Below are 43,425 nucleotides of genomic sequence, written 5' to 3'. Positions count from 1 at the left end.
CGCCGGCCGTGACGTGGTCTTCGCGTTTCCGCCCCCCCCCCGGACCCCCCACCCCCGCGGGTGGGGGGGCCCGCGGCGACGGGCGGGGACACCGCGCGCCGTGGCCTTCCGCGCATTACTCAGCGGCCGTCCCGGAGTGCGGTATACGTCCGTACATGGACTACTACGACCTCGGTGTCCACGGCCGACCCGTGACCACCTCGTCGCCCGAGGCCCAGCGGTGGTTCGACCGCGGGCTGGTGTGGACGTACGCCTTCCACCACGAGGAGGCCGTCGCGTGCTTCGAGAGGGCGGTGGCGGCCGACCCGGACTGCGCGATGGCCCACTGGGGCATCGCCTACGCCCTCGGCCCCAACTACAACAAGCCCTGGGAGGCATTCGACGCCGAGGAGCTGACCCGCACCGTCGACCGCGCCCACGCCGCCGTCGAACTCGCCCACGCCAAGGCGGGCCGGGCCACCCCCGTGGAACGCGCCCTCATCGGCGCCCTGCGCGCCCGCTATCCGCGGGAGCGCGCCGTCGAGGACTGCTCGGTCTGGAACGTGCCGTACGCCGACAGCATGCGCGCCGTCCACGACCTCGCCCCGGACGACCTCGACGTGGCCACCCTCTATGCCGACGCGCTGATGATGCTGACGCCCTGGCAACTGTGGGACCTGCGCACGGGGCTGCCCGCCGAGGGGGCCCGCACCCTGGCCGCGAAGGAGGTCCTCGACCGGGCCCTGGCCGCCGACGGGGGACTCGAACATCCCGGTGTCGTGCACCTCTACATCCACCTGATGGAGATGTCACCGACCCCCGAGGCGGCGCTCTCCGTCGCCGACCGGCTGCGCGGCCTGGTCCCCGACGCGGGGCACCTTCTGCACATGCCGTCCCACCTCGAAGTGCTCTGCGGCGACTACCGGCGCGTGGTGTCGGACAACAGCGCCGCCATCGCGGCCGACGAGAGGTACCGCGCGCGGGCCGGGGCGATGAACTTCTACACCCTCTACCGGACGCACAACTACCACTTCAGGATCTACGGCGCGATGTTCCTGGGCCGGTACGACATCGCCCTCGACACCGCCGCCCGACTGGAGGCATCCGTTCCCGAGGCGCTGCTGCGCGTGCAGAGCCCGCCCATGGCCGACTGGCTGGAGGGCTTCCTGGCCATGCGGGTGCACGTCCTGATCCGCTTCGGCCGCTGGGCCGACATCCTCGCCCTGCCGATGCCCGCCGATCCGGGCCTGTACTGCGTGACCACCGCGATGCTGCACTACGCCCGCGGCGTCGCCCTCTCGGCCACCGGCCGGGTCGCCGAGGCGGAGGCCGAACGCGTCCTGTTCCGCGACGCGGTCGCCCGGGTGCCGGACTCCCGCATGCTGTTCAACAACACCTGCGCCGACATCCTCGCCATCGCCTCCGCCATGCTCGACGGCGAACTGGAGTACCGCAGGGGCGACCACGCCGCCGCCTTCGCCGCCCTGGAACGCTCGATCGGCCTGGACGACAACCTCCCCTACGACGAGCCGTGGGGCTGGATGCAGCCCACCCGGCACGCCTACGGCGCCCTGCTCCTGGAGCAGGGCCGGGTCGCCGAGGCCGAGGCGGTCTACCGGGCCGACCTGGGGCTCGACGACACCCTGCCCCGCGCCCTCCAGCACCCCGGCAACGTCTGGGCGCTGCACGGCCTCCACGAGTGCCTGGTGCGGCTGGACCGGGCGGGGGAGGCGCGGATCGTGGCGCAGCAGCTGAAGCTCGCCGCCGCCCTCGCGGACGTACCGGTCGAGGCGTCCTGCTTCTGCCGCCTCGACACCGCGCAGGCCCCCGGTGGGGCGGGCGGCTGCTGCGCCACGGACCCTAAAACTACAGAACTGTAGAAAGTGGTCTTCTATACGATGGCCTCCGCACGGAGCGCACAGCGGCGGAAGGAGGCGGCCCGTGACGGATCACCGGCGGTCGCGGCGGCGGGGTCAGGGCGAGCTGGAGGCCCTGGTGCTGACGGCGCTGCGCGAGGCGGAGGGGCCCGCGACGGCCGGCTGGGTGCAGGAGCGCCTGGGCGGCGACCTCGCGTACACCACGGTGATCACGATCCTGACCCGGCTCCTGGAGAAGGGCGCCGTCAGCCGCGAGCGGGCGGGCCGGTCCTTCGCCTGGACACCCGCGGACCAGGCCGGTCTGGCCGCGCGCAGGATGCGCAAGGTCCTGGACGCCGAGAGCGACCGGGAGGCGGTACTGGCCAGCTTCGTCACCGGCCTCGACCCGGACGACGAGCGGCTGCTGCGCGACCTGCTCGGGCACGCGCACGGCGCGGAGGACGGCTGACACCGCCATGGGGGTCTTCGTCTTCCTGCCGCTGGTCCTGCCGCTGACGGCGTGGCCCGTCGCCCGGCTGGCCGAGCAGCGTCTGCACCCGCGCACCGCGACCAGGCTGCTCACCGCCGTCGCCGCTGTCATGGCGCTGTGCAGCACCGTGTGCCTCGCGCTGGTGATGGTGGTCGGCACCGCGCAACTGCCCGGCAACCCGCTGCCCGACGGCTGGTCGGACCCCGAGGTGCGGGCGGCGGTGCCCTACGACGAGGTCGTCGGCAAGGCGGCGATCCCCGCGTTGTGCGCCGTGCTCATGGTCTCGGTCCGGGCGCTGTGGCGGCACGCCCGGGTGCGCCGCCGGGCCCACCGCGCCCTCGCCGGACTGCGGGGCACCGGCGTGGCCGTCCTGCCGGACGACGTGCCCTACGCGTACGCGCTGCCCGGCGGAGGCCGGGACCGGGTCGTGGTCACCACCGCGCTGCTCGACTGCCTCGAACCGGCCGAGCGGCGCGCGCTGTTCGCCCACGAGCGGGCCCACCTCGCCGCCCGCCACCACCGCTTCCTGCTGGCCGTCCGGCTCGCCGCGCTGGCCAACCCGTTCCTGCGCCCCCTGCGCACCGCCGTCTCCTACACGGCCGAACGCTGGGCCGACGAGGAGGCCGCGAAGGTGGTCGGCGACCGCCGCGCCGTGGCGACCGCGATCGGCAAGGCGGCCCTCGTCTCCCGGGGGACCCCGGTCGCGACCCTGGCCGGCCTCGCGGCGCCCGGCCCCGTGCCGCGCCGGGTGGCGGCCCTGCTGGGTCCCGCGCCCGCCGTACGCACCTGGCCCTCGCTGTTCACCTCGGTGGGACTGGCCGCGTGGGCCGCGGCCGCCGGAACGGCCGTGTCGGCGATGTCGTCGGCGAACTCCGCCGTCACCATGTTCCTCATCCTGCGGGCCGCCACCCCGCTCTGAGCCTCCGTCATGTTGACGGCATTCTCCGGGAAAAGTCCCTGGTCACAGAGGTGCCCGAGAAACTTCCCCACACGATCGGGTGATCGGCCAATCCGGAACCCGCCCGGCTCCGGATTCCCCGTGTGAGGGAAGAACCGAGACCACACCGACAGCGGACCGCCCGCCTGCGCTCCCTGCCTGCGATACGCAGGGCGGCTCGGCCCCCACGCGGATAGGAACCGCCCACCGGGCGGACAGCTCACCGAGCGGACCACCGCTCCACCTCGACGCGCACCACGCTCCACATCACTACAGCTCCACATCACTACATCAGCGCTGCCTCAGTGCTGCCGATTTGCAGGGAGATATCCATGAACGCCCGTATCCGTCGTTCCGCCGTCGCCGTCGTCGCGGCCGCCGTCCTGCCCCTGTCGCTGGCCGCCTGTTCCGACGACGGCGACAGCGGCTCCTCGGACTCCGCGCAGGCCGAGTCCTCGGCCCCCGCGGCCACCGACGACAAGTCCGAGGACACTTCGGGCGGCATGTCCGGCGCCGACGAGCCGTTCGGCCCGGCCTGCTCCACCGTGCCGAAGGAGGGCGCCGGTTCGTTCGACGGCATGGCGAAGGACCCGGTCGCCACCGCCGCCTCGAACAACCCGGCCCTGTCCACCCTGGTGACGGCGGTGAAGAAGGCAGGTCTGGTCGACACCCTCAACAACGCCGAGAACATCACGGTGTTCGCGCCCACCAACGACGCCTTCGCCAAGATTCCGAAGGCCGACCTGGACAAGGTCCTCAACGACAAGGCGATGCTCACCGACATCCTGACCTACCACGTCGTGGGCCAGAAGCTCGCCCCCAAGGACCTGGAGAACGGCTCCTTCGACACCCTGCAGAAGTCCAAGCTCACCACCTCCGGCTCGGACGAGGCCTACAAGGTCAACGACTCCGCCAACGTGGTGTGCGGCAACGTGAAGACCGCCAACGCCAACGTCTACATCATCGACAGTGTCCTGATGCCCAAGAGCTGACGCGGTCGGGCGCGTCGGCACCGGGGGCGGGTGAGGCAGCCGCCCGCCCCCGGCGGCGCGAGGACCCTGTGGTAGCTTGCGGAAGCCAGTCGAACCCACCTGGTGGGTCAGGGAATCCGGTGCGAATCCGGAGCTGACGCGCAGCGGTGAGGGTGACGGGCGGGACACGGGCCACTGGGCGGCTGAGGCCGCCCGGGAAGGCGTCCCGCCCGGTCGATCCCGAGTCCGAAGACCTGCTGGCACCCGCGCCGCGTACGGCGCGGGACGCACCGCACGACCGGGCTTCGCGTACGAGCCCTCGACGCCAGAGGATCTTCCTTGCCCGCCTCCTCGCGCGCAGCGCGCCCCGTCGGCCGCCGACGCCTTCCCGCCTCCCGCCTTCCCGCCTCCCGCCGTGCCGTCCGCGGCCTGGTGCCGCTCCTGGCCGGCGTCCTGCTGGCCGCCGGCTGCGGTTCCGGGACGGACACCGGCGACTCGGCCGCGCCGGACCAGGCGGCGGGCTACCCGCGTACCGTCCGTGACTGCGGCCGCGAGGTCGAGGTCGCCGCACCTCCGCAGCGAGCGGTCTCCCTCAACCAGGGCACCACCGAGATCCTGCTCTCCCTCGGCCTGGCCGACCGCATGGCGGGCACCGCCACGTGGACCGACCCGGTCATGAAGGGGCTGGAGAAGGCGAACGCGGACGTGCCCCGGCTCGCCGACGACATGCCGTCCTTCGAGACGGTCCTGGACGCCGAGCCCGACTTCGTCGCCGCCTCCTTCGCCTCCACCCTCGGCACCGGGGGAGTGGCCACCCCCCAGCAGTTCGGCGAACTCGGCGTGCCGGCCTACCTCTCCCCGTCCGACTGCGTCGGCAAGGACAACAGCGGCGACGGCGACGGTGTCCGCAGCGAGCCCTTCACCATGGATACCGTCTACCGCGAGGTCCGCGACCTGGCCCGGCTGTTCGACGTCGAGGAACGCGGCGAGAAGCTGATCGACGACCTGAAGTCCCGGGTGGAGAAGGCGACGTCCGGCGTCGACGCCTCCGACGCCACCCTCATGTACTGGTTCGCCAACTCCACGTCGCCCTACATGGGCGGCTGCTGCGGCGCCCCCGGCGTCATGACCCGCGCCGTCGGGGCGAAGAACGCCATGGACGACACCCACGACGAATGGCCGCAGGTCGGCTGGGAGACCGTCGCCGACCGCGACCCCGACGTCCTCGTCCTCGGCGACCTCACCCGCAAGTCGCAGACGGCCGAGACCGCCGCGAAGAAGATCGAGTTCCTGGAGTCCGACCCCGTCACCCGGAACATGACCGCCGTCCGCGAGAAGCGGTACGTCCTGCTCAGCGGGCAGGCCATGAACCCCACCATCCGCACCGTCGAGGGCGTCGAACAGGTGGCGGCCGCGCTGCGCGAGTACGGCCTCACCAAGTGACGTCCGCGAGCCGGGCGACGTCCGAGGACCGGGCTACTTCCAAGGACCGAGCCGCGTCCGGGGAGCGGCCGGTCTCGGGCATACGCACGGCCGGCCGCCGTGCCCACCCCCTGTGGGCGCTGACCGGAGTCGTCGCCCTGTGCGCCTCCGTGGCCGTCGCCGTCACCATCGGGCCGGCGGACATCGGCGTGGCCGACGTGTGGTCCGTGATCGTCGCCCACCTCGGCGCGGGCCCCGCCGCGGACGTCACCCCCATCCGTGACGGCATCGTCTGGGACCTGCGGCTGCCCCGGACGCTGCTCGCCGCGGTGTGCGGCGCCGGACTCGCCGTGTGCGGCGCCGTCCTCCAGTCCCTGCTGCGCAACCCGCTCGCCGACCCCTTCGTGCTCGGCGTCTCCTCCGGTGCCTCGACCGGCGCCGTCCTCGTCGTCGTACTCGGCGTGGGCGGCGGGGCGCTGTCCGTCCCCGGCGGGGCGTTCCTCGGCGCGGTGTGCTCCTTCGGGCTGGTCATGCTGCTCAGCCACAGCCTCGGTGGCACCCCTGACCGCGTGGTCCTCGCGGGCGTGGCGGCGATGCAGCTGTTCTCCTCGCTCACCTCCTTCGTGGTGATGACCGCGGCCGACGCCGAGACCACCCGGGGGGTGCTCTTCTGGCTGCTCGGCTCGCTCGGCGGGGCCGGCTGGAGGGACGTGTGGACCGGTACGGCGGTCCTGGTGCTGGTCCTCGCCGTGTGCCTCGGCCACGGCAGGACGCTGGACGCCTTCGCCTTCGGCCAGGACGCCGCGGCCACCCTCGGCGTCCACGTCGCCCGCACCCGGCTGGTACTGCTGTGCGCCACCGCCCTGCTCACCGCCGCCCTGGTCGCCTCGGCCGGTGCCATCGGCTTCGTCGGGCTGGTGCTGCCGCACGCCGTGCGGGCACTCACCGGTCCCGGGCACGCCCGCCTCCTGCCGGTCTGTGCCCTCGCCGGGGCCGTGTTCCTGGTGTGGGTCGACACTCTGGCCCGTACCGTCCTCGCCCCCAAGGAGGTCCCGGTGGGCGTGGTGACCGCGCTGATCGGCGTACCCGCCTTCGTCCTCGTCCTGTACCGCACCCGGAGGGCACGGTGACGCTGAGCGCAGAGCGTGTCTCCCGCGCCGCCGGCGGGCGGCTGATCCTGGACGGCGTCGAACTCAGCCCCCGGCCCGGCGTCATGACCGGCCTGCTCGGCCCCAACGGGTCGGGCAAGTCCACCCTGTTGCGGCTGCTGGCCGGCGTGCTCGCCCCCACCTCCGGCGTCGTCACCCTGGACGGCCGCCCGCTGGACCGGATGGGCCGCCGCGACGTCGCCCGGCGCGTGGCCGTCGTCGAACAGCAGGCGGACACGCTGGTGGACGTGTCGGTCCGCGACGTCGTCCGGCTCGGCCGGATCCCGCACCGCCGCGCCTGGGCACCGGCGTCGGCGGCCGACGAGGAGGTGGTCGCGGACGCCCTCGCGCGCACCGGCCTCACCGGTCAGGCCGACCGGCTCTGGCACACCCTCTCCGGCGGCGAACGCCAACGCGTCCAGATCGCCCGCGCCCTGGCCCAGCAGCCACGCGAACTCCTGCTGGACGAACCCACCAACCACCTCGACATCCAGCACCAGCTGGACGTCCTGGCCCTCGTCGTCGCCCTGCCCGTCACCAGCGTCGTCGCCCTGCACGACCTCAACCTCGCCGCGATGTACTGCGACCACCTCGTCGTGCTGTCCGAGGGGCGCGTCGTGGCGCACGGCGAACCGGCGGAGGTCCTGACCGCCGCCCTGGTCGCGGAGGTCTACGGCGTCCACGCCGAGGTCACCCGCACCGGCCCCGACGACCGCCCGCACGTCCGCTTCCTGGGCACGCTGAGGGGGTAGCGGCCGCTCCGCCGGAACGCGTGCGGACTTATGCGGTTCAAGACTCCTGCGGTTCGAACCCATACCGCCAAGTGGTCGGCACCGCCGTCACCGCCCCCGCCACGTGGCCGCCCGGCGCTTCGCGGCGCAGACACCCCGCGGGAAGGGACACCCCGCGGGAAGGGCTGACGCTCAGCGTCCCGCCGCCGGAGACGGCCCCGGAGCGTCGTCCGGGTCGAGCTGGGTGAGCAGTTCGGTGACCGCCGTCGTCGCCCTGCGGTGCCAGTGGGTGCGACGGCGGAGCATCGCGTGGTCGCCGTCCGGCACGAGGAGGAGGTCGGCCCGGGCGCCGGCCGTCCGGGCGCGGGAGACGTAGGCGGCGGACTCGGCCGGGTCGGTGATCCGGTCGCGGCTGCCGTGCATGACGAACACCCGCCGGTCCCGCAGCTGGGCGACCGGCTCGCCGGGCGGCACCCACGGGGCGAGGGCCACCACACCCCGTACCTGGGCGGCCTCCGCGGCGCGCAGGGCGGCCCGGCCGCCCATGGAGTGACCCAGCAGGACCACCGGCACGTCACCGACGAGGCGGTGCAGCTCGGCGAGCGCGCGCCGCGTGTCCCGCAGCGGATCCTCCGCCGCGCCGTTCCAGCCGCGGGAGCGGTAGCGCACCTGGCCGAGCAGCACGTCGTCGCGGTCGGTGGCCGCGTCCAGCGACCGCAGGAACGGGTGCATCCGCAACGCCGCGAGCTGCCACGGCCGTGTGGCCCGCCGGCTGTCCGCGCGGCCACCGTGCAGGACCAGCACCGCCGCTCCCGTCCGCCGCGGCCTGCGCCGCACCCACAGCGCCCCTGCCGACGGTTCGTCCCGCACGCTCATCCGGTCCCTTCCCCTGCCCTCGCCGGTCATCGGTGATCCGTTGCCGCACGGCCCGCGGATGGGTGGACCGTCAGCACAGGTCGGCCCAGACAGTGTGCCCTCCCGGCGCGGGCCGGTCCCCCCAGCGGGCGCTGAGGGCGTCGACCAGGAAGAGCCCCCGCCCGTCCTCGCCCCAGTCGAAGGCCGGGTGCCGCCAGCGTGCCCGTACCCGCCCGACGTCGAAGGCCTCGCCCGAGTCCGTGACCTCCACCCGCACCGTGCACCCGCCGTGCGCCCCGCGCCGCAGGGCCAGGGCGATCCGCACCGGCGGCCGGCCGTGCCGCTCGGCGTTGGCCAGCAGCTCCGCGACGACCAGCTCGGCGTCCGCGGCGAGCGCGCCCGTGCCCCAGGACGTGAGCCGGTCCCGGACCTCGCGGCGTACGGCGTGCACCGCGTACGCGGGCCCCTGGGCCACCGGCTCGTAGGTGTCGTTCATGGTCCCTCGGAACTCTTTCTCCCATTTCCCGCGCTTACCTCCCCACTCTTGATTCGTTGCCGCGCGCCCTCCGGATGGCTCACCCGGCAACCGCCCGCAACCTCGCCCAATCCGCACCGGACCCGGCTCCGGATTACCCACGCCAGCGTTGATCACCGTGGGGTGGAGGAGTAGCGAAATGCCGCGAGCGTCAGGGGAGACCACACGCCGCACCGCCGTCATAGGCAGCGGAGTGGCCGGTCTGACCGCCGCGTACGTACTGGGCCGCGCGCACCACGTCACGCTCTACGAGGCCGACGACCGCCTCGGCGGCCACGCCCACACCCACGAACTGGCCGCCGCCGACGGCCGGGTCCACCGGGTCGACTCCGGGTTCATCGTGCACAACCGCCGCACCTACCCGAACCTGCTGCGCCTCTTCGACGAACTGGACGTCGCCACGCAGGAGTCGGAGATGAGCATGTCGGTGCGGTGCGAGGGCTGTGGACTGGAGTACGCCGGGGCCCGCGGCCCCGCCGGTCTCCTCGCCCGCCCGCGCAACGTCCTCAGCGGCCCCTACCTGCGGATGCTGGCCCAGGTGCCCCGCTTCCACCGCGCCGCCCACCGGCTGCTCGCCGCCGACTCCGACCAGGAGCCGACCCTCGGCGAGTTCCTCGACCGCGAGGGCTTCTCGCCGTACTTCCGCGCCCACTTCATGACGCCCGTGGTCTCCGCCGTGTGGTCCTGCGACGCGGTCACCGCCCTGCGCTACCCGGCCGCCTACCTGTTCCGCTTCCTGCACCACCACGGCATGCTCGCGGTCGGCGGCTCACCGGTGTGGCGCACGGTCACCGGCGGCTCCCGCTCCTACGTCGACCGGATCGCCGAGCGCCTGCCCGACGTACGCACCGCCACCCCGGTCCGCTCGGTGACCCGGCACGCGGACGGCGTGGACGTGACCGCCGCCGACGGCACCACCGACACCTACGACCACCTCGTCGTCGCCGTCCACCCCGACCAGGCCCTGGAGCTGCTGGCCGACCCGACGCCGGAGGAGAAGGACGTACTCGGCGCGTTCCGCTACTCCCGCAACGCCACCCTCCTGCACACCGACACCACCCTGCTGCCGCGTGCCCGGGGAGCCCGTTCCTCCTGGAACTACCTCATGCCGTCCTGCGACGCCGGCGCCGACCGGGTCCGCGTCAGCTACGACATGAACCGCCTCCAGCGCCTCGACGCGAGCGACACCTACGTCGTCACCCTCGGCGGCGAGGACCGCGTCGCCCCGGACCGGGTGCTGGCCCGCATGACCTACGAACACCCCGTCTACACACCCGAGTCGGTCGCCGCCCAGCGCCGGCTGCCCGGCCTGCGCACCCCGGTCACCGCCTACGCGGGCGCCTACCACGGCTGGGGCTTCCACGAGGACGGCTGCCGCTCCGGGGTGGAGGCCGCCGCAGCCCTCGGGGTGACCTGGTGACCCGCACCCCCACGGCCCGTCCCGGCCTGTACCCCTGCGAGACCGTCCACGTACGCACCGACCCCACCCGCTACACCCTGCGCCACCGCACCTACATGTGGCTCGTCGACCTCGACCACATCCCCCGACTGCCCCGCCCGCTGCGCCCCCTCGCCGGCTTCCGCGCCCGCGACCACTTCACCGGCGACGCCCCCTCCCTGCGGGCCGGCCTCGACCGCTTCCTCGCCGACCGCGGCGTCGACCTGGCGGGCGGCCGGGTCCTCATGCTCGCGCACGCCCGCGTCCTCGGCCACGTCTTCAACCCACTGACCCTCTACTGGTGTCACGGACCCGACGGCACCCCGCGCTGCGTCGTCGCCGAGGTGCACAACACCTACGGCGAACGCCACGCCTACCTGCTCCACCCCGACGAGGCGGGTCTCGCCCACGCCGACAAGGACTTCTACGTCTCGCCGTTCTTCCCCGTCGACGGCGCCTACCGGATGCGGCTGCCACTGCCTGGGGACCGCCTCGACCTGACCGTACGACTGGACCGGCCCGGCAGCCGCCCGTTCACCGCGACCGTCCGGGGCACCCGGCGGGAGGCGACCCCCACCGCCCTCCTGCGGCTCGCCCTGCGGCACCCGCTGTCGACGCTCGCGGTGTCCGCCGGCATCCGCAGGCACGGCATCCGTCTCTACCTGCGCGGCCTCCCCGTCCAGCCGCGCCCGGACAACCGCACCACGGAGAAAGCGACATGACCGCGACCCACCACCGTCCCACCCCGCCCCGCGTCCCCTCGGTCCGCAGCACCCCGGTCGACCCGCACCGCTGGCCCGACGTCGCCGCCCCGCCCCGGGCCTCCCGGGCACGCCGCGCCGTCGCCGCGGCCGTCGTCCGCCGGGCCCTGGAACGGCTGCCGCTGCGGGTGAGGTTCGCCGACGGCGACACCGTCGGCCTGGGCGGACCGCTGGTGGAGGTCCACGACCCCGACGCCTTCCACGGCCGGATCGGCGCCCAGGGCCTCATCGGCTTCGGCGAGTCCTACATGGCCGGCGAGTGGGACGCCCCCGACCTGGTCGGCGCCCTCGGCGTGCTCGCCGCCAACGCCGCCCACCTGGTACCCGCCCCGCTCCAGCGGCTGCGCCGGCTGTGGCACCAACGGCAGCCCGCCGCCCTGCGCAACACACCCGAGGGCGCCCGGTCCAACATCAGCAGCCACTACGACCTGTCCAACGACCTGTTCGCCCTCTTCCTGGACGAGACCCTCAGCTACTCCTCGGCCGTCTTCCTCGGCTTCCCCGCCCGCCGCGAGTCGCTCGCCACCGCACAACAGCGCAAGATCGACCGGCTGCTGGACCTCGCCGAGGTCGGCGACGGCACCCGGCTCCTGGAGATCGGCACCGGCTGGGGCGAACTCGCCCTGCGCGCCGCCGCGCGCGGCGCGCACGTCACCTCACTCACCCTCTCCCGCGAACAGCGCGACCGCGCCCTGGAACGCGCCCGCGAGGCCGGACTCTCCGACCGCGTCCGGGTCGAACTGCGCGACTACCGCGAGGAGAAGGGCACCTACGACGCCGTCGTCAGCGTCGAGATGATAGAGGCCGTCGGCGCCGAGTTCTGGCCGGTCTACTTCCGTGCCCTCGACGACCGCCTCGCCCCGGGCGGGCGGGCCGCACTCCAGGCCATCACCCTGCCGCACGACCGCATGACGGCCTCCCGCTCCACCCACACCTGGATCCAGAAGTACGTCTTCCCCGGCGGGCTGATCCCCTCCACCGAGGCGATCGAGACGACGGTCCGCGACCACACCGGGCTGCGCGTCGCCCGCCGCGACGGATTCGGCGCGCACTACGCCGAGACACTGCGGCTGTGGCGGGAACGGTTCACCGAACGCGCCGACGAGGCGGACGCCCTCGGCTTCGACGAGACCTTCCGGCGCCTGTGGACCTTCTACCTCGCCTACTCCGAGGCCGGCTTCCGCGCCGCCTACCTCGACGTCCAGCAGTACCTGCTCACCAAGGAGGCCACCGCCCGATGACCCCCGCCCGCACCGCCCGGACCGGCGCCGCCCACCGGCTCGCCGCGCTCGTCGAGGACGCGCTCGGCGGTCCGCTCCCCGTCCGGCTGCGCGCCTGGGACGGCACGGAGACCGGCCCCGCCGACGGCCCCGTGGTCGTCGTCCGCTCCCGGCGCGCCCTGCGCCGCCTGCTCTGGCAGCCCGGCGAACTCGGCCTGGCCCAGGCCTACGTCACCGGCGAACTCGACGTGGACGGCGACCTGGCCGACGGCCTGCGCCGGATGTGGGCGGCCGCCCGCGAACGCCGCCTGCACCCGCCCCGCCCGGGCCTCGCCGACCGGGCCCGCGCCGCCGCGACCGCCGTCCGCCTCGGCGCCGTGGGACCCCGCCCGCCGGTGCCCGCCTCCCAGGCCCGGCTGCGCGGCGGCCTGCACACCAAGTCCCGCGACCGCGCCGCGATCAGCCACCACTACGACCTCTCCAACGACTTCTACCGCCTCCTCCTCGACGACACCATGGCCTACTCGTGCGGGCTGTGGCCGGACGAGCACACCGACGCCGACGCGGCCGGCGCCCAGCGGGCCAAGCTGGAACTGATCTGCCGCAAGCTGGGCCTCACCGAGGGCGCCCGTCTGCTCGACATCGGCTGCGGCTGGGGCTCGCTCACCCTGCACGCGGCCGAACGGCACAAGGCACGGGTCACCGCGGTCACCCTGGCGGGGGAGCAGGCCGCGTACGTGCGCGAACAGGTGCGCGAGCGCGGCCTGGAGGACCGGGTGGAGGTCGTCTGCCAGGACTACCGCGACATCACCGGCGGCGACTACGACGCCGTCTCCAGCGTCGAGATGGGCGAACACGTCGGAGACGCCGAGTACCCGGCGTTCGCCGCCGCCCTGCACCGGCTGGTGCGGCCCGAGGGCCGCGTCCTGGTGCAGCAGATGTCGCGCGGGCGAGGCGCCCCCGGCGGCGGAGCCTTCATCGAGGCCTACATCGCCCCCGACATGCACATGCGGCCACTGGGCGAGACCGTCCAGCTCCTGGAGGACGCGGGACTCGAAGTGCGCCACACCGAGTCCCTGCGCGAGCACTACGTCCGCACCGTCGCCGCGTGGGAGCGCACCCTGGAGAAGCGCTGGGACGACTTCACCGCCCTCGTCGGCGAGGAGACCGCGCGGGTGTGGCGGCTGTACCTGGTGGGCGGCGCGCTCGCCTTCGAGCAGCGGCGGATGGGCGTCGACCAGATCCTGAGCGTGCGGCCGACCGCCGAGGGCGTCAGCGGGATGCCCGCCACCTCGGGGGAGTGGTACGAGCGGCTGGACGCCTCGTGAGCGGCCTCCCGTGGGGCGCGTTCGCCGCCGGCCTCGGCTGGGCGGCGGCCGCCGCGCTCGCCGTCATGCTGGCCACCTTCGCGGTCGCCGTGCGCAAGGGGGCGCACCGGGTCGTGGACGTGGCGTGGGGCCTGGGCTTCGCCGCCGTCGCGGCCGTGACCTGCGCGACGGCGGCAGCGGCCGGGGAGGGCGACCCGGTCCGCCAGGTCCTGGTGGCCGCCCTGACCGCCGTCTGGGGGCTGCGGCTGGCCGTGCACATCGGCCGGCGCGGCCGGGGCCACGGCGAGGACCCGCGCTACGACGCCATGCTCGCCAAGGCGCCCGGCAACCGGAACCTCTACGCCCTGCGCATGGTCTACCTGCTCCAGGGCGCCCTCGTCTGGCTGGTGTCACTGCCCGTCCAGGCGGCCTCCTACGGTTCCCACCCGGTCACGGCCCTGGCCTGGACCGGCGCGGCCGTCTGGGCCGTCGGACTCGTCTTCGAGGCCGTCGGGGACGCCCAACTGGCCCGCTTCAAGGCGGACCCGGCCCACAGGGGCCGCATCATGGACCGCGGCCTGTGGAGCTGGACCCGGCACCCCAACTACTTCGGGGACTTCCTCGTCTGGTGGGGCCTGTTCCTGATCGCCTGCGACGCGGGCCCCGCGGCGGCCGCGGTCTCGGCGATCTCCCCGCTGGTCATGACGTACCTGCTGATCGGCGGCAGCGGGAAGCGGCTGCTGGAACGGCACATGGCCGACCGCCCGGGGTGGTCCGAGTACGCGGCACGCACCAGCGGCTTCTTCCCGCGCCCGCCGCGCCGACGGGCGTAGGGCGGAGGTGGTCGTGCGGGTGAGGGCTCGCGCGCGGGCCCTCACCCCCTTCAGGCCGGCATGCTCATCAGGGCGACCGGGTCGGAGGTCGGCTGCGGCGACCCGCCCGCCGGTTCCACGGTGATGCCGACGCCGCCCGCACCGTCGACGGCGCCCTCCATCAGCACCGCCTGACTGGACCGGCCGGGATCCATCAGGCCCGCCGACCGCATCGTCCCTTGGTCGTCGAACCAGAGCTGGTAGACCTTGCCCCGCGGCGGCTCGGCCATGCCCGAGGCCAGGAACACGGCCCGGTTCTGGTCCCCGGAGACCACGACCGTCCCGGTGGCACCGTCGGCCAGGCGCGCGGTACGCGACTCGGCGTCCGGCGCGGCCAGCACTCCGGCCAGTGTCTCGGCCCGCTGCTCGGCCTGCGCCGCACGCTCCCCGGCGTCCTGCGCCCGCTCGTACTGCCACACCGCCGTGCCACCCAGCCCCGCCGCGGCGGCCAGGCAGGCGGCCAGCGCCCAACGGCCCAGACCACGCCCCCGGGGCACGACGCGGCGTGCCTTCTCGACCGTGCCGCCACCCGGCGGGACCTGGCGCACGGTCGCGACCCGGTGCAGGACCCGGTCCCTCATCGCGGGGCCCGGCACGAGTGTCGCGGCCAGCCCCAGCCGGGCCGTGGCGGCGGCGAACTCCGTGGTCTCCCGCTCGCAGGTGGCGCACTGCTCCAGGTGCCGTTCGAAGGCGGTCCGCTCGTCGTCGGGCAGCGCGTGCAGGGCGTAGGCGCCCGTCAGGCTGTGCAGGTCCTCGGTGCGCATCACGCACTCACCCCCAGGCAGTCGCGGAGTCGGATGAGGCCGTCGCGGAGCCGCGTCTTGACCGTGCCCAGCGGCAGCGCGAGCGCCTCGGCCACCTGCCGGTAGGTCAGGCCGCGGTAGTAGGCCAGGGTGACGGACTGGCGCTGGATCTCGGTCAGGGTGCGCAGACAGCGCCGCACCTGCTCCCGTTCCAGCCGGGCCTCCACCTGTTCCGTCACCTCGTCGAACTCGGGTGTGCGGTCGAGCAGGGCGGCCTTGTGGTCGCGGGCCGCGGCCGCCTCCACCGACCGCACCCGGTCCACCGCCCGCCGGTGGGCCAGGGTCAGGATCCAGTTCACCACCGTGCCCCGCTCGGGCCGGTAGCGCGGCGCCGTGCGCCACACCTCGACCAGCACCTCCTGCGCGACCTCCTCGGACTGCGCCTGGTCGCGCAGCACCGCCCGGGCGACCCCGAGCACGGATCCCGCCATCGCGTCGTACACCGCGGCGAAGGAGTCCTGATCACCGAGGGCCACCTCGCGGATCAGCTGTTGCAGGTCGGGCTGTGACGATGGATTTCTGCCGATGTGCACGGCTTCCTTCACGACGGTCTCTCCAAAAGAACGCGACAGGCGGGCATGTCCCCGCGTAATCCGGGGCCGGACGGCCCGCGGATTGGTCGCCGGACCGCCGAAGGACGCGGTGACCTCGCCCGACGCCCACTCTCCCACGGGGTACACTGACCGCGTTCGCGTTCGATCGGCTCCACGGAGCGGAAGGAAAGGGAGGTGAGGTTGATGACCGTGCTCGACGCCGCCCTTCGCGGCGCCCGGATCTCCCTCGCGTCCCGAGCGGCGGCCTGACCCCGCATCCCACGAACGCAGACACCAGAAACGGATCCCCGTCCCGTCATGCCTCACACCTGGCACACCCGCGCCGAGACCGGCGCCGACATCCCCGCCATCCGCGACCTCGTCCGCGCCGCCTTCCCCACCCCGGAGGAGGCCGCCCTGGTCGACGCGCTGCGCGCCGACCCCGGGGCCTGGATCGAGGGCCTGTCCGTGGTCGCGGTCGACGAAGCCGACCGCCCCGTGGGCCACGCCCTGCTGACCCGCTGCCACATCGGAGAGCGCCCGGCGCTCTGCCTGGCACCCGTCGCGGTACGGCCCGAGGCGCAGCGGACCGGTGCCGGCGCGGCGGCCGTGCGTGCCGCGCTCGCGGCGGCCGCCCGGCTCGGCGAGCACCATGTCGTCGTTCTCGGGCACCCGGAGTACTACCCCCGGTTCGGCTTCACCCGGGCCTCGGCCCACGGCATCGGCCTGAGCATCGACGTCCCGGACGAGGCCCTCATGGCCCTCACCCTGGACGCCGCCCACCCGCTGCCCGCCGGCACCGTCCGGTACGCGGCGCCCTTCGGCATCTGATCCGCGGCCGCTCCCCGCATGCGGGGTGCGGGCGGGACGCCCTCCCGCCCGCACCCCGCATTTTCCTCGGTCCAAACCCTTGACCCCGTGCCCGGGCTCCTTCACATTACTGGTTAATGCGCATTAGGTAATGCGCATTAACCGCGACCGAGGGGAGCAGTGGTGGCGAAGGAAGCCACAGGGCGGGCGAAGCCGGGGCGGGCCCCCGCGCCGCCCGGCCGACGGGGCCGGCCGAGGCAGGCGGAGGTCGCCCGGCTCGCGGGTGTGTCGCAGGCGACGGTGTCCCTGGTGCTCTCCGGACGCGACATCGCCACCGGCCGCCCGATCTCGGCGGAGACCCGCGGGAAGGTCCTGGACGCCGCCCGCAGCCTCGGCTACGTCCCCGACCCCGCCGCCAGCCGCCTCGCCGCCGCCCGCAACAACCTGCTCGGCGTCTTCAGCTTCACCGCGACCTTCCCGACCGACGTGCGGCACTCGTACTACCCCTTCCTCGTCGGCGTCGAGCAGGAGGCAGCGGCGCAGGGCTACGACCTGGTGCTGTTCACCGGCTCCAGCAGCGGGGGAGCGGGCGCGTCCGGGTCCGGCGCGCTCAACCGGGTGCGGCTGGCGGACGGTTGCCTCTTCCTGGGCCGCCACGCCCCCGCGGACGAACTGCGCCGGCTGGTGGCCGACGACTTCCCGGTCGTGCACGTCGGCCGGCCCGACGAGGCGGAGGGGCTGGCCTGGGTCGGCGCCGACTACGTCAGCGCGAGCCGCGAGGTCGTCACCACCCTCGCCGGGCTCGGCCACCGGCGGGTCATGCTGGTCCGCGAGGACGACGAGGCCCCCGCCTCCACCGACCGCGAACGCGGCTTCCTCGACGGGCTGACGGCGAGCGGACTGCCCGCCGGCCCCGACGCCGTGTTCCGCTCCGGCGACCTGCGCCGCGACCTCACCGCCGACCGCGTCCGCGCCTGGCTGGCCGAGGGCGTGACCGCGTTCGTCGCCGAGGAGACCGACACCGGAACCGCCTGGCGGGCGCTGCGCACGGCCGTCGACGCGGCCGGCCTGGACTGCCCCGGCGAGGTGTCGCTGGCACTGCTCGGCAGCCCGCCCGCCGACCTCGCCGACGAACCGGCCCCCATGGGCTTCGACATCCCCCGCCCCACGCTGGGCGCCGAGGCGGTGCGGCTGCTCGCCGCCCGCGTCGCGGGCGAACCCGCCAGGGGCACGCTCGTCGCCTGCGCCTTCCGGCCGGGCACCACCGCCGGCCCGCCGGCCGGCCCCTGAACCCCCGTCACCCCACCCCCCCCGTACGAACCGCACCATCAGAGGAGCAGCGTGATACCGGAACCCGACATCCTCGTCGTCGGCGGTGGCCTCGGCGGCGTCGCCGCGGCCCTCGCCGCCTGCCGGGCCGGCCGCAGTGTCGTCCTGACCGAGGAGACGGACTGGATCGGCGGCCAGCTCACCAGCCAGGCCGTCCCGCCCGACGAACACCCGTGGGTCGAGCAGTTCGGCACCACCGCCACCTACCGGCGACTGCGCGAGGGCATCCGCCAGTACTACCGCCAGTGGTACCCCCTGCGCGCCGAGGCCCTGGCGCTCACCGACCTCAACCCGGGCGCCGGGCGGGTCAGCAAGCTGTGCCACGAGCCGAAGGTCGCCCTCGCCGTCCTGGAGGGCATGCTCGCCCCGCACCGGGCGGCCGGACGCCTCACCGTCCTCACCGGGCACCGCCCCGTGGCAGCCGAGTCGGACAACGATGTCGTGCGCGCCGTCACCCTGGAGGACCAGCGCGACGGCACCCGCCGCACCGTCCCCGCCCGCTACGTCCTGGACGCCACCGAGACCGGCGAACTCCTCCACCTCGCGGGTGTCGAGCACGCCAACGGGGCGGAGTCCAGGGCCGAGTTCGACGAACCCCACGCCCCCGAGCACGCCCAGCCGGACAACCAGCAGGGCATCACCGTCTGCTTCGCCCTCTCCCACCACGAGGGCGAGGACCACACCGTCGACCGGCCCGCCGACTACGACTTCTGGCGCGCCTACCGCCCCGACTTCTGGCCCGGCCCGCTGCTCGGCTTCGAGGCACCCGACCCGCGCACCCTGGAACCGGTGGCGCGCACCTTCGCACCCAACCCCGACCTCGACCCGCTGGCCGTCAGCGCCGACCAGAGCGCCGACGCCGGCGACAAGGAGCTGTGGGGCTTCCGCCGCATCCTCGCCCGCAAGCTGCACACCGAGGGCGCCTTCGACTCCGACATCACCCTCGTCAACTGGCCCCTCAACGACTACTGGCTGAAGCCCTTCATCGGCCAGGAGGCCGAAGCACTGCGCGAGGCACGGCAGTTGTCCCTCTCTGTGCTCTACTGGCTCCAGACCGAGGCGCCCCGCCCCGACGGCGGCACCGGATTCCCCGGGCTGCGTCCGCGACCCGACGTGACCGGCACCCCCGACGGCCTCGCCAAGGCCGCCTACGTCCGCGAGTCCCGCCGTATCAAGGCGGTCACCACCGTCACCGAGCACGACGTCGCCATCGACCTGGTCGGCCCCTACGGCGGCACCCGCCACCGGGACTCCGTGGGCGTCGGCAACTACCGCATCGATCTGCACCCCTCCACCGGCGGTGACAACTACGTCGACATCGGCTCCGTGCCCTTCGAGATCCCGCTCGGGGCGCTGGTGCCGCGCCGGGTGCGCAACCTGCTGCCGGCCGGAAAGAACCTCGGCACCACGCACATCACCAACGGCTGCTACCGGCTGCACCCGGTGGAGTGGAACATCGGCGAGGCCGCCGGAGCCCTCGCCGCCCACTGCCTCACCGAGAACGTCGAACCGCACCAGGTGCAGGCCGAGGACAAGAGGTACGACGAGTTCGCCAGGGTCCTCGACCGCGGCGGTGTGCAGCGTCACTGGCCCGACGTCAGGGGCTACTGAACGACCCCGCGCGCGGCGGGAGTTCGGGCGGGGCAGCTCCACCTGCCCCGCCCGGTGACCGCCCGCGTGCGGACCGACCCAGCACAAGGAGGTGCCCGGACATGACCACCCACCGCATCCGCGTCGGCATCGACGTGGGCGGAACCTTCACCGACGCCGTGGCGGTCGACGCCACGACGCTCCGGCTCGTGGGCCAGGTGAAGGTCCCCACGAGCCACCATCACGAGGACGGCGTCGCCCACGGCATCGTCGAAGCGCTCGACCGGCTGCTGACGCAGACCGGACACGCACCCGCCGACGTCGCCTTCCTGGCACACGGCACGACCCAGGCTACCAACGCCCTGCTGGAGGGCGACGTCGCCACCGTCGGCCTGCTCGGCATCGGCACCGGCGGCGGGACGTACTTCACCCGCCGCCTGGCCTCGCTCGCCAAGCTCGAACTCACCCCCGGCAAGCGGCTGCCGCTGCACTACGCGCATGTGCCCGACCCCGACGACGCCACCGCCGTACGGACCGCCGTCGAGCGGCTCACGGCGGCCGGCGCGGAGGCGCTGGTGGCCAGCGAACCGTTCGGTGTCGACCGGCCCGAGGGCGAGACGGCGGTCGCCGAGGCGGCCCGCGCGACCGGCCTGCCGACCACCGCGGCCCACGAGATCACCTCCCTCTACGGGCTGCGCAAGCGCACCCGCACCGCCGTGGTCAACGCGGCGATCCTGCCGCGCATGCTGGCCACCGCCGACCTCGTCGACGCCTCCATCACCAAGGCGGGCGTCACCGCGCCGCTGATGGTGATGCGCTGCGACGGGGGAGTGATGTCCCTCGACGAGATGCGGCGCAGGCCCCTGCTGACCGTGCTGTCGGGTCCCGCGGCGGGGGTGGCCGGGGCGCTGATGCAGGAGCGCGTCAGCGAGGGCGTGTTCCTGGAGACGGGCGGTACCTCCACCGACATCAGCGTCGTCAAGCGCGGCAAGGTCGCGGTCCGCCACGCCACCGTCCTCGGCCGCACCTCGTACCTCAACGCCCTCGACGTGCGCACGGTCGGCGTCGGCGGCGGCTCCATGGTGCGCGTCTCGGGCGGCCGCGTCACCGGCACCGGTCCGCGCAGTGCGCACATCGCGGGTCTGCCGTACGCCTGCTTCGCCGACCCGGCCGACCTGCGGGACGCGACGCTCACCACGATCAGCCCGCTGCCCGGCGACCCCGCCGACTACGCGGTACTCGACGCCGCGGGCGGCCGGTTCGCGCTCACCATGACCTGCGCCGCCAACGCGCTCGGCCGGGTCCCCGAGGGCGACTTCGCGCACGCCGACCCCGGCACCGCCCGTGCCGCGCTGGCCCCGCTCGCCGCCGCCCTCGGCACCGACGTGCCCACCGCCGCCGCCCGGCTCCTGGACGCCGGCACCGACCAGGTGAAGGCCGTCGTGGACGACCTGGTCCGCGAGTACCGCCTCGACACCGACACCGCCGTCCTGGTCGGGGGAGGCGGCGGCGCGGCCTCCGTCACCCCGCACCTGGCCGACCGCACCGGCATCACCGGCCGCATCGCCCGGAACAACGAGGTCATCAGCCCCATCGGCGTCGCCCTCGCCCTCGTCCGCGAACAGGTCGAACGGATCGTGCCCGGCGCGACCCAGGAGCAGATCCTCGCCGTCCGCGCCGAGGCCGAACGCGCCGTGGTGGAACAGGGCGCCGCCGCCGACGGCGTCGAGGTCGAGGTCACCGTCGACCCGCAGACCAACGTCGTACGCGCCATCGCCACCGGCGCGACCGAACTGCGCACCCAGGACCGGGCCCACCGCGCCGACGACGACGAGCGGCTGCGCCTGGCCGCCACCAGCCTCAGGACCGAGCCGTCCGAGGTGGACGTGCTCGCGGGCACCCCCGCGCACACCGTCTACGGCACCGAGGTGCACCGTCGCTTCCGCCCCGTCCGCCACCCGGTGCGGGTCGTGGACGCCGACGGCGTCGTACGCCACCACGCGGCCGACGCCCGGGTCGAGGCGACCACCGTCGCGAGCGCCCCCGAGGTGCTCGCCAAACTGGTGACCGAGGCCACCTCCTACGGCGACGGAGGGGTCCGCGCCCCCGCCGTGCGCCTGCTGGTGGGCTCCCGCATCGCCGACCTCTCCGGCGTCCTCGACCCGGCGCCGCTGCTCGCCCTCGCCCGCAGCGAGCTGCGCTCCCGCGCCGCCGACGAACCTGTCGTCGCCGTCCTGGAGGTGCGGGCATGACCGTCCAGGACACCCCCGCGACGGCGGACCCCGCCGCCACCGACGACATCGGGTGGGCGGTACGGCTGCTGGCGGCCACCCCCACCCACGAGCACCGCGACCCGGAGCTGCTGCGCCACTGGGCCCGCACCGCCGACGCGTTCGGCTCCGCGCTCGCGCCCGTGCCGTGCGCGGCGAGAGTCGTGGAGAGCGACGGCGGCCTCGCACACGGCCTGCTGGCCCGCTACACCTCCAGACCGCCCACGGTCGAGCTGTACACCGACACCATCGCGCTCGCCGAACGCGTCGTCGACGCCCGCGGCTGGCGCGCCTGGTACCCGGCGGGCTCCGTACGGGCCGCCGCCCTCGCCCACGAGGCGGTGCACGCCCACCTCCACCACGGCCCCGCCCGCGCCGCCCTGAAGCACGCCCTCGGCCACCACGCCCTGCGCCTGGGCCGCCTGCGCGTGTCCGGCCACGTCGCCGGCGCCGAGGAGGTGGCCGCGCACGCCTACGCCCGCACCGTCTGCGGACTCGGCCGCAGCCCCCTGCTGCTGACCGCCGCCCTGGCCGCCGAGGCCGGGACCGGAAACCTCCCCTCACCCGCACGTGACGCAAGAAGAGAGAACTGACCCATGGGTGTCGTCATCCTCCTCGTCATGGCGGCCGGCGTCGCCGCGATGCTCACCCGCAAGCTCCCCACCGCCTTCGCCCTGGTCCTGCTGGCCGTGGTCATCGCCTTCCTCTCCGGCGCCCCCCTGACCGGTGAGAACAGCGTCCTGGACACGGTCCTCCAGGAGGGCGCACCGGCGCTCGCGGCCACCATGGTCGCCATCATCCTCGGCTCCTGGCTGGGCAAGCTCCTCGACGAGACCGGCATCGCGGGCACCCTCGTCCGCAAGATCGTGGAGTTCGGCGGCGACCGGCCCACCATTGTGGCCCTCGGCGTCCTCGCCGTCTCCGCGCTCGTCGGCACGGTCACCGGTTCGGCGCCCGCGGCGATGCTGGCCGGCATCATCGGTATCCCCGCCATGGTCGCCGTCGGCGTGCCGAAGGTGACGGCGGCGGGGACCGTGCTGATGGGCATCGCGGTCGGGGTGCCCTTCGAACTGCCCGTCTGGCAGTTCTTCTCCACCGCGCTGGACCTGCCGGTCGACACGGTGCGCGGCTTCATGGTGAAGCTGTTCCCGTTCGCGCTGGTCGCCGCCGTCGCCTACGTGGTGATCGAGAACCGGCGGCGCGGCACCGAGCACGCCTGGTCCCTCAAGTCGGTGGCCGCCCGCCCGCCGTCGCGCCGCGAACGCCTCGGCGACGCGCCCTGGTACGCGCTGCTCGCCCCCGCCGTTCCGCTGGTGCTGGCCCTCGGCCTGGAAGTGGCCATCATCCCCTCCCTGCTGGCGGGCGTGGTCTACGCGCTGGTCACCACCACCCGGCCCGGCGAGATGAACAAGCGGCTGCTGCGCACCCTGTACGGCGGCTTCGAGGTGGCGGCGCCCCCGCTCGCCCTGTTCGTCGCGATCGGCATCCTGCTCGCCGCCGTCAAACTCCCCGGCGCCGTCGAGGCGCTGGAGCCGCTGGTGAAGGCGGTCAGCCCGCAGAACCCGGTGCTGTTCGTCCTCGTCTTCACCCTGCTGGTGCCGCTCTGCCTGTACCGCGGCCCGCTGAACGTCTTCGGTCTCGGCGCGGGCATCGCGGGCGTCCTCATCGCCACCGGCATCTACCCGGCCGTCGCCGTCCTCGGCATGGCCACCTCGTACAACCAGGTCTTCGGCGTCGCCGACCCGACCAGCACGCAGACGGTGTGGGCCGCCCAGTACGCGGGTGTCAGCCCGCAGCAGGTCATGGTCCGCACCCTGCCCTACGTGTGGCTGGTCGCCCTTGGCGGCATGTGCGTCACCGCCGCCCTGTACCTCTGACCCCTCCCTCCCCCCCAGGAGTCGACATGCACGAGCCGCACCTCGACCGCCGACTGTTCCTGAAGGGCACGGCCGTCACCGGTGCCGCCCTCGCGCTGGGCGCCACCGCCGTACCCGCCGCCTCCGCCGCGCCCGGCGGCTTCCCCGACTACACCCACGTCCGCACCCTGCTGACGCCGTCCCAGCTCGCCTACAACCCCACCGGCGAGATCATCTTCCCGACCGTCCGGGGTGTCTACGACCGGCTGCCCGCGAGCGGCCGGCTGGGCCGCTACTACCTGTACTACGCCCCGCACGACGCCCCCGGCGGCATCTGCCTTGCCTACGGCGACTCGCTGGAGGGCCCGTTCACGGAGTACCCGGACAACCCGATCGTCTCCAACAAGTGGTCGCCGCACTACTCCGTCAGCCACGTCTCCTCCCCGCACGTGATGTGGAACGCGGAGGAGAGGGAGATGTGGCTGTACTTCCACGGGGAGAACACCACCACCCGCCTCGCCCGCTCCACGGACGGGGTGAACTTCACCTACGACAAGGTGGTGCTGACCACCTCGATGCTGCCGTCCGGCACCACGGAGACCTCGTACGCGCGGGTCTTCCGGCACGACCTGCCCTCGCGCGGCGCCCGCTACGTCATGGTGTTCATGCTGAACAACACGACCAACCACCGCGACATCGGCTGGGGCTGGTCCGCCGACGGCCGCACCTGGACGTTCGCCCAGCAGCCCCTGGTGCGCCACGGCGACGTCGGCGCGGTCAACGTGGGCGGACCGCACCTGCTGCACCGGAATGACAGCACCTACGTCGTCTACAACAAGGACAAGGAGAGCGGCGGCGACCTGATGATCACCGAGGTCGGCAACGACTTCACGCTCCGCAGGCACCTCGGCGTCTTCTACGACTCCCGCGGCTCCGCACCGGAGAACGGCCGCGCGGCCGCGCCCTCGTTCGGCACGGACCGCGGCGTGCCCTACATGATCTACGAGGCGGGTGAGCGCCTGGCGGGATCGATCGCGATGGCCCGCGGCTGACACACCCCCTCCACGGCGAAGGGGCCGCCCGTCCGAAGCGGACGGGCGGCCCCCGTGGGGTCGGTCGGGTCAGCCGACGGGCGCCGCCGGGTCCTTGCCGGCCGGGGCGGCGGCAGTCTCGCCCGCCTCCTCGGCCAGGCGCTCCATGCCGCTGGTGGTCTTCAGCGGCTTCTCCTTGATGAACACGACGGCGACCAGCGCAAGCACCGCGAACGGCGTGGCGATGAGGAACAGGTCGGCCGTGGCGACGGCGTAGGCGTGCTCGACGATCGTCCGCATCGGTGCGGGCAGCGTGGACATGTCCGGGACGCTGCTCTCGCCCGAGGCCTCACCGCCGGGCACGGTGACGCCCGCGCCGCTGAGTCCCTTGGTCATCTCACTGGCGACCCGGTTGGCGAGGATCGCGCCGAGGACGCTGACCCCGATGGTGCCGCCCATGCTGCGGAAGAAGGACAGCACGGAGGTCGCGGCGCCCAGGTCGGCGGCGGGCACGTCGTTCTGGGCGGCCAGCACCAGGTTCTGCATCAGCATGCCGACGCCGACCCCGAGCACCGCCATGTAGAGGCTGAGCAGGCCGAAGTGCGTCGTGGCGTCGATGGTGGCCAGCAGCGCCAGGCCGACGGCCATGGTGACCGCACCCGCCACCAGGTACCGCTTCCACTTGCCGGTCCGGCTGATCACCTGTCCGGCGACGGTGGACGACACCAGCAGGCCGAGGATCATCGGCAGGCTCATCAGACCCGCGACGGTCGGCGACTTGCCCAGCGACACCTGGAAGTACTGCGAGAGGAAGACGGTCCCGCCGAACATGGCGACACCGACCAGGAGACTGGCGACCGTGGTCAGGGTGACGGTGCGGTTCTTGAAGATGTCGAGCGGGATGACCGGCTCGGGCGTGCGTGCCTCGACGAGGACCGCGGCGACCAGCAGCAGCACACCGCCACCGGCCAGCGCGGCGGTCTGCCAGGAGGCCCAGTCGAACTCGTTGCCGGCCAGGGACACCCAGATGAGCAGCGCGCAGACACCGGCGACGATCAGGAAGGCGCCGAGCCAGTCGATGCGCACCTCCCGCCGCGTGGTCGGCAGGCTCAGGGTGCGCTGGAGCAGGGCGATGGCGAGCAGCGCGAAGGGGACACCGATGAAGAAACACCAGCGCCAGCCCAGCCACGAGGTGTCCACCAGGACACCGCCGACCAGCGGTCCGGCCACCGTGCCCACGGCGAAGACGGCACCGAAGATGCCGGCGTACTTGCCCAGCTGGCGGGGCGGGATGACGGAGGCCATCACGACCTGCGCGAGGGCGGTCAGACCGCCCGCGCCGATGCCCTGCACGACCCGGCTGAAGATCAGCAGGCCGACACCGTGCGAGAAGCCGGCCAGCAGCGAGCCGACGACGAACATGCCCAGCGACAGCTGGAGCAGCAGCTTCTTGTTGAAGAGGTCGGACAGCTTGCCCCACAGCGGGACGGTCGCGGTCATCGCCAGCAGTTCGGAGGTGACGACCCAGGTGTAGGAGGACTGGCTGGCGCCCAGGTCGGCGATGATCGTGGGCAGCGCGTTGGCCACGACCGTGCCGGCCAGGATCGCGACGAACATGCCGGCCATCAGACCGGACATGGCCTGGAGTATCTGCCGCTGGGTCATCGAGGTGGGAGGCGCGTCGGCAGGCGCCTGGGGTGTGGTCACGACATCTCTTTCGGTGGTGGTCGGGTGGTTCGCGAGCCCGGCGCGGAGGCTACGCGGAGGGTGCCGGCAGGCCGGCGGCGAGGAGGGTGAACACCTCGTGGAAGACGTCGAGGAAGGCGGCTTCCTGCTGGTGGGCGGACCAGTGCTCCACGCTGGTCCGCACCGCGGCGCCCGCCACCGCGGCCAGCAGCCGCGGGTAGAGACCGGACGCGGCCCCCTCGGCGCCGGTGCCGCGCAGACGTTCGGCGAGCGCCTCGGCCAGATCGGCCTCGGCCGCCATGTGGGCGCCGACGCCGCGGGCCAGGAGGTGCGGCGAGGCGTGCAGCACCTCGGCGTGCAGGCGCCACAGTTCGTGCTGCTGTTCCGCCTCGGCCAGCTCCGCCGCCATGGCCTCGCGCAGGGCCTCCAGCGGGGTGAGTGCGGGCGGCGCGTCCAGGACGGCGCGCCGCATGCGCGCCCCCGCGTCCGCGTCGATCACGACGAAGGCGTCGTCACGCGTGTCGAAGTAGTTGAAGAACGTGCGCACCGACACCCCGGCCGCCGCGCTGATCGCCTCGACGGTGACCTTCTCCGCCCCGTGCTCGGCGGCGAGGCGTACGGCCGCCTCGGCGAGGGCGGCACGCGTCGCCCGCTTCTTCCGCTCGCGCAGACCGCCTCCCGCGGCACTCTTCTCCGACATAAGTTGCATGGTATGCAAAGATGCACGGTATGCAAAATTGACTCGTCGTTCAGCCCGCGCCGCCGCTCTTTGTCACAGAGCATGAACAACTTCTGTGTCCAGAGACGAAGTTGGGGTACACCGGGCAGCAGTGCGGTCGGCACCGGGGTCGGCGCCGGTGCCGGCCGCACTGCTCGCGTCCGCGCGCCCTCCCCGCACTCCGTCCGGGACGCGACGTGACCCGAACGGCCCGCTCGGGTACCCGGCCGGCCGGTGCGGGGTTGGGATGTGCACGGGACCCCGCGCCCTCGCCGCCCGACTGTCCCCACCCGGAAAGGACCCCCGATGTCCGCCGACACGCAGCAGGCGCCCCCCGGGCCCACCGACGAGGAGCTCGCGGGCCTGGACGCCCACTGGCGCGCCGCGAACTACCTCTCCGTCGGTCAGATCTATCTGATGGCCAACCCCCTGCTGGCCGAGCCGCTCCGCCCCGAGCACGTGAAGCCCCGGCTGCTCGGCCACTGGGGCACCTCACCGGGACTCAACCTGGTCCACACCCACCTCAACCGGGTGATCAAGGCGCGCGACCTCGACGCGCTGTGCGTCTGGGGCCCCGGCCACGGAGGGCCCGCCGTGCTGGCCAACGCGTGGCTGGAGGGGTCGTACAGCGACACCTACCCGGACGTCGGCAGGGACGCGGCGGGCATGGCCCGGCTCTTCAGGCAGTTCTCGTTCCCCGGCGGGGTGCCGAGCCACGTGGCGCCCGAGACGCCGGGCTCGATCCACGAGGGCGGCGAGCTGGGCTACTCCCTCGCGCACGCCTACGGCGCCGCCTTCGACCACCCGGACCTGCTGGTCGCCTGCGTCATCGGCGACGGCGAGGCGGAGACGGGCCCGCTGGCCACCTCCTGGCACTCCAACAAGTTCCTCGACCCGGTGCACGACGGCGCGGTCCTGCCCATCCTGCACCTCAACGGCTACAAGATCGCCAACCCGACGGTCCTGGCCCGCCTCCCCGAGGACGAGCTCGACACGCTGCTGCGCGGCTACGGCCACGACCCGCTCCACGTCACCGGCGACGACCCCGCCGCCGTCCACCGCGCCATGGCGCGGGCCATGGACACCGCCCTGGACCGCATCGCCGCCCTCCAGCGCGCCGCCCGGGAGGGCGGGGCCACCGACCGCCCCCGCTGGCCGGTGATCGTGCTGCGCACGCCCAAGGGCTGGACCGGACCGGCCGAGGTCGACGGAGTGCCGGTGGAGAACACCTGGCGCGCCCACCAGGTCCCCCTGCCCGGCGTCAGGACCGACCCGGACCACCTCGCGCAACTGGAGCGGTGGCTGCGCTCCTACCGGCCCGAGGAACTGTTCGACGACACCGGCGCCCCGCGGCCCGCCGTCCTCGCCGCCGTCCCGGAGGGCACCCGGCGGCTGGGCGCCGCCCCGTACGCCAACGGCGGCCTGCTCCTGCGGGAACTGCCCCTGCCCCCGCTGGAGAAGTACGCCGTGCCCGTCGAGGCGCCCGGCGCCACCGTGCACGAACCCACCAGCGTCCTCGGCGACCTGCTCCGGGACGTCATGGACGCCACCGCCGGCCGGCGCGATTTCCGGCTCGTCGGCCCCGACGAGACCGCCTCCAACCGCCTCCAGGCCGTCTACGCCGCCAGCGGCAAGGCATGGCAGGCACGGACACTGCCCGTCGACGAGGACCTGGACCGGCACGGGCGCGTCATGGAGATCCTGTCCGAACACACCTGCCAGGGCTGGCTGGAGGGCTACCTGCTCACCGGCCGGCACGGCCTCTTCTCCTGCTACGAGGCCTTCGTCCACATCGTCGACTCGATGGTCAACCAGCACGCCAAATGGCTGCGCGTGACCCGCCGCCTGCCCTGGCGGGCACCGATCGCCTCGCTCAACTACCTGCTCACCTCCCACGTCTGGCGCCAGGACCACAACGGCTTCTCCCACCAGGACCCCGGCTTCGTCGACCACATCCTCAACAAGAGCCCCGAGGCCGTACGGGTCTACCTGCCGCCGGACGCCAACACCCTGCTCTCCGTCGCCGACCACGCGCTGCGCAGCCGCGACTACGTCAACGTGATCGTCGCCGGCAAGCAGCCCTGCTTCGACTGGCTGTCCATGGACGAGGCGCGGGCACACTGCGCGCGGGGCGCCGGCATCTGGGACTGGGCCGGCACCGAGGACGGCGGCCGCGAACCCGACGTGGTGCTCGCCTGCGCCGGCGACGTCCCGACCCAGGAGGTGCTGGCCGCCGCCCAGCTCCTCCGCCGCCACCTGCCCTCGCTCGCCGTGCGCGTGGTCAACGTCGTGGACATCGCCCGCCTGCTGCCCAGCGGCGAACACCCGCACGGCATGAGCGACTTCGAGTACGACGGCCTGTTCACCGCCGGCCGGCCGGTGATCTTCGCGTACCACGGGTACCCCTGGCTGATCCACCGGCTCGCCTACCGGCGCACCGGCCACCCCCACCTGCATGTGCGCGGCTACAAGGAGATCGGCACCACCACCACGCCGTTCGACATGGTGGTCGGCAACGACATGGACCGCTACCGCCTCGTCATGGACGTCATCGACCGGGTGCCCGGCCTCGCCGTGCGCGCCGCGGACGTACGGCAGCGGATGGCGGACGTACGGCAGCGGCACCACGACTGGATCCGCGAACACGGGGTGGACCTGCCCGAGGTCGCCGACTGGAGCTGGGCGGACTCGCGGTGACCGCCACCCCGTCGACCTGGGACTACGACCACTACGACGCGGGCGAGGAGCGGCTGCGCGAGTCGCTGTGCACGCTCGGCAACGGCTACTTCGCCACACGCGGCGCGCTGCCCGAGTGCGCCGCGGACGACACGCACTACCCGGGCACCTATGTCGCCGGCTGCTACAACCGGCTCACGTCGACGGTCGCCGGCCGCGAGGTGGAGAACGAGGACGTCGTCAACCTCCCCAACTGGCTGCCGCTGCGGTTCAGGCCCGCCGGGGAGGACTGGCTCACGCCGGACACCGCCGAGGTCCTCGACCACCGCCAGACCGTGCACCTGGACTCGGGCGTGCTGGAGCGCCGTACCCGCTTCGGCCTCGGCGGGGGCCGCGTGCTGTCGGTGCGGCAGCTGCGTCTGGTGCACATGGCCGATCCCCATCTCGCCGCCCTGCGCACGGAGTTCACGGCCGAGGGCGGCACGGTCGACCTGGAGGTGGAGTCGGCCCTCGACGGCGGCGTCACCAACTCCGGGGTGCCGCGCTACCGGGACCTGGACGGCAGCCACCTGATCCACGTGCACACCGGCAGCGCCGACGACGGCACCGTGTGGCTGCGCTGCCGCACCCGCACCTCGGACATCCGGGTGGGCATGGCGGCCCGCACCACCGCCGAGGCGCCCGTCACCCCCGCGCGCGAGCACCTGTGCGTCACCCAGCGCACGAACCCGCGCACGGAACCCGGCGGCACCGTCACCGTCGACAAGATCGTGGCCCTGCACACCTCACGCGACCCGGCGATCAGCGACCCGCTCCAGGCCGCGATCGACCGGGTGGCCGCCGCCCCCGGCTTCGACGAACTGCTGCTGACGCACCGGACCGCCTGGGGCCAGCTGTGGCGCCGCGCCGAACTCGACGTGCCCGGTGAGGCGGGCAGCATCCTGCGCCTGCACCTCTTCCACGTACTCCAGACCCTCTCCCCGCACACCGCCGACCTCGATGTGGGCGTACCCGCGCGCGGACTGCACGGCGAGGCCTACCGCGGGCACGTCTTCTGGGACGAGCTGTTCGTCCTGCCCTACCTGAACCTCCACTTCCCCGAGGTGTCCCGGGCCCTGCTCCACTACCGGCACCGCCGCCTGGAACGGGCCCGCGCCGCAGCCCGCGCGATCGGCCGACGCGGCGCGCTCTACCCCTGGCAGAGCGGCAGCGACGGCCGGGAGGAGACGCAGCAACTGCACCTCAACCCGCACTCCGGCCGCTGGCTGCCGGACCACTCCCACCTCCAGCACCATGTGGGCTCGGCGATCGCGTACAACGTGTGGCAGTACTGCGAGGCCAGCGGCGACGCCGAGTTCCTGCACACCAAGGGGGCCGAGACACTGCTCCAGATCGCCCGCTTCTGGGCCGACTCCGCCGTCTGGGACGACCGGCTCGGACGCCACCGCATCCGGGGCGTCGTCGGCCCCGACGAGTACCACGAGGCCTACCCCGGCGCCCGCCTCCCCGGCCTCGACGACAACGCCTACACCAACGTCACCGCCGCGTGGGTCCTCACCCGCACCCTGGAGGTCCTGGCCGGCCTCCCCGAACCCCGCCGCCGCGAACTCGTCGAACGCACCGCCCTGGGCGACGGCGAACTCGAACAGTGGGACAGCGTCTCCCGCACCCTCCACGTGCCCTTCCACAAAGGCGTCGTCAGCCAGTTCGAGGGCTACGGCGACCTCGCCGAACTCGACTGGGAAGGCTACCGCGAGCGCTACGGCGACATCCGGCGCCTCGACCGCGTCCTGGAGGCCGAGCACGACAGCGTGAACAACTACCAGGCGTCCAAACAGGCCGACGTGCTGATGCTGGGCTACCTCTTCTCGCCGGCCGAACTCCTCTCCCTCTTCGGCAGGCTGGGCTACCACCTGGACGAGGAGACCTGGCAGCGCACCGTCGACTACTACCTGGCCCGCACCAGTCACGGCTCCACCCTCAGCGGGCTGGTCCACGGCTGGATCCTGGCCCGCGCCCGGCGCGCCGAAGCCTGGACCTTCTGCCAGGAGGCGCTCAAGGGCGACGTCGCCGACCTCCAGGGCGGCACCACGGGCGAGGGCATCCACCTGGGCGCCATGGCGGGCACCCTCGACCTCGTCCAGCGCGGCCTGACCGGCCTGGAGACCCGCGCGGGCGCCCTGTGGCTGAACCCGGTGCCGTTGCCGGAGCTGTCCTCCTACGGGTTCTCCATCCGCTACCAGGGCCACTGGGGCGTCCGGTTCCGGCTGGAGCACGGCCGGCTGGAGATCGCGGTACCCGAGTCCGGACCGCTGCCGATCGACGTACGGCTGCCGGACCGCGAGGTGCGACTCCAGCCGGGCGACACCTGCCGGCTCGCGCTCCCCGACTGACGCCGGGGGCCGTCAGTCCGGCAGCGGGTAGGCCACCGTGCGCGGGGACCCGTCCGGCCTGCCGTCGGTGTAGGTCAGGGTGATCCGGGTGTAGTGCCGTTCACCCGGGTCCCGGTCCGAGGCCGTGGGCTGGTCGAGCCGGACGGTCACGGGGTAGGAGCGGAACGCGCCCGCTGCGCAGTAGGGGTCGCAGTCGTTGACGGCGTTGCTGCCCCGGCCCACCGCGGCCTCGGCGTCCCAGCGGTACCAGCGCATCGACACCAGGCGGCTGTTGCCGTCCCCGCAGGCCAGGATGTAGGTCCCCGGCCGCACCTCCGGCTGCCCGGCGCAGTCCACCAGCACCGGGTCCGTCGTCTGCTGGGCCGGTGCCGTCGGTGCGGCGGTGGCCGTGCCCAGGGGTACCGCGAACGCGGCGGCGGCACACAGCGTGACCGCGGCCCTCATCGGGTTCCTGCCCATGTCTGCTCCCAGCCGTCTCGGGATCGCCTGTCTCCGCTCTCCTTTCCCCGTACGACCGTACGGCCGGGCCGGGAAACGCACCACTCGTACGGAGTACCGTGACCGCCCGGCCGGGGTGGGCGACCGCCGCGCCCCGGGGTCAGAAGTCCACCGGGTCGCGTACCAGTGGACACGTCATGCAGTGCCCCCCGCCCCGGCCCCGGCCCAGTTCCGCGCCCACGATGGGGACGACCTCGACGCGGGCCTCGCGGAGCAGGGCGTTGGTGGCGGTGTTGCGGTCGTAGGTGAAGACCACGCCCGGTTCCACCGCCACGGCGTTGTTGCCGCTGTCCCACTGCTGGCGTTCGGAGGCGTAGGCGTCACCGCCCGTCTCCACCACGCGCAGCGCGGAGAGGCCGAGCGCCTTGGCGACGACGTCGACGAAGGGGGTCGTGCCCTCGTCGACGACGTCGAAGCCAGGTGCCCGGTCGGCGGGGCGCAGCGAGAAGGTGTGGACCCCGTCCATGATGCGCGGATAGAGGGTGACCACGTCGCGGTCGGCGAAGGTGAACACCGTGTCCAGGTGCATGGCGGACCGCAGCTTCGGCATCCCGGCGACCACGACGTGCTCGGCCGCGCCGTCGCGGAACAGCGCGCCCGCGACCTGGGTGATCGCCTGGCGCGAGGTGCGCTCGCTCATGCCCATGAGGACGACGCCGTTGCCCACCGGCATGATGTCCCCGCCCTCGAAGGCGGCCTGCCCCCAGTCGCGTTCGGGGTCGCCCCACCACACCGTCGAGCCCTTGAAGTCGGGGTGGAAGGTGTAGATCGCCTTCATGAGCAGTGTCTCGTCGTGCCGCGCGGGCCAGTAGAGCGGGTTGAGGGTGAGTCCGCCGTACAGCCAGCAGGTGGTGTCGCGGGTGTACAGGGTGTTGGGCAGCGGCGGCATCAGGTACTCGCGCGCTCCGGTCGACTCCCGGGCGAGCGCGAGGTACGGGGAGCGGAAGTCCTCGGGCAGGTCACCGGTGGCGAGACCGCCGACCAGGTACTCCGCGAGTTCCCGGGGCGACAGGGTCTCCAGGTAGGCGCGGGTCGCGTCGACGAGGCCGACGCCGACCCGGTTGGCGACGATCTTCCGGTCCAGGAGCCAGGCCTTCGCCTCCGGGATCGCCATGATCTGCGCCAGCAGGTCGTGCAGTTCCACCACCTCCACCCCGCGCCGGCGCAGTTCGCCGACGAACGCGGCGTGGTCGCGCTGGGCGTTCTCCACCCACATCACGTCGTCGAAGAGCAGCTCGTCCGAGTTGGTGGGGGTGAGCCGCCGGTGCGCGAGACCCGGCGAACACACCAGGACCTTGCGCAGTCTGCCGACCTCGGAGTGGACGCCGAGCGCGGGCTGCGCGGCGCTCTCGTTGCTGGTCACACTGCCTCCTTGAGAAGGACTCACAGGCTGATCCACCCGGCCGCCAGGGCGACGAGACCGAGGACGGCACCCACCACCGAGACGGCCAGGACGACTAGTTCCCCGGGCGAGAACAGCGGCCTGCCCTGTTCGCGGCGGGCCATCACGAACAGGGCGGTCGCCGGGGCGTAGAGGATGAAGGACACCAACAGGAACTTCAGACCGGCCGCGTACAGCAGGAACGCCGTGTACAGGGTCGCGACGACCGCGCAGGTCAGTTCCCGCCGGGAGGTGCGGCCGCCCTCGGTGCGCGGATCGTCCCGGCTGCCGATGCGCACCGCGAACCCCGCCGCCAGCAGGTACGGGACCAGGGAGAGGGCACTGGTCAGGTTGAGCGCGAAGTTGAACGCGTCGTCCGAGAAACTGGTGGCGATCAGCACCACCTGGGTGAGCAGCGAGGTCATCAGCAGCGCCGGCACGGGCACGTCCACGGCGTTGGCACGGCGCAGGAAGCGCGGCATGTCGTCGTCCTTGGCCGCGACGAAGAGCACCTCCGCCGCCATCAGTGTCCAGGCCAGGTAGGCGCCCAGCACCGACACGATCAGGCCGACGCTGATGAACACCCTGCCCCAGGTGCCGACGGCCGACTCCAGCACGCCCGCCATGGACGGCTGGCGCAGGGCGGCGATCTCGTCCATCGGCATGATGCCGTACGACACGATGGTGACCGACGCGAAGACGGCGAAGACGCTGAGGAAGCCCAGCACCGTCGCCCGGCCCACGTCGGAGCGGCGTCTGGCGTGCCGGGAGTAGACACTGGCGCCCTCGACGCCGAGGAAGACGAAGACGGTGGCCAGCATGGTGCCGCGCACCTGTGTGAACAGGGAGCCGGCGTAGTCGGCCCCGCCGAAGTTGTCGGCGAACACACTTGGTTCGAAGTACACCAGGGCCAGGATGACGAAGAAGACGATGGGGACGAGCTTGGCGACGGTGACGACCCTGTTGATGGCGGTCGCCTCCTTCACACCGCGCCGGATGATCCAGAAGAAGGCCCACAGCCCGAGGGAGGACAGGACGACCGCGAGGGCGGTGTCCCCGTCGCCGAGGGCCGGCCAGACGGAGCCCGCGGTCGACATGATGAGGACCCAGTAGGTCACGTTGCCCACACAGGTGCTGGCCCAGTAGCCGAAGGCGGCGAAGAAGCCCAGGTACTCGCCGAAGCCCGCCTTGGCGTACGCGTAGACACCCGCGTCGAGGTCGGGCCGGCGTACGGCCAGGGACTGGAAGACGAAGGCCAGCATCAGCATGCCGGTACCGGCGATCGCCCACGCGATGAGCGCCCCGGCGACGCCGGTCTCCTCGGCGAAGCGGCCCGGCAGTGAGAACACACCCGCGCCCACCATCGACCCGACCACCATGGCGGTCAGGGTGAACAACGGCAGTTTGGCGGTGGGCGGGGATGCGCCTTCGGCGTCGGAAGCAGCGGCCTGCGACATGCCGTCCCTCCGGGTGGCTGGGCGACTGGGACCACTGTGCCTCAGGTGGCGGAGGCGGGCATCCCGGCCGGGGCGCCGGTCACTGCGCGGTGCGCAGGTCGGTGCCGCGCCGGGCCAGGCTGAGGACACCCATGACGATCAGGCCCACACCGAGCAACTGCGGCAGGACCCACCAGTCACCGCGCACGTCCTCGCGGTACAGGACCACGCCGAGCAGCAGGCTGACCGTCGCGTCGCCCAGGGTCAGGGCGGGCTGGGAGGCGACGAGCGGGCCGCCCTGCATGGCGTGCTCCAGGAGAAGCACGGCACACACTCCGGCCACGGCGAACCCGTAGGTCTGCCAGGCGGTCAGGAAACCGGTCACGCCGTCGGAGTCCAGGACACGCATGGAGTCCTTCATCAGACCGGCCGTCAGCGCGTAGCACACCGCGGTGGCCGCGCCGAGGCATCCGGCGCGGGCCTTGCCGACCGGCCGCTTCAGTCCGGCCGCCGCGAGCAGCACGGCCACCCCGGCACATGCCACCAGCGCGGGCACCCAGCGGTCCAGCGGCACGTCCGCCTCGCCGTGGTCCGGTGCCGCCGAGCCCAGCGCGACACCCAGCCCGACGACCACCGCGCCCACGGCCAGCCACATGGCCTGGGGAAGCTTGCCGCCGGTCATCAGCGAGGCGAGCAGCAGGGCCAGCGGAAGCTCCAGCACGAACAGGGGCTGTACGAGTGACAGGGGCCCCGTCGCCAGTGCCACCGCCTGCCCCACACCGGCCACCACGACGGCCAGCATGCCGCCGAGCCACACGGGCCGCCGGAGCAGGTCGAGGACGAGCCCCGGGCGGAAACCCTGTGACTGCGGCACACTCAGCGCGGCACGCCGCTGGAGCACGGTGGCCAGCGCGTTGCTGAACGCGGCGAGGAGTGCGAAGAGCACCGGCAGCACAAAGCCCATCCACCGATACTCGCCCCGGTTCGCCCCGGCCGCGCGCCGCACCGCGCCCAGGGGGCGGTGCGCTCAGCTGCCGCCCTGCGCGGACGGCTCGGCGCTCGCGGTGTCCTGCTTCTGCTTCGGCGCGGCGGCGGCGTCGGCGGTGTAGTAGACCGAGGAGCCCTGCTTGGTGCGCTGGGCCAGGTTCTTGGCGACGAGCCCTTCGAGGGTGGTGCGCACGACCGTGGTCTTGACGTTGCGCTCGGCGTGGGCCTTGCCGAGCGCCGTGGTGACCTCCGCGGCGGACCGCGGCTCGCTCGCCTCGACGAGGTGGGTCCGCACCAGTTCGACCAGCGTGGGCTGGGCGGTGGCCGGCGCGGGTGCCTTCTTCGCCGCGGGCTTGGCGGCGGCCTTCGTGGCCGCCTTGGTGGTGGCCTTGCCGGCCTGCTTGGTGCCGGCCTTGGGGGCCTGCTTCGCGGCGGACTTCGCGGCCGACTTGGCGGCGGGCTTCGTCGCCGACGGCTTGGTGGCCTGCTTGACGCCCGGCTTCGGCGCGGCGGCGCGCTTGGGCGCCGTCGCGGCCTTCTTTCCGCGCGCACGTCCGCGGGCGGCCGGCTCGGCGGGGGCGCTGTCGCGCGGCGCGGGCACGGTGGCCGCACCGGTCGCGGGCTCCTGCGCGGCGACGCCGAGCGCCTGCTGCACGCTCACCAGCAGGGCGTGGTCGTGCTGCAGCGCGGCCAACTGCTGCTGGAGCGCGGTGAGCTCCGCGCTGACACGTTCCTGCTCCTTGACGTTGCGCTCCAGGTCGTCGGTGACCTGGACGCTGTACTGCGACGCCAGTTGGGTGGCGGACTGCGTCGTGCTCTCGGACATGAGGGTGACTCTCCTCGATTCGCGGCCGTGAAGGCTCGTGAGGAACGGTGGGACACACAGATAGTACGGACGAACAGCGTCTGTTGTTCCCCTGTTTGCTGCCGGGCCGGTATACCACGTATGGCCGCCGACGTGGTATGTGCCGCCGCAATCTCGTGTGTGTGTTCGGAACACATGGCTCCCGCGCTCACCCGCCCTGGGGCACCTCCACGATCCTTCCGTCCTCGTCGACGGTGTGTGTCTGCCAGTAGATGTCCCACTCGTCGCCGACGTGCTCGGGCACCTTGCCCTCGGGGTACCGGGTGTAACCCCTCGGCGGTTCCTCGTCGTTGGGCACACATGCGCTGCCGGTGCCGCCGACGGACATGACCGGGTACTCGCCGCCGCCGCAGGTCGCCTCCTCGATGGAGCAGCCGGTCATGACCGCCGCGGCGGCCGCACAGGCCAGGACCAGGTGAACTCGCTTGCCGGTACGCACGATTGGCTCCCTCGGGTGTTGATGACCCAAGCCTCCCGCGGCGGGTGGGACACATCATGAGTACGGATACTCAACCGGATGTGTCCCGCTGTCCGACGCGCGTGACCAGACGGTCCACCCGGCGCGCCGCCGCACGTGCCTCCCGCTCCGCCCCGGTCACCGCCTGCCGGGCCGTACGGGCCGCCTCGTCGGCGTCCCGCCGTTCCCGCCCGGTCCGGTCGAGGTCCTCGCGTGCCGCGCGCAGTCCGTCCTCCGCGGCCGACACCGCCTCGCGGGCACGGTCGTGCTCCTCGTCCGTCCGACGGAGCACCGTCTCGGCGTCCGCCTGCCGCGCCTGTGCGTCCCGCAGTCGTTCCGCAGCCCGCTCCGCCTCCTGTTCGGCGCGTGCGAGGTCCTCCCGCCGTTTGCGGCGCCGCTCGGCGAGTTCGTCCTCGGCCCCGGTGCGAGCAGGTGCCTTCCGGGGCGCCGGTGCCGGTGCCGGCGCGGGTGTCGCGGGTGCGGCCGGGGAGGTGTCCGGGGGGAACTCCGACGGCGGGGTGAGCGAGACCTCCAGGCGACCGCCGGACCACCGGTCGGCGGCGTCCTGGTCGGCGAGGACCGCGCGCAGGGTCGACTCGACCTCCCGCTGCGCCCCCTGGGACAACCGGTGCCCGGCCTCGCCGGCGAGCTGCGCGGCCTGCCGGGACAGAGCGGCGACGATGCGCCGCCGCTGCGCCGACAGCTCCCTGAGTCCGGCGGCGTCCAGGGTGCGGTGCGCCTCGCGCAGTGACTGCCCCAGTTCCAGGAACCGTCGGCTCTCCTCCGGCTGGGAGCGGGCCAGCAGGTTCGCCGCCCAGGCCGCGAGCGTGGGCCTGCGAGCGGCGTGGATCACCCGCGCGTCCTCCTTGCGGCCGTCCGTCCTCGCGGCGGCGGCGTGTTCCTCGCGGCGGGAGACGAAGCCGGACGGAGGTGTCGTGTACAGCTCGTCGAGGACCGACTCGACCGAGCCCGTGTCGACCGAGCCCGTGTCGGGGGTGCCGGTCTTCCCGCCCTGCCCGCTCCTGCGCCGCATGGCCTTCCGCCTCCTCCCTCGGGGCCCGCGCCCGTACCTCCTGTCTACGGTCACCCCGCGGGCCCCGCGACCGGAGCGGCACCTTGCTTGCCTAATTGAATTAGGCAAGCGCATAATCAACGAAGGAAAGCGCGACGCAGCGAGACGCACCACCACCGCCGGAGGCGACATGCACACCACGGACGACTGGATCACCACGCCCCTCACCGGGGACCTCCTGCGGGGCGCCCTCGACCTGGAGCGCACGGAGCACGGCCTGCTGCCCCACCGGCTCCCCGCCGCGGCCCGCGCCCAGAACACGGACGGACAGCTGGCCATGGCCGAGTCCCAGCCCTCCGGCGTGCGCCTCGTCCTGCGCACCCGCGCCACCGCGCTCGAACTGGACACCCTGCCCACCAAGCGGGCCTACGTCGGCGCCCCGCCACGCCCGGAGGGGGTCTACGAACTGCTCGTCGACGGCCGCCCGTCGGGCCGGGGCAGCGTCGCCGGCGGCAACATCCTGACCATCGACATGACCACCGGCACGACGGACGTCGAGCGCGGTCCGGTCGGCACCCTGCGCTTCGCCGACCTGCCCGAGGGTGCCAAGGACATCGAGATCTGGCTGCCGCACAACGAGACCACCGAACTCGTCGCCCTGCGCACCAACGCCCCCGTCGAGCCCGTCCCGGACCACGGCCGCAGGGTCTGGCTGCACCACGGCAGCTCGATCAGCCACGGCTCCGACGCCGCGGGCCCCACCACGACCTGGCCGGCGCTCGCCGCCACCCTCGGCGGCGTCGAACTCGTCAACCTCGGACTGGCCGGCAGCGCCCTGCTCGACCCGTTCACCGCGCGCGCCATGCGCGACACCCCGGCCGACCTGATCAGCGTCAAGATCGGCATCAACGTGGTCAACGCCGACCTCATGCGCCTGCGTGCCTTCGGCCCGGCCGTGCACGGCTTCCTCGACACCCTCCGCGACGGTCATCCCACCGCCCCGCTGCTGGTCGTCTCGCCCATCCTGTGCCCCGTCCACGAGGACACCCCCGGCCCCCTCGCCCCCGACTTCTCCGGTGTCGCCGAGGGACGGATGAGCTGGGTGGCCACGGGCGACCCGGCGGAGCGCGCGAGCGGGAAGCTGACCCTGAACGTCATCCGGGACGAGCTGGCCAGGATCGTGGCGCAGCGGTCCGCCACCGACCCGCACCTGCACTACATGGACGGCCGCGACCTCTACGGCGAGGCCGACACCGCCGAACTGCCCCTGCCCGACGGCCTCCACCCGGACGCGGCCACCCACCGCCGCATGGGCGAACGCTTCGCCAAGCTGGCCTTCGCCGACCAGGGCGCCTTCAGCGACTGACCCCGACCCCGGCCCTCACGCGCCGACGACCGCGGCGAAGCGCCGGGCGACCTCGTGCCAGACCGCCTCGGCCGCGGGCTCGTCGCGCTCCGCCCGGCGGGACAGCTCCACCGGGTCCAGTCCTCTCGCCCGGAGCCGCCCGGCGTCCCACGCCCGGACCCGGTCCGCCCCGGCCTCGGGGTGGAACTGCACGCCCCACGCCCGCTCACCGACGCGGAACGCCTGGTAAGGGCACCGCTCGCTCTCCATCAGCCAGGTGGCGCCGGGCGGCAGGGCGGTGACGGCGTCCTTGTGGTGCTGGACCGCCGTCACCCGCGACGGCAGACCCCGCAGGAGCGGATCGTCCCGGGCCTCCGACCGCAGGCTCAGCGGCGTGCTCCCGAACTCCGGTTCGCCGTGGTCGCCCCGTACCGTCCCACCCGACACCCGGGCGAGCAACTGCCCGCCGAGGCAGATCCCGAACACGGCGGCACCCCGCTCCACCGCCTCCGCGACCACCGCGCGGGTCGGCGCGAGCCAGGGCGCCCGCTCGTCGTCGTCGGGCAGAAAACCGCCGCCGAGCACCACCACGCCCTCGTGCTCCGCACGCCGGGGGAGTGGCGCTCCGGCGTGCGCGTGCACCACGTCCAGCGACAGCCCCTCCGCGACCAGCCAGTCACCGAACCGGCCCGGCCCGCCACCGGCATGGTTCTGCACGACGAGCACCCGCGGCATCGCCCACCCCCCACGCTCCCGCGCCTCACCTGCGCGACATGTACAGACTCAGAGCCTTGTGCAGCACCCTGTTGAGCGGGTAGTCCCACTCGCCGAGGTACTCGACCGCCTGCCCGCCCGCGCCGGCCTTGAACCGCACCAGTCCCAGCAGGTGGTCGTCCTCGTCCAGGGTGTCGGTGATGCCGCGGAAGTCGTAGACGGCCGCGCCCCTTTCGTGGGCGTCGCACATCATCCGCCACTGCAGGGCGCTGCTGGGCTGCACCTCGCGCCGGCGGGCGGTGGACGCGCCGTAGGAGTACCAGACGTGTTCCCCGACGGTCAGCATGGTGGCCGCGGCCAGCACCTCCCCGTCGTGATGGGCGAGGTAGAGACGCATACGGTCGGGGTCCTCGGCCGTCAGCGCGGTCCACATGCGCCGGAAGTAGTCGAGCGGCCGGGGGACGAACCGGTCCCGTTCGGCGGTCTCGACGTACAGCTCGTGGAACGCGCCCAGGTCCTCCTGATCGCCACGGACCACCTTCACGCCCGCCTTCTCCGCCTTCTTGATGTTGCGGCGCCACTGCTGGTTGAGGCCGCCCCGCACATCCTCCAGGGAGCGCCCCGCGAGCGGCACCTGGCAGACGTAGCGCGGCTGGCCCGCCGCGAAGGCGTCCTCGGCGCCCGCCTCGGCGCGCCGCCAGCCCATCCCGCGCAGCCGTTCCGCGATCTCGTCCGCCCCGGCCTCCCGCACCGTGGCCTCCACGTCACCGAGCCGCCGGGTTCCCGGGTCGGCGATCGCGGCCTTCACCGCGTCGGCGCTCCAGCGCCGGGCCACCACCGGGGGACCCATCTTCACCGAGAAGGCACCCCGCGAGCGCAGATGCGCGAGCATCGGCTCCAGCAGGCCCTCCAGGTCCGCGGCGCCCCAGTCGATGACCGGACCCTCGGGCAGGTACGCCAGACAGCGACGCAGCCCCGGCAACGGCCGCATCAGCACCAGCCCGGCGCCCACGAGAGTGCCGTCCTCGTCGAACCAGCCCAGGCTCTCGGCGCGCCAGTCGGGTTTCACGTCTCCCCACGCGGGAGTCTGGAGATGGCTCACGGACGGCCGGGCCGCGACGAAACGCAGGTGTTCCTCGCGGCTGATCGCCTTCACGTGCCGGCTCATGGGCGGCGCCCCTTCGTTCGACGTCGTCGGGTGGGTGGGGGAGGGAGACGGCCGACGGGGTCGGTGGGGCCGCGGTCCCCTCCTCACAGGGAATACCGCCGGCCGCCGATCCGCGCGGGCTACCGGCCGTTCGGGCCGCCCCGGTACCGGCCCACCCGCCGCGCGCCGACCACACACACCCGAGTGCTCCGCCCGGCGCGCGAGGGCGCGCACCCGGTGCGAGCGTGGGTGGCCAGGACGGTGCGGGACAGAACGGAGCGGACGGTCATGGCACGGGCGATCTGGACCGGTGTGATCACGTTCGGGCTGGTCTCCGTGCCCGTCGGTCTCTTCACCGCGACCGAGGACCACACGGTCCACTTCCACCAGTTGCAGCGCGGCACCTCGGACCGGATCCGCAACCGGCGGGTCAACGAGCGCACCGGCGACGAGGTCGACGCCGCCGACATCGTCAAGGGATTCGAGGTGAGCGACGGCGAGTACGTCGTCGTGGAGCCCGGCGAACTCGACGAGATCGCGCCGGGCCGCTCCCGCACCCTGGAGATCACCGACTTCGTCGACCTGGACCGGATCGAGCCGGTGTACTTCGGCCGCACCTACTACGTCGCCCCGCGCGGTGAGGCATACCTCAAGGTCTACGGGTTGCTGCGCACCGCCCTGGCGGAGACCGGCAAGGCCGGCGTCGCCACCTTCGTGATGCGCAACCGGCAGTACCTCACCGCGCTCCGGGCCGAGGACCGGGTCCTGCTGCTGCAGACACTGCACTGGGCCGACGAGGTCCGCGACCCGGTCGAGGAACTGCCCGAGCTGCCGACGGGCCGGGTGGGCCGCGGCAAGGAACTGGACATGGCGCTGCGGCTGGTCGACGCCCTCAGCGCCCCCTGGGACCCGGCCCGCTATCACGACACCTACCAGGAGAAGGTCCGCGAGCTGGTCCGGGCCAAGGCCGAGGGCGAGGAGATCGCCGTCGCCGAGGAGGCACCGCGGGCCACCGACGTCGTCGACCTGATGGACGTACTGCGGGGCAGCCTGGAACAGGCGCGGGGCGCGGGCGGCAAGCGGTCGTCCGTACCTCGGAAGAAGGCCACCGCCCCTTCTCGCGAGGCCAGGCCCAAGCGGTCCGAGCTGCGGGAGCTGAGCAAGGCCGAGCTGTACCAGCGGGCCACCGAACAGGACGTCGTCGGACGTTCGAAGATGAGCCGCGCCGAGCTCGTCGACGCGCTCGCCGGTGCCGGCGGGCGCCGCAAGAAGAAGAGCGCCGCCTGAGCCGGAGACCCGGCTCAGGCGGCGCACCGCCTGTCATGTGCTCAGGTGGTGCTGAGCATGCCCTCCCGCAGGCGGCCCA

Annotated in this window: 38 protein-coding genes and 1 riboswitch; of the genes, 23 read left to right on the top strand and 15 right to left on the bottom strand. The window is 73.4% G+C overall.

Annotated elements, in window-relative coordinates; genetic code table 11:
• The first annotated feature begins 155 nt into the window (after positions 1-155).
• The 7 genes from ACFW01_RS28915 to ACFW01_RS28885 all read left to right on the top strand — a co-directional run bounded on the left by ACFW01_RS28915 (position 156) and on the right by ACFW01_RS28885 (position 7,555).
• Positions 156-1,859 carry a hypothetical protein gene (locus ACFW01_RS28915; RefSeq protein ID WP_384508360.1) on the top strand — a complete coding sequence of 568 codons (1,704 nt, stop codon included), beginning with the start codon at positions 156-158 and terminating at the stop codon, positions 1,857-1,859.
• 61 nt (positions 1,860-1,920) lie between these two features.
• Positions 1,921-2,304 carry a BlaI/MecI/CopY family transcriptional regulator gene (locus ACFW01_RS28910; protein ID WP_161327483.1) on the top strand — a complete coding sequence of 128 codons (384 nt, stop codon included), beginning with the start codon at positions 1,921-1,923 and terminating at the stop codon, positions 2,302-2,304.
• A 7-nt stretch (positions 2,305-2,311) separates the two neighbouring features.
• Positions 2,312-3,244: a M56 family metallopeptidase gene (locus tag ACFW01_RS28905; protein ID WP_384508356.1), complete on the top strand. Its 933-nt coding sequence runs from the start codon at positions 2,312-2,314 to the stop codon at positions 3,242-3,244.
• A gap of 350 nt (positions 3,245-3,594) precedes the next feature.
• Positions 3,595-4,254, top strand: a complete 660-nt coding sequence (locus tag ACFW01_RS28900) for a fasciclin domain-containing protein (RefSeq protein WP_384508352.1) — start codon at positions 3,595-3,597, stop codon at positions 4,252-4,254.
• Between the two features lie 69 nt (positions 4,255-4,323).
• Positions 4,324-4,510: riboswitch (cobalamin riboswitch) on the top strand.
• Between the two features lie 62 nt (positions 4,511-4,572).
• Positions 4,573-5,676, top strand: a complete 1,104-nt coding sequence (locus ACFW01_RS28895; protein WP_234956076.1) for an ABC transporter substrate-binding protein — start codon at positions 4,573-4,575, stop codon at positions 5,674-5,676.
• Positions 5,677-5,756: 80 nt separating this feature from the next.
• Positions 5,757-6,785, top strand: a complete 1,029-nt coding sequence (locus tag ACFW01_RS28890) for a FecCD family ABC transporter permease (protein WP_384508434.1) — start codon at positions 5,757-5,759, stop codon at positions 6,783-6,785.
• A complete protein-coding gene (locus ACFW01_RS28885; RefSeq protein WP_234956078.1) occupies positions 6,782-7,555 on the top strand; it encodes an ABC transporter ATP-binding protein in 774 nt (257 codons plus the stop codon). The genes ACFW01_RS28890 and ACFW01_RS28885 overlap by 4 nt, the downstream gene beginning before the upstream one ends.
• A gap of 171 nt (positions 7,556-7,726) precedes the next feature.
• Here ACFW01_RS28885 and ACFW01_RS28880 read toward each other — a convergent pair whose 3' ends face one another.
• Positions 7,727-8,410 (bottom strand): alpha/beta hydrolase, encoded by a 684-nt coding sequence (locus tag ACFW01_RS28880; protein ID WP_384508347.1) that lies wholly within the window; start codon positions 8,408-8,410, stop codon positions 7,727-7,729.
• A 70-nt stretch (positions 8,411-8,480) separates the two neighbouring features.
• The gene (locus ACFW01_RS28875; protein WP_384508344.1) at positions 8,481-8,885 is read right to left on the bottom strand and encodes an ATP-binding protein; all 405 of its coding nucleotides are present in this window, start codon (positions 8,883-8,885) and stop codon (positions 8,481-8,483) included.
• 178 nt (positions 8,886-9,063) lie between these two features.
• Between ACFW01_RS28875 and ACFW01_RS28870 the strand changes: the two genes are divergently transcribed.
• The 5 genes from ACFW01_RS28870 to ACFW01_RS28850 are packed head-to-tail and all read left to right on the top strand — an operon-like array spanning position 9,064 to position 14,483.
• Complete coding sequence (locus ACFW01_RS28870) at positions 9,064-10,344, top strand: NAD(P)/FAD-dependent oxidoreductase (protein ID WP_384508341.1); 1,281 nt, start codon at positions 9,064-9,066, stop codon at positions 10,342-10,344.
• Positions 10,338-11,084 carry a DUF1365 domain-containing protein gene (locus ACFW01_RS28865; protein WP_384508431.1) on the top strand — a complete coding sequence of 249 codons (747 nt, stop codon included), beginning with the start codon at positions 10,338-10,340 and terminating at the stop codon, positions 11,082-11,084. Before ACFW01_RS28870 ends, ACFW01_RS28865 begins: the two co-directional genes overlap by 7 nt.
• Positions 11,081-12,364, top strand: a complete 1,284-nt coding sequence (locus tag ACFW01_RS28860) for a class I SAM-dependent methyltransferase (protein WP_384508338.1) — start codon at positions 11,081-11,083, stop codon at positions 12,362-12,364. Before ACFW01_RS28865 ends, ACFW01_RS28860 begins: the two co-directional genes overlap by 4 nt.
• Entirely contained in the window at positions 12,361-13,671 is a 1,311-nt protein-coding gene (locus ACFW01_RS28855; protein ID WP_384508335.1) for a class I SAM-dependent methyltransferase, read from the top strand. Before ACFW01_RS28860 ends, ACFW01_RS28855 begins: the two co-directional genes overlap by 4 nt.
• Positions 13,668-14,483 carry a DUF1295 domain-containing protein gene (locus tag ACFW01_RS28850; RefSeq protein ID WP_384508332.1) on the top strand — a complete coding sequence of 272 codons (816 nt, stop codon included), beginning with the start codon at positions 13,668-13,670 and terminating at the stop codon, positions 14,481-14,483. The genes ACFW01_RS28855 and ACFW01_RS28850 overlap by 4 nt, the downstream gene beginning before the upstream one ends.
• 50 nt (positions 14,484-14,533) lie before the next feature.
• On the opposite strand, the gene ACFW01_RS28845 is transcribed toward ACFW01_RS28850, so the two are convergent.
• The gene (locus tag ACFW01_RS28845; protein WP_384508329.1) at positions 14,534-15,286 is read right to left on the bottom strand and encodes an anti-sigma factor domain-containing protein; all 753 of its coding nucleotides are present in this window, start codon (positions 15,284-15,286) and stop codon (positions 14,534-14,536) included.
• Entirely contained in the window at positions 15,286-15,870 is a 585-nt protein-coding gene (locus tag ACFW01_RS28840) for a sigma-70 family RNA polymerase sigma factor (RefSeq protein WP_161330600.1), read from the bottom strand. The genes ACFW01_RS28845 and ACFW01_RS28840 overlap by 1 nt, the downstream gene beginning before the upstream one ends.
• A 306-nt stretch (positions 15,871-16,176) precedes the next feature.
• Between ACFW01_RS28840 and ACFW01_RS28835 the strand changes: the two genes are divergently transcribed.
• The 7 genes from ACFW01_RS28835 (at position 16,177) to ACFW01_RS28805 (ending at position 24,765) form a co-directional block, all read left to right on the top strand.
• A complete protein-coding gene (locus ACFW01_RS28835) occupies positions 16,177-16,689 on the top strand; it encodes a GNAT family N-acetyltransferase (RefSeq protein ID WP_384508325.1) in 513 nt (170 codons plus the stop codon).
• A 159-nt stretch (positions 16,690-16,848) separates the two neighbouring features.
• Positions 16,849-17,958 carry a LacI family DNA-binding transcriptional regulator gene (locus ACFW01_RS28830; RefSeq protein WP_384508322.1) on the top strand — a complete coding sequence of 370 codons (1,110 nt, stop codon included), beginning with the start codon at positions 16,849-16,851 and terminating at the stop codon, positions 17,956-17,958.
• Positions 17,959-18,009: 51 nt separating this feature from the next.
• Positions 18,010-19,608: an FAD-dependent oxidoreductase gene (locus tag ACFW01_RS28825; RefSeq protein WP_384508319.1), complete on the top strand. Its 1,599-nt coding sequence runs from the start codon at positions 18,010-18,012 to the stop codon at positions 19,606-19,608.
• A 101-nt stretch (positions 19,609-19,709) separates the two neighbouring features.
• Positions 19,710-21,839 carry a hydantoinase/oxoprolinase family protein gene (locus ACFW01_RS28820; RefSeq protein WP_384508316.1) on the top strand — a complete coding sequence of 710 codons (2,130 nt, stop codon included), beginning with the start codon at positions 19,710-19,712 and terminating at the stop codon, positions 21,837-21,839.
• The gene (locus ACFW01_RS28815; protein WP_384508313.1) at positions 21,836-22,450 is read left to right on the top strand and encodes a hypothetical protein; all 615 of its coding nucleotides are present in this window, start codon (positions 21,836-21,838) and stop codon (positions 22,448-22,450) included. Before ACFW01_RS28820 ends, ACFW01_RS28815 begins: the two co-directional genes overlap by 4 nt.
• Positions 22,451-22,453: 3 nt before the next feature.
• Positions 22,454-23,734 (top strand): transporter, encoded by a 1,281-nt coding sequence (locus ACFW01_RS28810; RefSeq protein WP_384508310.1) that lies wholly within the window; start codon positions 22,454-22,456, stop codon positions 23,732-23,734.
• Positions 23,735-23,760: 26 nt separating this feature from the next.
• The gene (locus ACFW01_RS28805) at positions 23,761-24,765 is read left to right on the top strand and encodes a twin-arginine translocation signal domain-containing protein (RefSeq protein WP_384508307.1); all 1,005 of its coding nucleotides are present in this window, start codon (positions 23,761-23,763) and stop codon (positions 24,763-24,765) included.
• Between the two features lie 69 nt (positions 24,766-24,834).
• Here the strand turns inward: ACFW01_RS28805 and ACFW01_RS28800 are convergent, their stop codons facing one another.
• Together ACFW01_RS28800 and ACFW01_RS28795 are read right to left on the bottom strand one after the other, a co-directional pair.
• Complete coding sequence (locus ACFW01_RS28800; protein WP_384508428.1) at positions 24,835-26,409, bottom strand: MDR family MFS transporter; 1,575 nt, start codon at positions 26,407-26,409, stop codon at positions 24,835-24,837.
• 91 nt (positions 26,410-26,500) lie between these two features.
• Entirely contained in the window at positions 26,501-27,139 is a 639-nt protein-coding gene (locus ACFW01_RS28795) for a TetR/AcrR family transcriptional regulator (RefSeq protein ID WP_234956099.1), read from the bottom strand.
• A 315-nt stretch (positions 27,140-27,454) separates the two neighbouring features.
• On the opposite strand from ACFW01_RS28795, the gene ACFW01_RS28790 reads away from it, so the two are divergent.
• Both ACFW01_RS28790 and ACFW01_RS28785 read left to right on the top strand, forming a co-directional pair.
• On the top strand, positions 27,455-29,845 hold the full coding sequence (locus ACFW01_RS28790) for a phosphoketolase (protein WP_384508305.1): 2,391 nt from the start codon (positions 27,455-27,457) through the stop codon (positions 29,843-29,845).
• Positions 29,842-32,217 carry a glycosyl hydrolase family 65 protein gene (locus tag ACFW01_RS28785; protein WP_234956102.1) on the top strand — a complete coding sequence of 792 codons (2,376 nt, stop codon included), beginning with the start codon at positions 29,842-29,844 and terminating at the stop codon, positions 32,215-32,217. Before ACFW01_RS28790 ends, ACFW01_RS28785 begins: the two co-directional genes overlap by 4 nt.
• Before the next feature lie 12 nt (positions 32,218-32,229).
• On the opposite strand, the gene ACFW01_RS28780 is transcribed toward ACFW01_RS28785, so the two are convergent.
• The 7 genes from ACFW01_RS28780 to ACFW01_RS28750 form a co-directional block, all read right to left on the bottom strand.
• Entirely contained in the window at positions 32,230-32,676 is a 447-nt protein-coding gene (locus ACFW01_RS28780; protein WP_234956103.1) for a hypothetical protein, read from the bottom strand.
• Positions 32,677-32,815: 139 nt separating this feature from the next.
• A complete protein-coding gene (locus ACFW01_RS28775; RefSeq protein ID WP_384508301.1) occupies positions 32,816-34,078 on the bottom strand; it encodes an arginine deiminase in 1,263 nt (420 codons plus the stop codon).
• Positions 34,079-34,098: 20 nt separating this feature from the next.
• Positions 34,099-35,553: a basic amino acid/polyamine antiporter gene (locus tag ACFW01_RS28770; RefSeq protein WP_234956105.1), complete on the bottom strand. Its 1,455-nt coding sequence runs from the start codon at positions 35,551-35,553 to the stop codon at positions 34,099-34,101.
• A 79-nt stretch (positions 35,554-35,632) separates the two neighbouring features.
• Positions 35,633-36,496: a DMT family transporter gene (locus ACFW01_RS28765; RefSeq protein ID WP_384508297.1), complete on the bottom strand. Its 864-nt coding sequence runs from the start codon at positions 36,494-36,496 to the stop codon at positions 35,633-35,635.
• 63 nt (positions 36,497-36,559) lie between these two features.
• On the bottom strand, positions 36,560-37,345 hold the full coding sequence (locus ACFW01_RS28760) for a BlaI/MecI/CopY family transcriptional regulator (RefSeq protein ID WP_384508294.1): 786 nt from the start codon (positions 37,343-37,345) through the stop codon (positions 36,560-36,562).
• Between the two features lie 187 nt (positions 37,346-37,532).
• Positions 37,533-37,823 carry an SCO0607 family lipoprotein gene (locus ACFW01_RS28755; protein WP_384508291.1) on the bottom strand — a complete coding sequence of 97 codons (291 nt, stop codon included), beginning with the start codon at positions 37,821-37,823 and terminating at the stop codon, positions 37,533-37,535.
• A gap of 70 nt (positions 37,824-37,893) precedes the next feature.
• Positions 37,894-38,874, bottom strand: a complete 981-nt coding sequence (locus tag ACFW01_RS28750) for a hypothetical protein (protein ID WP_234956108.1) — start codon at positions 38,872-38,874, stop codon at positions 37,894-37,896.
• A 169-nt stretch (positions 38,875-39,043) separates the two neighbouring features.
• On the opposite strand from ACFW01_RS28750, the gene ACFW01_RS28745 reads away from it, so the two are divergent.
• Positions 39,044-40,219, top strand: a complete 1,176-nt coding sequence (locus ACFW01_RS28745; protein ID WP_384508288.1) for a GDSL-type esterase/lipase family protein — start codon at positions 39,044-39,046, stop codon at positions 40,217-40,219.
• Between the two features lie 15 nt (positions 40,220-40,234).
• Here the strand turns inward: ACFW01_RS28745 and ACFW01_RS28740 are convergent, their stop codons facing one another.
• Together ACFW01_RS28740 and ACFW01_RS28735 are read right to left on the bottom strand one after the other, a co-directional pair.
• Positions 40,235-40,933 carry a type 1 glutamine amidotransferase gene (locus tag ACFW01_RS28740; RefSeq protein WP_234956111.1) on the bottom strand — a complete coding sequence of 233 codons (699 nt, stop codon included), beginning with the start codon at positions 40,931-40,933 and terminating at the stop codon, positions 40,235-40,237.
• Positions 40,934-40,958: 25 nt separating this feature from the next.
• A complete protein-coding gene (locus tag ACFW01_RS28735; protein ID WP_234956113.1) occupies positions 40,959-42,080 on the bottom strand; it encodes a peptidoglycan bridge formation glycyltransferase FemA/FemB family protein in 1,122 nt (373 codons plus the stop codon).
• A 267-nt stretch (positions 42,081-42,347) separates the two neighbouring features.
• On the opposite strand from ACFW01_RS28735, the gene ACFW01_RS28730 reads away from it, so the two are divergent.
• A complete protein-coding gene (locus ACFW01_RS28730; RefSeq protein ID WP_234956115.1) occupies positions 42,348-43,346 on the top strand; it encodes a Ku protein in 999 nt (332 codons plus the stop codon).
• The last annotated feature ends 79 nt before the right edge of the window (positions 43,347-43,425 follow it).

Origin of the sequence: Streptomyces sp. NPDC058985, from assembly GCF_042740985.1 — a bacterium.
In the GTDB taxonomy this organism is placed as follows: Bacteria; Actinomycetota; Actinomycetes; order Streptomycetales; family Streptomycetaceae; genus Streptomyces.
This window is presented reverse-complemented; position numbering and strand designations above follow the sequence as displayed.

Bases quoted from the DNA above. Each gene is read 5' to 3' on its own strand.
- ACFW01_RS28765 (WP_384508297.1), bottom strand. From the start codon at position 36,496: ATGGGCTTTGTGCTGCCGGTGCTCTTCGCACTCCTCGCCGCGTTCAGC.
- ACFW01_RS28815 (WP_384508313.1), top strand. From the start codon at position 21,836: ATGACCGTCCAGGACACCCCCGCGACGGCGGACCCCGCCGCCACCGAC.
- ACFW01_RS28750 (WP_234956108.1), bottom strand. From the start codon at position 38,874: ATGCGGCGCAGGAGCGGGCAGGGCGGGAAGACCGGCACCCCCGACACG.
- ACFW01_RS28780 (WP_234956103.1), bottom strand. From the start codon at position 32,676: ATGGGCAGGAACCCGATGAGGGCCGCGGTCACGCTGTGTGCCGCCGCC.
- ACFW01_RS28905 (WP_384508356.1), top strand. From the start codon at position 2,312: ATGGGGGTCTTCGTCTTCCTGCCGCTGGTCCTGCCGCTGACGGCGTGG.
- ACFW01_RS28915 (WP_384508360.1), top strand. From the start codon at position 156: ATGGACTACTACGACCTCGGTGTCCACGGCCGACCCGTGACCACCTCG.
- ACFW01_RS28855 (WP_384508335.1), top strand. From the start codon at position 12,361: ATGACCCCCGCCCGCACCGCCCGGACCGGCGCCGCCCACCGGCTCGCC.
- ACFW01_RS28745 (WP_384508288.1), top strand. From the start codon at position 39,044: ATGCACACCACGGACGACTGGATCACCACGCCCCTCACCGGGGACCTC.
- ACFW01_RS28880 (WP_384508347.1), bottom strand. From the start codon at position 8,410: ATGAGCGTGCGGGACGAACCGTCGGCAGGGGCGCTGTGGGTGCGGCGC.
- ACFW01_RS28810 (WP_384508310.1), top strand. From the start codon at position 22,454: ATGGGTGTCGTCATCCTCCTCGTCATGGCGGCCGGCGTCGCCGCGATG.
- ACFW01_RS28805 (WP_384508307.1), top strand. From the start codon at position 23,761: ATGCACGAGCCGCACCTCGACCGCCGACTGTTCCTGAAGGGCACGGCC.
- ACFW01_RS28735 (WP_234956113.1), bottom strand. From the start codon at position 42,080: ATGAGCCGGCACGTGAAGGCGATCAGCCGCGAGGAACACCTGCGTTTC.
- ACFW01_RS28740 (WP_234956111.1), bottom strand. From the start codon at position 40,933: ATGCCGCGGGTGCTCGTCGTGCAGAACCATGCCGGTGGCGGGCCGGGC.
- ACFW01_RS28900 (WP_384508352.1), top strand. From the start codon at position 3,595: ATGAACGCCCGTATCCGTCGTTCCGCCGTCGCCGTCGTCGCGGCCGCC.
- ACFW01_RS28730 (WP_234956115.1), top strand. From the start codon at position 42,348: ATGGCACGGGCGATCTGGACCGGTGTGATCACGTTCGGGCTGGTCTCC.
- ACFW01_RS28870 (WP_384508341.1), top strand. From the start codon at position 9,064: ATGCCGCGAGCGTCAGGGGAGACCACACGCCGCACCGCCGTCATAGGC.
- ACFW01_RS28875 (WP_384508344.1), bottom strand. From the start codon at position 8,885: ATGAACGACACCTACGAGCCGGTGGCCCAGGGGCCCGCGTACGCGGTG.
- ACFW01_RS28760 (WP_384508294.1), bottom strand. From the start codon at position 37,345: ATGTCCGAGAGCACGACGCAGTCCGCCACCCAACTGGCGTCGCAGTAC.
- ACFW01_RS28770 (WP_234956105.1), bottom strand. From the start codon at position 35,553: ATGTCGCAGGCCGCTGCTTCCGACGCCGAAGGCGCATCCCCGCCCACC.
- ACFW01_RS28820 (WP_384508316.1), top strand. From the start codon at position 19,710: ATGACCACCCACCGCATCCGCGTCGGCATCGACGTGGGCGGAACCTTC.
- ACFW01_RS28845 (WP_384508329.1), bottom strand. From the start codon at position 15,286: ATGCGCACCGAGGACCTGCACAGCCTGACGGGCGCCTACGCCCTGCAC.
- ACFW01_RS28795 (WP_234956099.1), bottom strand. From the start codon at position 27,139: ATGCAACTTATGTCGGAGAAGAGTGCCGCGGGAGGCGGTCTGCGCGAG.
- ACFW01_RS28835 (WP_384508325.1), top strand. From the start codon at position 16,177: ATGCCTCACACCTGGCACACCCGCGCCGAGACCGGCGCCGACATCCCC.
- ACFW01_RS28800 (WP_384508428.1), bottom strand. From the start codon at position 26,409: ATGACCCAGCGGCAGATACTCCAGGCCATGTCCGGTCTGATGGCCGGC.
- ACFW01_RS28860 (WP_384508338.1), top strand. From the start codon at position 11,081: ATGACCGCGACCCACCACCGTCCCACCCCGCCCCGCGTCCCCTCGGTC.
- ACFW01_RS28790 (WP_384508305.1), top strand. From the start codon at position 27,455: ATGTCCGCCGACACGCAGCAGGCGCCCCCCGGGCCCACCGACGAGGAG.